The organism is Streptomyces sp. NPDC037100, assembly GCF_055606225.1.
Genome location: NZ_JBVJSX010000001.1, coordinates 424,645 through 466,830 on the forward strand (window position 1 = coordinate 424,645; position 42,186 = coordinate 466,830).

The 42,186-nt window shown below is 72.1% G+C and carries 33 protein-coding genes, 3 tRNA genes and 1 pseudogene (1 of these 37 only partly in view); 21 read left to right on the forward strand and 16 right to left on the reverse strand.

Going from position 1 to position 42,186, the window contains the following annotated elements:
* Window positions 1-2,897: the 3' portion of a hybrid sensor histidine kinase/response regulator gene (locus tag ACZ7EG_RS01970; protein ID WP_471070825.1), read on the forward strand. 73 nt of this gene lie to the left of the window's left edge; the window shows 2,897 of its 2,970 coding nt (coding positions 74-2,970); its start codon lies beyond the left edge, outside the window; it ends in the stop codon at window positions 2,895-2,897.
* An 815-nt stretch (window positions 2,898-3,712) separates the two neighbouring features.
* On the opposite strand, the gene ACZ7EG_RS01975 is transcribed toward ACZ7EG_RS01970, so the two are convergent.
* The 3 genes from ACZ7EG_RS01975 to ACZ7EG_RS01985 all read right to left on the reverse strand — a co-directional run bounded on the left by ACZ7EG_RS01975 (window position 3,713) and on the right by ACZ7EG_RS01985 (window position 4,129).
* A tRNA-Ile gene (locus ACZ7EG_RS01975) sits at window positions 3,713-3,789 on the reverse strand.
* Window positions 3,790-3,978: 189 nt separating this feature from the next.
* Window positions 3,979-4,051: transfer RNA gene (locus ACZ7EG_RS01980), tRNA-Asn, on the reverse strand.
* Window positions 4,052-4,056: 5 nt separating this feature from the next.
* A tRNA-Asn gene (locus tag ACZ7EG_RS01985) sits at window positions 4,057-4,129 on the reverse strand.
* A gap of 160 nt (window positions 4,130-4,289) precedes the next feature.
* On the opposite strand from ACZ7EG_RS01985, the gene ACZ7EG_RS01990 reads away from it, so the two are divergent.
* From ACZ7EG_RS01990 to ACZ7EG_RS02005, 4 genes are all read left to right on the forward strand, one after another.
* The gene (locus tag ACZ7EG_RS01990) at window positions 4,290-4,595 is read left to right on the forward strand and encodes a YtxH domain-containing protein (protein WP_104780832.1); all 306 of its coding nucleotides are present in this window, start codon (window positions 4,290-4,292) and stop codon (window positions 4,593-4,595) included.
* Window positions 4,596-4,742: 147 nt separating this feature from the next.
* The gene (locus ACZ7EG_RS01995) at window positions 4,743-6,191 is read left to right on the forward strand and encodes a xylulokinase (protein WP_471070830.1); all 1,449 of its coding nucleotides are present in this window, start codon (window positions 4,743-4,745) and stop codon (window positions 6,189-6,191) included.
* A 111-nt stretch (window positions 6,192-6,302) separates the two neighbouring features.
* A complete protein-coding gene (locus ACZ7EG_RS02000) occupies window positions 6,303-8,036 on the forward strand; it encodes an ABC transporter ATP-binding protein (RefSeq protein WP_471070833.1) in 1,734 nt (577 codons plus the stop codon).
* On the forward strand, window positions 8,036-9,964 hold the full coding sequence (locus ACZ7EG_RS02005) for an ABC transporter ATP-binding protein (RefSeq protein WP_471070836.1): 1,929 nt from the start codon (window positions 8,036-8,038) through the stop codon (window positions 9,962-9,964). Before ACZ7EG_RS02000 ends, ACZ7EG_RS02005 begins: the two co-directional genes overlap by 1 nt.
* 181 nt (window positions 9,965-10,145) lie before the next feature.
* On the opposite strand, the gene ACZ7EG_RS02010 is transcribed toward ACZ7EG_RS02005, so the two are convergent.
* Window positions 10,146-11,438 (reverse strand): RNA polymerase sigma factor, encoded by a 1,293-nt coding sequence (locus tag ACZ7EG_RS02010; protein ID WP_471070839.1) that lies wholly within the window; start codon window positions 11,436-11,438, stop codon window positions 10,146-10,148.
* 139 nt (window positions 11,439-11,577) lie between these two features.
* On the opposite strand from ACZ7EG_RS02010, the gene ACZ7EG_RS02015 reads away from it, so the two are divergent.
* Window positions 11,578-12,198, forward strand: a complete 621-nt coding sequence (locus ACZ7EG_RS02015) for a hypothetical protein (RefSeq protein ID WP_471070842.1) — start codon at window positions 11,578-11,580, stop codon at window positions 12,196-12,198.
* A complete protein-coding gene (locus tag ACZ7EG_RS02020; protein WP_471070845.1) occupies window positions 12,195-13,190 on the forward strand; it encodes a nucleotidyl transferase AbiEii/AbiGii toxin family protein in 996 nt (331 codons plus the stop codon). The genes ACZ7EG_RS02015 and ACZ7EG_RS02020 overlap by 4 nt, the downstream gene beginning before the upstream one ends.
* 6 nt (window positions 13,191-13,196) lie before the next feature.
* Here the strand turns inward: ACZ7EG_RS02020 and dnaG are convergent, their stop codons facing one another.
* From dnaG to ACZ7EG_RS02040, 4 genes are all read right to left on the reverse strand, one after another.
* Window positions 13,197-15,116 carry a DNA primase gene (gene dnaG / locus ACZ7EG_RS02025; RefSeq protein ID WP_471070848.1) on the reverse strand — a complete coding sequence of 640 codons (1,920 nt, stop codon included), beginning with the start codon at window positions 15,114-15,116 and terminating at the stop codon, window positions 13,197-13,199.
* Between the two features lie 38 nt (window positions 15,117-15,154).
* On the reverse strand, window positions 15,155-16,420 hold the full coding sequence (locus ACZ7EG_RS02030) for an NAD(P)/FAD-dependent oxidoreductase (RefSeq protein ID WP_471070851.1): 1,266 nt from the start codon (window positions 16,418-16,420) through the stop codon (window positions 15,155-15,157).
* Window positions 16,421-16,554: 134 nt separating this feature from the next.
* Entirely contained in the window at window positions 16,555-17,832 is a 1,278-nt protein-coding gene (locus tag ACZ7EG_RS02035; RefSeq protein WP_471070854.1) for a deoxyguanosinetriphosphate triphosphohydrolase, read from the reverse strand.
* A gap of 116 nt (window positions 17,833-17,948) precedes the next feature.
* Entirely contained in the window at window positions 17,949-18,716 is a 768-nt protein-coding gene (locus tag ACZ7EG_RS02040) for a sirohydrochlorin chelatase (RefSeq protein ID WP_471070857.1), read from the reverse strand.
* Between the two features lie 213 nt (window positions 18,717-18,929).
* Here ACZ7EG_RS02040 and ACZ7EG_RS02045 point away from each other — a divergent pair, with 213 nt between their 5' ends.
* A complete protein-coding gene (locus ACZ7EG_RS02045) occupies window positions 18,930-19,628 on the forward strand; it encodes a SanA/YdcF family protein (protein ID WP_471070860.1) in 699 nt (232 codons plus the stop codon).
* A gap of 39 nt (window positions 19,629-19,667) precedes the next feature.
* Here ACZ7EG_RS02045 and ACZ7EG_RS02050 read toward each other — a convergent pair whose 3' ends face one another.
* From ACZ7EG_RS02050 to ACZ7EG_RS02060, 3 genes are read right to left on the reverse strand one after another with little or no spacing between them, the layout of a single operon-like run.
* A complete protein-coding gene (locus ACZ7EG_RS02050) occupies window positions 19,668-20,435 on the reverse strand; it encodes an enoyl-CoA hydratase-related protein (RefSeq protein WP_471070863.1) in 768 nt (255 codons plus the stop codon).
* A 33-nt stretch (window positions 20,436-20,468) separates the two neighbouring features.
* Window positions 20,469-21,725 carry a ferredoxin reductase domain-containing protein gene (locus ACZ7EG_RS02055; protein ID WP_471070866.1) on the reverse strand — a complete coding sequence of 419 codons (1,257 nt, stop codon included), beginning with the start codon at window positions 21,723-21,725 and terminating at the stop codon, window positions 20,469-20,471.
* Window positions 21,722-23,242 (reverse strand): amino acid adenylation domain-containing protein, encoded by a 1,521-nt coding sequence (locus tag ACZ7EG_RS02060; RefSeq protein WP_471070869.1) that lies wholly within the window; start codon window positions 23,240-23,242, stop codon window positions 21,722-21,724. Before ACZ7EG_RS02060 ends, ACZ7EG_RS02055 begins: the two co-directional genes overlap by 4 nt.
* A gap of 392 nt (window positions 23,243-23,634) precedes the next feature.
* On the opposite strand from ACZ7EG_RS02060, the gene ACZ7EG_RS02065 reads away from it, so the two are divergent.
* On the forward strand, window positions 23,635-25,761 hold the full coding sequence (locus ACZ7EG_RS02065; RefSeq protein WP_471070872.1) for a molybdopterin oxidoreductase family protein: 2,127 nt from the start codon (window positions 23,635-23,637) through the stop codon (window positions 25,759-25,761).
* Window positions 25,762-25,847: 86 nt separating this feature from the next.
* Here the strand turns inward: ACZ7EG_RS02065 and ACZ7EG_RS02070 are convergent, their stop codons facing one another.
* Window positions 25,848-27,494 carry a M4 family metallopeptidase gene (locus ACZ7EG_RS02070; RefSeq protein ID WP_471070875.1) on the reverse strand — a complete coding sequence of 549 codons (1,647 nt, stop codon included), beginning with the start codon at window positions 27,492-27,494 and terminating at the stop codon, window positions 25,848-25,850.
* Window positions 27,495-27,633: 139 nt separating this feature from the next.
* Between ACZ7EG_RS02070 and ACZ7EG_RS02075 the strand changes: the two genes are divergently transcribed.
* On the forward strand, window positions 27,634-28,050 hold the full coding sequence (locus ACZ7EG_RS02075; protein WP_471070878.1) for a gamma-glutamylcyclotransferase family protein: 417 nt from the start codon (window positions 27,634-27,636) through the stop codon (window positions 28,048-28,050).
* 73 nt (window positions 28,051-28,123) lie between these two features.
* On the opposite strand, the gene ACZ7EG_RS02080 is transcribed toward ACZ7EG_RS02075, so the two are convergent.
* Window positions 28,124-28,732, reverse strand: a complete 609-nt coding sequence (locus ACZ7EG_RS02080; protein ID WP_471070881.1) for an NADPH-dependent FMN reductase — start codon at window positions 28,730-28,732, stop codon at window positions 28,124-28,126.
* 267 nt (window positions 28,733-28,999) lie between these two features.
* On the opposite strand from ACZ7EG_RS02080, the gene ACZ7EG_RS02085 reads away from it, so the two are divergent.
* Together ACZ7EG_RS02085 and ACZ7EG_RS02090 are read left to right on the forward strand one after the other, a co-directional pair.
* Window positions 29,000-29,521 (forward strand): hypothetical protein, encoded by a 522-nt coding sequence (locus tag ACZ7EG_RS02085; RefSeq protein WP_471070885.1) that lies wholly within the window; start codon window positions 29,000-29,002, stop codon window positions 29,519-29,521.
* A gap of 110 nt (window positions 29,522-29,631) precedes the next feature.
* Window positions 29,632-30,291, forward strand: a complete 660-nt coding sequence (locus ACZ7EG_RS02090; RefSeq protein ID WP_471070888.1) for a class F sortase — start codon at window positions 29,632-29,634, stop codon at window positions 30,289-30,291.
* On the opposite strand, the gene ACZ7EG_RS02095 is transcribed toward ACZ7EG_RS02090, so the two are convergent.
* Window positions 30,229-30,621 (reverse strand): winged helix-turn-helix transcriptional regulator, encoded by a 393-nt coding sequence (locus ACZ7EG_RS02095; protein WP_471070891.1) that lies wholly within the window; start codon window positions 30,619-30,621, stop codon window positions 30,229-30,231. The genes ACZ7EG_RS02090 and ACZ7EG_RS02095 overlap by 63 nt on opposite strands.
* Before the next feature lie 105 nt (window positions 30,622-30,726).
* On the opposite strand from ACZ7EG_RS02095, the gene ACZ7EG_RS02100 reads away from it, so the two are divergent.
* From ACZ7EG_RS02100 to ACZ7EG_RS02125, 6 genes are all read left to right on the forward strand, one after another.
* Window positions 30,727-31,620: an NAD(P)-dependent oxidoreductase gene (locus ACZ7EG_RS02100; protein WP_471070894.1), complete on the forward strand. Its 894-nt coding sequence runs from the start codon at window positions 30,727-30,729 to the stop codon at window positions 31,618-31,620.
* Window positions 31,621-31,696: 76 nt separating this feature from the next.
* Window positions 31,697-32,014: a hypothetical protein gene (locus tag ACZ7EG_RS02105; RefSeq protein WP_471070897.1), complete on the forward strand. Its 318-nt coding sequence runs from the start codon at window positions 31,697-31,699 to the stop codon at window positions 32,012-32,014.
* Window positions 31,999-32,286 (forward strand): plasmid pRiA4b ORF-3 family protein, encoded by a 288-nt coding sequence (locus ACZ7EG_RS02110; RefSeq protein ID WP_471070900.1) that lies wholly within the window; start codon window positions 31,999-32,001, stop codon window positions 32,284-32,286. The genes ACZ7EG_RS02105 and ACZ7EG_RS02110 overlap by 16 nt, the downstream gene beginning before the upstream one ends.
* Window positions 32,283-33,083, forward strand: a complete 801-nt coding sequence (locus ACZ7EG_RS02115) for a class I SAM-dependent methyltransferase (RefSeq protein WP_471070903.1) — start codon at window positions 32,283-32,285, stop codon at window positions 33,081-33,083. The genes ACZ7EG_RS02110 and ACZ7EG_RS02115 overlap by 4 nt, the downstream gene beginning before the upstream one ends.
* Before the next feature lie 961 nt (window positions 33,084-34,044).
* Entirely contained in the window at window positions 34,045-34,884 is an 840-nt protein-coding gene (locus tag ACZ7EG_RS02120; protein WP_471070906.1) for a DUF4397 domain-containing protein, read from the forward strand.
* A 10-nt stretch (window positions 34,885-34,894) separates the two neighbouring features.
* Window positions 34,895-35,605, forward strand: a complete 711-nt coding sequence (locus ACZ7EG_RS02125; protein ID WP_471070909.1) for a class F sortase — start codon at window positions 34,895-34,897, stop codon at window positions 35,603-35,605.
* 110 nt (window positions 35,606-35,715) lie between these two features.
* Here ACZ7EG_RS02125 and ACZ7EG_RS02130 read toward each other — a convergent pair.
* Window positions 35,716-36,538, reverse strand: a pseudogene (locus ACZ7EG_RS02130) (sulfite exporter TauE/SafE family protein).
* Between the two features lie 238 nt (window positions 36,539-36,776).
* Here ACZ7EG_RS02130 and ACZ7EG_RS02135 point away from each other — a divergent pair.
* Genes ACZ7EG_RS02135 through nirD form a run of 3 tightly spaced genes read left to right on the forward strand, consistent with a single transcriptional unit; the run spans window position 36,777 to window position 40,959 of the window.
* Complete coding sequence (locus tag ACZ7EG_RS02135) at window positions 36,777-37,994, forward strand: NAD(P)/FAD-dependent oxidoreductase (protein ID WP_471070912.1); 1,218 nt, start codon at window positions 36,777-36,779, stop codon at window positions 37,992-37,994.
* A complete protein-coding gene (nirB, locus tag ACZ7EG_RS02140; protein WP_471070915.1) occupies window positions 37,994-40,612 on the forward strand; it encodes a nitrite reductase large subunit NirB in 2,619 nt (872 codons plus the stop codon). Before ACZ7EG_RS02135 ends, nirB begins: the two co-directional genes overlap by 1 nt.
* Entirely contained in the window at window positions 40,609-40,959 is a 351-nt protein-coding gene (gene nirD, locus ACZ7EG_RS02145; RefSeq protein ID WP_471070918.1) for a nitrite reductase small subunit NirD, read from the forward strand. Before nirB ends, nirD begins: the two co-directional genes overlap by 4 nt.
* A gap of 67 nt (window positions 40,960-41,026) precedes the next feature.
* Here nirD and ACZ7EG_RS02150 read toward each other — a convergent pair whose 3' ends face one another.
* A complete protein-coding gene (locus ACZ7EG_RS02150) occupies window positions 41,027-41,803 on the reverse strand; it encodes a peptidoglycan-binding protein (protein WP_471070921.1) in 777 nt (258 codons plus the stop codon).
* Between the last annotated feature and the right edge of the window lie 383 nt (window positions 41,804-42,186).

Sequence of the window (42,186 nt, forward strand, 5' to 3'; positions counted from 1 at the left end):
ATCAGGCTGTCCGCAGCGAGGTCCGGGACCGGGTGGAGACGACCGCCGCGGTGAGCCGGGTGGTCGTGGAGCAGCAGATGGGCACGCTGAAGCAGCTCGTCAGCGCCTACGCCCAGCGGCCCGACATACGCTCCTTGGTCACCTCGGGCAACCGGACGGCCGCGTCCGGTCTGCCCGACGCGCTGGCGGAACTGGCCCGGATGCGTCCCGGGATCAGCGGAGTGATCATGGCCGCGCCCGACGGCCGGCTGATCGACGCCCAGCCCTCGCTCAAGCTGTTCCAGGACGTCAGCGGAACCGACTGGTACAGCGCGGTGCGCAACGACATGCAGCCGTACGTGTCGCAGGCCTACACCCCCACCATGCAGGGCGTCTCCCGTGCCGTGGCCGTCGCGGCGCCGATCCCGGGCGAGGACGGCCATGAACTGCTGGGCATCCTGACCGCCGTCTACAGCCTGGACGCGATCCAGGCGTACGCTTCGGAGGCCGCCGAGGCGCAAGGGATCCGGTTGCTGATCACGGACCGGGCCGGGGTTCTGGTGGCGGACCCGGCGGGCCGGCTGTTCGCGCTCACCTCCCTGCGGGAGGACGCGCGGGTGGACGCGGCACTGGCCGGCCGCAGGGTCTTCACCAACTGGCGCGGTGACGAGGGGCCGGTGCTCTCGGCCTCCGAGCCCATCCCGGGCATCGGCTGGACGGTCACCGCCGAGGTGCCCGCCGCCGAGGCACTGGCCTCCGCGGCACATCTGCGCGACCGGGTGCTGTTCATAGCCGCCCTGCTCACCGCCTTGATCCTGGCCGGGCTCGGCTTCCAGATCCACACCAGCCGTAGCCGTCGACGGGCGAGGCGGACCCTGGCGCGGTACGCGGACGCGCTCGCCACGGCGCGGGACGAGGCGGTGCGGGCCTCGGCCGCCAAGTCCGAGTTCCTGGCCAAGGTCAGCCACGAGATCCGCACGCCGATCAACGGCGTACTGGGCATGAACACCCTCCTTCTCGACACCCGCATGGACGACGAGCAGCGGCACTACGCGAGCACCGTGCAGGAATCCGCACAGAACCTGCTCCGCCTGCTGGACGACTTCCTCGATCTGTCGAAGGTCGAGGCGGGCCACCTGAGGATCGAGAAGGTGGCCTTCGACCTGCCCCGGCTGTGCGACGAGGTCGTGGCCCTGTTCGCCCCGCACGCCTACCGGCAGGGCCTGTGGCTGACGCTCCACCTGGCCGAGGACCTCCCTCAGCACGTGGTCGGCGATCCCGTCCGGCTCCGGCAGGTGCTGACCAACATCCTCGGCAACGCCATGAAGTTCACCGTCCAGGGCGGGATCGACCTGGAGGTCACCCTGGAACCCGACCGCGATCAAGGTGGCCCATCCACGGTTGACCGGGCGACCTTGCGGTTCACCGTCCGCGACACCGGCATCGGCGTCGGCCCCGAGGACCGGGACCGGGTCTTCGAGACCTTCCGCCGGCTCGACTCCCCCATCACTCGCCGCACCGGCGGCAGCGGACTGGGGCTAGCCATCAGCCGGCAGCTGGTCGAGCTCATGGGCGGCAGGATCGGGCTGGACAGCGTGAAGGGCGTCGGCAGCCGTTTCTGGGTGACCCTGCCCATGGACGTTCTCGCCGGGACCGCCCCCGCCCATGAGGAACTGAACGGTCGCCTCGTTCTCATCGCCGACGCGGACGAGGAGAACCGGGAGCTGGCGCGCCGCATTCTGTCCGGAGCCGGTCTGGTGGTGGAGGAGACGGCGGACGCCGCCGCGGCCACGGCCGCGCTACGGGCCGCTGCAGCCGATCAGTCGCCGTTCGACCTGGCCGTCATCGATCTCCACATGTCACTCGCCGGAAACGGTACGCCTCCGGCCCGGCCGGATGACGACGAGAACGGGTCGCTCGCCGACGCCGTCCTCGCCGATCCCCAGCTCCACGCGACCAACGTCATCGTGCTGATCGCTCCGGGACGCTCCGGTGCCGCATGGCCTGCCTCTTCCCCGGCCAAGGACCGGACCGTCCAGTCGGTGACCCTGCCACTGAGCCGACGCCGTCTGCTGGCGGCGGCGCAGAACGCGCTCGGCACGGCGGGAGCCCCCGAGCCGCCGGCACCGCTCCCCCACCGGTACGACGGCGGAGCACAAGACCATGCCGGCGTCGCGGCACGCCCGGTCCGCGTCCTCGTCGTCGAGGACGACGACGTCAGTTCCCAGGTCGCACGGCTCGTCCTGCAGAAAGCGGGCCACCATGTCGACGTGGTCGACGACGGGCACCGCGCGGTTCGCGCCGTGCTCCGCGACCGGTACGACCTCGTCCTCATGGACTGCCAGCTGCCGGGACTCGACGGCCTCGCCGCGACGGCCGAGATCAGACGGCGCCAGGCCGGATCCGAGCGCGTCCCGATCATCGCCATGACGGCGGCGGCCATGCCGGACGACCGGATCCGGTGCATCGAGGCGGGCATGGACGACCACCTCACCAAACCGGTGGACTGGACGCAGGTGCTCACCCGCATCGCCGTCTGGACGGCGGCGGAACCGCCCACCGAATCCGCCGCTCCGAACACCTGGAACCTACCGGCGGAGCTCGACGGCCTGCCCGCCGACGACATCGCGGACATCGCGGACGCGTTCGCGGCCTCGACCCCCGAGGTCCTCAGCCGGCTGCGGGAGGCCCTGGAGACCGGGGACTTCAATGCGGCGCGCCTGTGGGCGCACCGTCTCAAAGGCAGTTGCGCGACCGTAGGAGCCACCCGCGCGGCGGAACTCTGCCAGGACCTCGAGGCCGCTGCCGACGCGCGGCGGCTGTGGACGGCTCGTGACGACGCTCCGCTCCCCGCGGTCCTGACGCGGTTGGCGGACGAGATGCGCCGGGCCACGCAGGAGTTGCGCAGCCGCTGCTGAGAAGGAGCCGGCCCGCCGACGCCCGACCCTGGATCGCGGGGGCGTGCCGACACCTGGCGAAGGACCGGACGGACATCACCGGTGCCCGCTGGGGCCTGGCCGGGGCCGAGACCGTCTCAGGCTCCGCACCGTGATCAGCAACGGCGGCTTCGAGCGGTACTGGAAGTATCACCCGCAGCGCGGAGCACCTGTGGTTCACGCCATCCGTTACCGCGACAGCCTCGTACTCGCGGCCCGATCACCGTCCCTCAGACAGAGACTCCTACACGTCTGCCACCGCGATCCCGCGAGCCGCAGCCAGCACGACCCGGCGGAAGCCGGAGCAACGGCGACAGCCCGGCTCGCAGACTTTCCCATCCCCAGCGTCCTGCCGGCGTCCCGAATCGTCGCATGCTCGCCATGCACTCGCTCCGCAGACGCCCTCGCGAGCCACACGGCCCGAACCCTCTGCTCAGGTCAGCGAAGCTCCAACCTCGATGCAGTGATCCTGAAGTCGCCCCAGTATCCCGGTGGCCCGCCACCACACCGCACCGACCCCGCCGCCCACGGCCAGAGCAGCGTAGGCGAAGGTCCCCAGGCAGCCACTTCCGCTGACCTGCGTCCCATCAGCGTCCCAACCTGGGCGTCCACCCGCTCACCACGCCCCTACGGCGGCTTGCCCCGGCAGCCGGCTGATGCCTCTGCGCAGGTCAGAGCTGCGACAACCAACCATGATGACAACGCCCTTGAACTCACGAGCAGTGGATTCAGTCCGTAGGCCCAAAGCCCTGGATTCGCAAGCCCCGTGAGACGTTTCCGCAGGTCACAAGCCTGAATGGTGGGGCGGGTGGGACTCGAACCCACGGCCGACGGATTATGAGTCCGCTGCTCTAACCGGCTGAGCTACCGCCCCATAGCGGCGTGTCGCGTACATGTGTGCGCGCCGTCTGCCGCAGCATAGCCGCTCATACGATCTCCTGCTTCGGCGGGCGGCTTCGCATGGCCTACGTGACCTTGAGGACTGCGCCGGGTGCCGCGCGGTTCCCGGGACAGCGGAACGGACATGAAAAAGGACCCCTGAGAGGGGTCCTTTTTCGTCCTGCTCCCCCGACTGGACTCGAACCAGTAACCTGCCGGTTAACAGCCGGCTGCTCTGCCAATTGAGCTACGGAGGACCGAGCTCCCCGGACTGGACTCGAACCAGTAACCTGCCGGTTAACAGCCGGCTGCTCTGCCAATTGAGCTACCGAGGAAGGTCTCGTTTGCATCGAACGCACCTACCTGGGTATCCGCCAGGGGGCGCGCGTTCGCTGCGACACATACATTAGCGCAAGCAGGGGGGTGCTTCGCCAATCGGTACTCCCCGGCACCGACGCCGCACCGGAGACCTACGCAAGAGAAAGGGTGGCCGCCATGCGTTACCGGCTCACGTTCGTCGCCGGAGTCGTCCTGGGTTACGTGCTGGGCACGAGGGCCGGACGCGAGCGCTACGAGCAGTTGAAGAAGTCAGCCCGGCAGTTCGCGCAGAACCCCGCCGTGCGCAACACCGCGGAGACGGCGGCCCACCAGGGCCGTGAGTTCGCGGGCAAGGCGTACCACGTGGTGAGCGACAAGGTCGGCGACCGGGTCCCCGACTCGGTGGCGGACCGCGTCCGCCACCTCCGCGACCGAGCCACCCACAACGGCGGCGAGGACGACTGGGGCACGAGCAATACGTGATCTCCGGATGCCTAGCAGGGTCACGCCCCTGAAAGGGGCGCGAGGAACTGCGCGACCAGCCACGACGAGTCCGCACCCGAAACCCGGCGGCACCCCCCGCGGCGCCCACGGCCCGAGCCGGCGCAGCGGTACGGCAGAATTTTGGCCATGGGGATAGTCGCCGGGTTGGACAGTTCACCCGATTTCACTCGTATCGTCGTCTGTGACACGGACTCCGGAGCCGTGCTCAGGCAGGGATATGCGCCGCATCCGGTGGAGAGCCCCGAGGCCGGCGGCCGGCCGTCGGACGTCGACCCGCAGGCCTGGCTCCTCTCCTTGGGCGAGGCCGCGGGCGGCGGGCTGTTGGAGGGCGTGCAGGCGATCGGCGTCTCGGCGCAGCAGAACGCCGTCGTGCCGCTGGACGCGCAGGGCAACACCGTGCGGCCGGCGATGGTCGGCGGGGACAAGCGGACGCAGGTCGCCGCGGCCGATCTGATCGACGCGCTGGGCGGGCGCGAGGCGTGGGCGCAGGCGGTGGGCTGTGTGCCGCAGGCCGCCCAGCCGATCACCAAGCTGCGCTGGCTGGCCCGGACCGAGCCGGAGAACGCGCAGCGCACCGCGATCCTCCTCCAGGCGCACGACTGGCTGGTGTGGCAGCTGCTGGGCCGGCCGGTCAGGAGAACCACCGACCGGGGCGGTGCGTCCGGCACCGGCTACTGGTCGGCGGCGACCGGTGGCTACCGGCCCGACCTCGTGGAGTTGGCGCTCGGGCACCAGGTGATGCTGCCGGAGGTGATCGGCCCGGCGGACGCGGCCGGTACGACGCCGGAGGGGCTGCTGATCTCCGTGGGGACCGGCGAGACCATGGCGGCGGCGTTCGGTCTCGGCATCGGCCTCGGAGACGCGGTGGTGTCGCTCGGCGCGTCCGGGTCCGTGATGGCCGTGCACCCCGAGGCGCTGGTCGACGGGTCCGGGATGATCACCGCGCTCGCGGACGCGACCGGCATGCATCTGCCCGTCGTCACCACGCTGAACGCCGTGCGGACGCTGCGCGGGGCCGCCGAACTGCTGGGGCTGCCGGATCTGGAGAGCCTGTCCGACCTGGCGATGAAGTCGACGCCGGGGTCGCACGGGCTGGTGCTGCTGCCCTATCTGGAGGGTGAGCGGACCCCGAACCTGCCGCACACCGCCGGGACGCTCGCCGGGCTCAGGCGCGAGTCGATGAAGGCGGAGCATCTGGCGCGGGCGGCGTTCGAGGGGATGCTGTGCGGGCTCGCGGACGCGCTGGACGTGCTGCGCGGCCGGGGCGTGGAGGTGCGGCGGGTGTTCCTGCTCGGGCCGGCCGCCGAACTGCCCGCCGTGCAGGCGGCGGCACCGGCGCTGTTCGGGACGCAGGTCGTGGTGCCGCAGCCCGCGGACTACGCGGCGATCGGCGCCGCCCGCCAGGCGGCCTGGGCGCTGGGCGCCTCGCAGGGCACGCTCGACGTGCGCAACCCGCCCGCCTGGCAGGGGGCGGTGGCGCAGGTGCTGGAGCCCGGGGACGAGCTGGCCGTGGGGCAGGCGGTGCGGCAGCAGTTCGTGGCGGTGCGGGAGCAGACGCATCCCGGAGCCCTCTGAAGGCTTCGACCGCCTGTTGGGTTAATTCGGTTGAGGTAACGCGGGTGGAGTGTTCGACGATAGGGGCCAGGGGCAACCACTCGCCCCGTCGTCCACTCCGAGAGAAGCAGCGTGCTCATACGACTTCTGCGGACCTGTCTCAGGCCCTACAAGAGACCCGTCGCTCTCCTGGTGCTGCTGCAGTTCCTGCAGACCTGCGCCACGCTCTACCTGCCCACGCTGAACGCCGACATCATCGACCAGGGTGTCGTGAACGGCGACACGGGCTACATCCTGGGCTACGGCGGCCTGATGATCGGCATCTCGCTGGTCCAGGTCGTGTGCAACATCGGCGCCGTGTACTACGGCGCCCGCACGGCGGCGGCACTGGGCCGGGACCTGCGGGGGTCAGTGTTCGACCGGGTGCAGTCGTTCTCCGCACGTGAGGTCGGTCACTTCGGGGCGCCGTCGCTGATCACGCGGACGACGAACGACGTCCAGCAGGTGCAGATGCTGGCGCTGATGACGTTCACGCTGCTGGTGTCGGCGCCGATCATGTGCGTGGGCGGCATCGTGCTGGCGCTCGGTCTGGACGTGCCGTTGTCCGGGGTGCTGGTGGCGGTCGTGCCGGTGCTGGGCATCTGCGTGACGCTGATCGTGCGCCGGCTGCGGCCGCTGTTCCGGGCGATGCAGGAGCGGCTGGACTCGGTGAACCAGGTGCTGCGCGAGCAGATCACCGGCAACCGTGTGATCCGGGCCTTCGTCCGGGACGAGTACGAGCAGCAGCGCTTCCGGAAGGCCAACACCGATCTCACCGACTTCGCGCTGGGCACCGGCAACCTGCTCGCGCTGATGTTCCCGATCGTCATGACGGTGGTGAACCTGTCGTCGATCGCCGTGGTGTGGTTCGGGGCGCACCGGATCGACAGCGGCGGGATGCAGATCGGTGATCTGACGGCTTTCCTGGCCTATCTGATGCAGATCGTCATGGCGGTGATGATGGCCACCTTCATGTTCATGATGGTGCCGCGCGCGGAGGTGTGCGCCGAGCGCATCCAGGAGGTGCTGGACACCTCCTCCAGCGTCGTGCCGCCTTCGGCGCCGGTGCGGGAGCTGCGCCGGCACGGGCATCTGGAGATCCGCGGGGCGGGCTTCCGTTATCCGGGTGCCGAGGAGCCGGTGCTGCGAGCGGTGGATCTCGTGGCCCGGCCGGGTGAGACGACCGCCGTCATCGGTTCGACCGGCAGCGGCAAGTCCACACTCCTCGGGCTGGTGCCGCGGCTGTTCGACGCGACCGAGGGGCAGGTGCTCGTCGACGGTGTCGAGGTGGCGGAGATCGACCCGCAGCTGCTCGCGAAGACCGTCGGGATGGTGCCGCAGAAGCCGTATCTGTTCGCGGGGACGGTGGCGACCAACCTGCGCTACGGCAATCCGGACGCCACCGACGAGGAGCTGTGGCACGCGCTGGAGGTGGCGCAGGCCAAGGACTTCGTGGAGCGGCTGGAGGGCGGTCTCGACTCGCCGATCTCGCAGGGCGGGACGAACGTCTCCGGCGGTCAGCGCCAGCGGCTCGCGATCGCCCGGACGCTGGTGCAGCGGCCCGAGATCTACCTCTTCGACGACTCCTTCTCCGCGCTCGACTACGCCACGGACGCCGCGCTGCGGGCCGCGCTCACGCAGGAGACCGCCGAGGCGACCGTGGTGATCGTGGCCCAGCGGGTGGCGACCATCCGGGACGCCGACCGGATCGTCGTCCTCGACGAGGGCCGGGTCGTCGGCACCGGCCGGCACCACGAGCTGATGGCGGACAACGAGACCTACCGGGAGATCGTGCTCTCCCAGCTCACGGAAGCGGAGGCTGCCTGATGGCGGGGCCCATGGGGCGGATGATGGCCGGGGGCGGCCCCGACCAGCGCTCGCTCGACTTCAAGGGGTCGGGCAAACGGCTCGTCGCGCAGTTCCGGCCGGAGCGGATCACCATCTACGTGCTGCTGCTGTGCGTGGTGCTCAGCGTCGGCCTCAACGTCGTCGGGCCGAAGATCCTCGGCAAGGCCACCGACCTGGTCTTCGCGGGCATCGTCGGACGGGGCATGCCCGAGGGGGCGACCAAGGAGCAGGTCCTCGACTCCATGCGGCAGCGCGGGGACGGTGACGTCGCCGACATGCTGCGCAGCACCGACTTCACCCCGGGCGAGGGCATCGACTTCACGGCCGTCGGCCATGTGCTGCTGCTCGCGCTGGGCGTGTTCACGGTGGCCGGGCTGCTGATGGCGGTGGCGACACGGCTGGTGAACCGGGCCGTGAACCGGACGATGTTCCGGATGCGGGAGGACGTGCAGACGAAGCTGTCGCGGCTGCCGCTGTCGTACTTCGACCAGCGCCAGCGCGGTGAGGTGCTGTCCCGGGCGACGAACGACATCGACAACATCGGGCAGACCCTCCAGCAGTCGATGGGGCAGCTCATCAACTCGGTGCTGACCATCATCGGTGTGCTCGCGATGATGTTCTACGTCTCGTGGATCCTGGCGCTGGTCGCGCTGGTGACCGTGCCGCTGTCGTTCGTCGTGGCCACGCGGGTGGGCAAGCGGTCGCAGCCGCACTTCGTGCAGCAGTGGCGCTCGACGGGCAAGCTGAACGCGCACATCGAGGAGATGTACACCGGGCACGCCCTGGTGAAGGTGTTCGGGCGGCAGGAGGAATCGGCGCGGCAGTTCGCCGAGCAGAACGACGCGCTGTACGAGGCGGGGTTCAAGGCGCAGTTCAACAGCGGGGTCATGCAGCCGCTGATGATGTTCGTGTCGAACCTCAACTACGTGCTGGTGGCGGTGGTCGGCGGGCTGCGGGTGGCCTCGGGCTCGCTGTCGATCGGTGATGTGCAGGCCTTCATCCAGTACTCGCGGCAGTTCTCCATGCCGCTGACGCAGGTCGCGTCCATGGCGAACCTGGTGCAGTCGGGTGTCGCCTCGGCGGAGCGGGTCTTCGAACTGCTCGACGCAAAGGAGCAGGAGGCGGACCCGGTGCCGGGTGTGCGCCCCGAGGATCTGCGCGGGCAGGTGGCGCTGGAGCACGTGTCGTTCCGCTACGACCCCGACAAGCCGCTCATCGAGGACCTGTCGCTGAAGGTCGAGCCCGGGCACACGGTCGCCATCGTCGGCCCGACCGGCGCAGGCAAGACGACGCTGGTGAATCTGCTGATGCGGTTCTACGACGTCACCGGCGGGCGCATCACGCTCGACGGGGTCGACATCGCCCGGATGTCCCGGGACGAGCTGCGGGCCGGGATCGGCATGGTGCTGCAGGACACCTGGCTGTTCGGCGGCACGATCGCGGAGAACATCGCGTACGGCGCCTCCCGGGAGGTCACCCGCGGGGAGATCGAGGAGGCGGCCCGGGCGGCGCACGCGGACCGGTTCGTCCGGACGCTGCCGGACGGGTACGACACCGTGATCGACGACGAGGGCACCGGGGTCAGTGCCGGTGAGAAGCAGCTGATCACCATCGCCCGGGCGTTCCTGTCCGACCCGGTGATCCTGGTGCTGGACGAGGCGACCAGCTCGGTCGACACGCGTACGGAGGTCCTCATTCAGAAGGCCATGGCGAAACTCGCCCACGGCCGCACGTCGTTCGTCATCGCGCACCGCCTGTCGACGATCCGGGACGCGGACACGATCCTCGTCATGGAGAACGGGTCCATCGTCGAGCAGGGCGCGCACGAGGAGCTGCTGGCCGCGGACGGGGCCTACGCGCGGCTGTACAAGGCGCAGTTCGCGCAGGCGGTGGCCGAGGTCGACTGAGTCGCGATCCGGGGGTGCCGTGGGGTGCGGTGGGGCGGCTGCGGGCCGGTGGGGGCGGATCGCGCCCACGCGGCGGAGCCGCACATGGCTACAGCCCCGCGCCCCTTGGAGACGTGCAGCTGACGCCCCTTCAGGGGCGCGGGGAACTGCGCGACCAGCCCCCACCGGCCCGCGGACGGCATCAGTCCAGATAGCCCCGTAGCTGATCCGCGAAGGCGTGGTCCCTCAGTTTGTTCAGCGTCTTCGACTCGATCTGCCGTATCCGCTCCCGGGTGACGCCGAAGATGCGGCCGATCTCCTCCAGGGTGCGGGGGCGGCCGTCCGCCAGGCCGTAGCGGAGTTGGACCACCTTCCGCTCCCGCTCCCCCAGGGTCGACAGGACCGCTTCCAGGTGCTCCCTGAGCAGCAGAAACGCGGCCGACTCCACCGGAGAGGCCGCGTCGCCGTCCTCGATGAGGTCGCCGAGGGCGACGTCGTCCTCCTCGCCGACGGGCGCGTGCAGCGACACCGGCTCCTGGGCGAGGCGCAGGACTTCGCTGACCCGCTCCGGCTGCAGCTCCAGGTGGGCCGCGACCTCCTCGGGTGTCGGCTCGTAACCCCGCTCCTGGAGCATGCGGCGCTGGACGCGGACGACCCGGTTGATGAGCTCCACGACGTGGACCGGGACCCGTATCGTGCGGGCCTGGTCGGCCAGGGCCCGGGACATGGCCTGGCGGATCCACCACGTGGCGTACGTGGAGAACTTGTAGCCGCGGGCGTAGTCGAACTTCTCGACCGCCCTGATCAGACCGAGGTTGCCCTCCTGGACGAGGTCGAGCATCGTCAGGCCGCGGCCGACGTAGCGTTTGGCGACCGAGACGACCAGACGCAGGTTCGCCTCGATCAGGCGGCGCTTGGCCATGCGGCCCATGACGACGAGCCGGTCCAGGTCGAGGGCGAGCTGGCTGTCCAGGTCGGGGGTGAGCCGCAGCTTCTCCTCCGCGAACAGGCCGGCCTCGACGCGGCGGGCGAGTTCGACCTCCTCGGCGGCGGTGAGCAGGGGGATGCGGCCGATCTCCCGCAGGTACTGGCGGAACAGGTCCGAGGAGGGGCTGCCGGTCTCGGTGCGGACCGGCGGGCGTTCTACGGCCTCGGGAGGTTCGACGGCCTCGGGAGGTTCGGCCGCCTCGACGGCCTCGGCCGGCGGCTCCTCCGGCTCCGGTTCCGACTCGGGGTGGTGCACGGCGCGGCTCTGCGCCGGGACCCCTGACAGGGCGTCGGCCTCCGCGTCCGGCGCGGCACCGGCGTCGGTCTGGGTGAGGGTCTGGGTCTGCACGGGGGCGACCTCCAGGATGATCGCTGCCAAGGAGTACGGCAGCGGTACTTCGGGGGCGGAGTCGGCCTCGCCGCTTTCCGTCCCGTACGCGATGAGCGGAACCGCGGGGGTCTGGGACCCGTGGGTGACGGATCGGCCGCGCTCCGAGGACTCAGGCACCGGAACCCAGTGTGGGGTAAGACACATCGTCGCCACGAGGGGCGTGCGGTGACTTTTTGTTTCCGGTCCGTGACCGCGTGGTCGCCCCTCGTGGGAAACCCGGATGCCTCATACGCCACTGGTCTGCGACGATCGTCCGATGTCCGCTGCCCTGTACGAGTCGCATGTGACGGTCCGCTGCGCCGGCCCCGAGGAGTCCGCCCGGCTGGGCCGGTGGGCGGCCGAGGCCGGTCTCAAGCTGACGCACATCGTGCTGGCCCGGGGACGGACGCGCGATCAGCCGATGCTCACCCTGCGCGGTTCGCCGTCGTATGCCGAGGAGTCCCGACGGGTGCGGGAGGTGACGGCGCGCCTGCGGGCGGACGGCTTCGAACCTGTGCGCGTGAAGATCGAGTCGTCGCCGTGGGCGCCTGAGGTGCCGCGCCGGCCGTGCGCGGACGGACGGTACTTCGAGCACCATGTGAAGCTGCTGCTCGCTCCGGACGCGGACCTCGCGCGGCTTACCGCCCGCGTGCTGCCGCACGGCGCCCACCTGTCGTGGAACGCCCGGCGGGTCCGTGCGGGCGCATGGCACGAGCGGTTCGTGACCCAGCGGTGCCGCGGGGTGGACGCCGAGGGTGCGGTCCGGGAGCTGGAACGGCTGCTCACCGAGTTGGGCGGATACGAAGTCCTGTGCGTGGAGCGTGAGTTCGTGCTGCACGACAGTGATGTGTCGATGGACGACGGATGGCTCGGGGAGCCGGTGGGGGTGTCGGGATGAAACAGTCGTGGCAGGGTTTCGGCTGGGCGAACACGGAGATTCCCCGTGAGCCCCTGGACGACGCCACCCGCAGGGCCCAGCAGCTGCCGAAGTCGCTCCGGCCGGTGCCGGGCGACGACGTGGTGCAGCTCCCGGTCTTCGACCCGGCCCTGAAGCACTACCAGAACGCCTACCGCGCCACCGACCCGCGCTTCGCCGACCCGGCTCGGGGAGAGGCGTGGCGGGCGGCCCGCCGCCGAGCACTGCACCTGGTGCTGGACGCGATCGCCGACTCGGAGTGGGTGGACTCGCTGGTGCTGCGGGGCAGTGTGCTGATGTCGGTGTGGTTCGAGGACGCCGCCCGCGAGCCCGGGGACCTGGACTTCGTCGTCGTACCGCACACCTGGCGGATCGACGACGGCCGTACGGACCGGATGCTGACCGGGATCGCCGAGGCGGCGCAGACGCTGGCCGACGCCCGCGGGCGCGAGGTCGGGATCTCGGCCCGGGGCGCGGTGGTCGAGGACATCTGGACCTACGAGCGGGTGCCGGGCCGTCGGATGCTGCTGCCCTGGGGTGCGCCGGGGCTGCCCGGCGGCCACGTCCAGCTGGACTTCGTCTTCAACGAGCGGTTGCCCGAGGACCCCGGGCCGGTCGAGCTGCCGGGCGGCGCGATCGTGCAGGCGGCGACGCCGGAGCTGTCGCTGGCGTGGAAGCTGATGTGGGTGATCAACGACATGTACGCGCAGGGCAAGGACCTGTACGACGCCGTGCTCCTGGCCGAGCGGCATCCCCTGCGCCGGGAGCTGTTGCACGAGGTGTTCCGGCTGTCGGGCGAGTGGCCGTACCCGTACCGCGAGAAGATCCTCCTGGAGGACGTGGTGGAGGCGGTCGGGTATGTGGAGTGGAACCACTTCGTCACGGAGTATCCGCAGTTCAGAAACGACGAGCGGGCGTTCGCCGAACGGTTGGTGCGGGCCGTGACCCCGGCGTTCGAGGAGACCGGGGCCTGACCCCGCCTACAGCGCCGCGGCGCCGTGCTCCCGGAGGGTCTGGTCGTACTGCTGGAGGACCCACAGTTCGTTCTGCACGGCGGCGAGCTCGGCCGGGTCGCCGTGGGTTCCGAGGCGGGTGAGCCGGCTCGTGATGTCGCGGATGCGGCGCTCCACGGCCCGGCGGCGGACCGTCACCAACTGGGCCCCCGCGTAGACCTCGTCTGCCCCCTTCACGCCCTTGTGCAGCAAGATCGCCTCGACGGCGAGCTCCGTCACCATCGCGCGGACCGCGTCGTCCGGGGCGGCCTCGCGGACCCTGATCAGGTAGTCCTGGGGGTCGGCGACGCCCGGTTCGGCGCCGCCCGCCTCCTGGATGGCCTGGCGGACGGCGGCGTAGGGCGGGGCGGTGAACTCGTCCACCCCGTACGCGTCGAAGGCCGGGGAGACCAACTCGGGTCGCTGGAGGGCGAGTTTGAGGAGCTCCCGCTCGGTGGCGAAGACGGGGTTGCGGAGGTTCAGGGCCGGGCCGCGGGGGGCGGTGGGCTGGGGCGGTCCGGCGTACTGCCGCCCCTGGTGGTGCCGCTCCTGGGCGGGGCCCTTGCCGCCGCGGTCGCGGGCCCAGCGGGCCAGCTGGGCCACGCGCTTGACCACGAACTGGGTGTCGAGGATGCCGAGCATGCCGGCGAGCTGGACGGCGACCTCGTGCTGGGCGCCGCTGTTCTTGATGCGGGCGACGATCGGGGCGGCCTCGTCCAGGGCGGATGCGCGGCCGGCGGGGGTGTCGAGGTCGTAGCGGCTCACGATCTGGCGCAGCGCGAACTCGAAGAGGGGGGTGCGGGGTTCGACGAGGTCGGCGACGGCCTCGTCGCCCTTGGCCAGGCGCAGGTCGCAGGGGTCCATGCCGTCCGGGGCGATGGCGATGTACGTCTCGGCGGCGAACTTCTGGTCGTCCTCGAAGGCGCGCAGGGCGGCCTTCTGGCCGGCGGCGTCGCCGTCGAAGGTGAAGATGACCCGGGCCGAGCCGTTGTCCATGAGCAGCCGGCGCAGGATCTTGATGTGCTCGCCGCCGAAAGCGGTGCCGCAGGTGGCGATGGCGGTCGTCACGCCGGCGAGGTGGCAGGCCATGACGTCGGTGTAGCCCTCGACGACGACCGCGCGGGACGCCTTGGCGATGTCCTTCTTCGCCAGGTCGATGCCGTACAGGACCTGGGACTTCTTGTAGATCGCCGTCTCGGGTGTGTTGAGGTACTTGGGGCCGTTGTCCGCCTCGTAGAGCTTGCGGGCGCCGAAGCCGACGACGTCGCCGCCGATGTCGCGGATGGGCCACATCAGGCGTCCGCGGAAGCGGTCGATGGGGCCGCGGCGGCCTTCCTGGGAGAGGCCGGAGAGGATCAGCTCCTTGTCGGTGAAGCCCTTGCCGCGCAGGAAGCGCGTGAGGTGGTCCCAGCCCTGGGGGCTGTAGCCGACGGAGAAGTGCTGGGCGGCGGCCTGGTCGAAGCCGCGATCGGCGAGGAACTGGCGGCCGGTGTCGGCCTCCGGGCTGGTGGCGAGCTGCTCCACGTACCAGTCGGCGGCGATCTTGTGGGCCTCGACCAGGCGGATCCGCTCACCGCGCTGGTGGGAGGGGTTGTAGCCGCCCTCCTCGTAGCGCAGGGTGATGCCCGCCTGGCCGGCCAGGCGTTCGACCGCCTCGGAGAAGGAGAGGTGGTCGATCTTCATCACGAACGTGATGGTGTCGCCGCCCTCCTGGCAGCCGAAGCAGTGGAAGAACCCCTTGCTCGGGCTGACCTGGAAGGACGGGGACTTCTCGTCGTGGAAGGGGCAGAGACCCTTGAGGTTTCCGCCGCCCGCGCCCCGCAGCTGGAGGTACTCGGACACCACGGCGTCGATCGGGACCGCGTCCCGTACCGCCTTCACGTCCTCGTCGTTGATCCGTCCTGCCACGCGTGAATTCTACGGGGGCGGACCGACACTCCCGACAGCTAGGAGGCGAGGCCCTCCAGCGGGACGTGCGGGTCCGCCAGGGATTCCGTGTTCACCCTCGCCCTGGAGCGGATCAGGCGCTGGATCTTGTCCGTGACGTCCCACACGTTCACGTTCATGCCGGCCAGCACCCGGCCGTCCTTCACCCAGAACGCGATGAACTCGCGCTTCCCGGCGTCGCCGCGGATCACCACCTGGTCGTAGGCGCCCGCGGGCGCCCAGCCGGAGTACTCCATCCCCAGGTCGTACTGGTCGGAGAAGAAGTAGGGCACCCGGTCGTACGTCACGTCGCGGCCCAGCATGGAGCGCGCGGCCGCCGGGCCGCCGTTCAGGGCGTTGGCCCAGTGCTCGACGCGCACCCGCGTGCCGAAGAGGGTGTGCGGGAAGGAGACGACGTCGCCGGCCGCGTAGACGTCGGGGTCGGAGGTGCGCAGCCGCTCGTCGACGACGACGCCGCCGCCGTGGGCCCGGTCGGCGATCTCCAGGCCGGCCGCCTCCGCGAGGTGGGTGCGCGGGGCCGCGCCGATCGCCGCCAGCACGTCGTGCGCCGGGTGCTCCTCGCCGTCGTCGGTGCGGGCCGCGAGGACCATGCCGTCCTGGCCGACGATCTCCGTCAGCCGCCTGCCGAAGTGGAAACGCACCCCGTGCTCGCGGTGCAGGTCGGCGAAGAGGCCGCCGAGCTCCGGGCCCAGCACGCCGTGCAGCGGGGTCGGCCCGTGCTCGACGACCGTGACCTCCGCGCCGTACTCGCGGGCCGCCGCCGCGACCTCCAGGCCGATCCAGCCGGCACCGGCGATGACGAGGTGTCCGTTGTCCCGGCCGAGGTGGGTCAGGACGTGTTTGAGGCGCTCGGCGTGCGCGAGGCGGCGCAGGTGGTGCACGCCGGCCAGGTCCGTGCCCGGGATGTCCAGGCGGCGGGGCTCGGCGCCGGTCGCCAGGAGCAGCTTGTCGTAGCGGACGACGGTGCCGTCCTCGCCGAAGCGGACCGTCTTGGCCGTGCGGTCGACGGCGTCGACGGTCTGGCCGAGGTGGAGCTCGATGTCGTTGGCCGCGTACCAGGCGGGTTCGTGCACGAAGACGCTGTCGCGTTCCTCCTTGCCGAGGAGGTAGCCCTTGGACAGGGGCGGGCGCTCGTAGGGGTGGTCGCGTTCGTCGCAGATCAGTATCACGCGGCCGGTGAAGCCCTCCGCGCGGAGCGTCTCGGCCGCCTTCGCGCCGGCCAGTCCGCCTCCGACGATGACGAATGTCTGATCCGCGTCGACCACTGGGTGCCTCCTCGTCAGGGTGTCGCCACTTGCGAGCGTCCCGCACGGAGCGTGATGGGGGAAGAGGGAGTGACCCGATCAGGCCACGGAGGGTCACATTCGGGGGTGCTCGCGTCCCGCCCGTCGCGTCAGTCTCATCCCTGCCCCGTCAGACGGGTGTGAAGCGAACGGGCGGATGTGTCGGTGAGCGAGGCGATCTGGTCCACGATCACCCGCTTGCGCGCCCGGTCGTCCGCCGCCCGGTCGAACAGGGAGCGGAACTGCGGGTCCAGGCCGTCCGGGGCGCGGGCGGTGAGCGCCTCGGCCAGTTCGGCGACCACGATCCGCTGGTCGGCGCGCAGCCGTTCCTGCTCGGCGCGCTGCATGACGTAGAGGTCGGCGACGGCCTTGAGGACGGCGCACTCCAGGCGGGTCTCGCGCGGGACGACGAGCTCGGCGGCGTACCGGGTGAGCCGTCCGGCGCCGTAGGCGGTGCGGGTCGCGGTCTCGGCGGCCAGGCAGAAACGGCCGATGAGCTGGCTGGTGGCGTCCTTGAGTCGGGCCTGGGCGACGGCGGTGCCGTCGTAGCCGTGCGGCCACCACTCCTGGGCCAGGAGCCGGTCCAGGGCCTCGGCGAGCTCGGCCGGGTCGGTGTCGGCGGGGACGTACCGGCCGAGAGCGACCTGGAAGACGTCCCGGCGCTCGGGGTCGGCGTGCAGGCAGTTCGGGTCGATGTGACCGGCGTGCAGGCCGTCCTCCACGTCGTGCACCGAGTAGGCCACGTCGTCGGACCAGTCCATGACCTGCGCCTCGAAGCAGGTGCGGGTGCCGGGGGCGTCCTTGCGGAGCCAGTCGAAGACGGGGCGGTCGTCCTCGTAGACGCCGAACTTGTTCGAGGCCGGGTCGGTGGGGTGGGCGCCGCGGGGCCAGGGGTACTTGGTGGCGGCGTCGAGGGCGGCGCGGGTGAGGTTGAGGCCGACGGAGCGCTCCGGGGTGAACCGTTTGGGCTCGATACGGGTGAGGAGCCTGAGGGACTGGGCGTTGCCCTCGAAGCCGCCGCAGTCCGACGCGAACTCGTTGAGGGCCTGTTCGCCGTTGTGGCCGAAGGGCGGGTGGCCGAGGTCGTGGGAGAGGCAGGCGGCTTCGACGAGGTCGGGGTCGCAGCCGAGGGCCGCGCCCAGCTCGCGGCCGACCTGGGCGCATTCGAGGGAGTGGGTGAGGCGGGTGCGGGGGCTGGCGTCCCAGGCGGGGCCGAGGGTGCCGGGCGTGACGACCTGGGTCTTGCCGGCGAGACGTCGCAGGGCGGCGCTGTGCAGGACCCGGGCCCTGTCGCGTTGGAAGGCGGTGCGGCCGGGGCGTTTGTCGGGTTCCGGGGCCCAGCGGTCGACTGACGTCGGGTCGTAGGCCATGGGGTCTCGTGCGGTGCCGTCCATGTGACGACAGTAAGCGGGTCCGAGTGTGCCGGGTTCTGATTTCGTGCGTGTGCGGGTGGATTGTGGCTGGTCGCGCGGTTCACCGCGCCCCGGAGGGCGTGGCCCCGAGCCCGGTTTCAGGCCGAGGCCAGTTCCGGAAGGGTCTGCCGTGCCAGTGCTTCCTCGTAGCGGTGGAGGAGGAGCTGGGCCATCGCCGGGTGCGTGCCCAGGGGGGCCGCCGCTGTCCAGGGTGCCTTCTGGGCGCACTCCGTGGCGAAGCGGCCGGGGGCCGTGAAGTAGGACGCGAGGGCGATGTGGCGGCGGCCCCTTGCCAGGAGGGTGCGGACGGCCGTTTCGACCGTCGGGGTCGCGGCGGAGGCGTAGGCCGGGATGACCGGGACGCCGAGGCGGGTCGCCAGGAGGTGGGCGGTGCGGCCCGTGTCCGTCTTCGCGTCCGGGTCGCGGGAGCCCGCAGCGGCGAGGACGACCGCGCTGGTGCGGCGGGGTGTCCCGCCCCAGCCGGCTTCCGTGAGGCGGGCCTGGAGGGCGTCGACCAGGAGCGGGTGGGGGCCCAGGGGGGCTGCCAGGTGGGTGCGGGCCCGGGAGGCCGCCGCCATCTCCGGGATGTCCTGTTTGACGTGGTAGCCGCGGCTGAGGAGGAGGGGGACGAGGACCGCCTCCGAGTCCCCGAGGGCCGCGAGGGTGTCGGGGAGCAGGGGGGCGTTGAGTTCGATGTGGCCCAGGTGCACGGGCACGTCGGGACGCAGGGCCCGGACCCGGTCGAGGAGCGCCTTCACGGTGCTCAGCGCACGGGGGTCGCGGCTGCCGTGTGCCACGACCACGAGGGCGGGCGGGGCCGGGCGGCGCGTGGCGGGCGGCGGGACGAGGCTGAGCTGACTGGGCATGCACCGATGGTGGCGGCGGCGCGTTGCCTTCCCGTTGCGTGGGCGTCACGGGTGTTTTCCAGCGGTTCACGATGTGGGAAAGGGCTGTGTGAGGGGCTTTGACCTGCGGTTTCCATGAATCGAGTGAAGCTGGTCACGCGGCTGCGGATGAACCGGGCGGTCCCGGAGGACGTCCCTGACTGTCGAGGGGCCGACCTGGGGAGGGACCGTCCGATGCGTCGTGTGACGTTCCGAAGACCGCGGCTGCCGCGTACCCGGCGGGGGCAGCGGCGGCTGGTGCAGGCCGTGATGGCCGGGTGCGTGCTGGCGCTGCTTCCGGCGACGTGGATGTACGCCGTGGCGGGTGACCGGCTGCGTACGGCGGCGGATGTGCCGCGTACCGATGTGGCCGTGGTGTTCGGTGCCGGGCTGTGGGAGGGCGAGCCGTCGCCGTATCTCGCGCACCGGCTCGACGCCGCGGCGAAGCTGTACCGGCAGGGGCGGGTGGAGGTGGTGCTCGTCACGGGGGACAACAGCCGGGAGGACTACGACGAGCCGGACGCGATGCGCGTGTACCTGACGCGGCACGGGGTGCCCGACGGACGGATCGTCAGTGACTACGCGGGATTCGACACCTGGGACTCCTGCGTGCGCGCGAAGAAGATCTTCGGGGTGGATCAGGCCGTGCTGATCAGTCAGGGCTTCCACATCCGGCGGGCGGTGGCGCTGTGCGAGGCGGCGGGGATCTCCTCGTACGGGGTCGGCGTGGACGCCGTGCACGACGCGACCTGGTACTACGGGGGCGCCCGGGAGATCCTCGCCGCCCAGAAGGCCGCGCTGGACGCGGTGTTCCGTCCGGATCCGCGGTTCCTCGGGCCGCGGGAGCCGGGGGTGGAGCGGGCGCTGGCGACGGCCGGAGTGCCTCGCGGGTGACTCGGCCGGGGGCGGACGCCCCCGGCCGGTCGGTGGGTGTCAGTGTCCGTGGAAGCGCGCGGGGCGCTTCTCCAGGAACGCCGTCATGCCCTCCTTCTGGTCGTCGGTGGCGAACAGGGCGTGGAAGACGCGGCGTTCGAAGCGGATCCCGTCGCGCAGACCGGTTTCGAGGGCACGGTCGACGCACTCGCGGGCCGCCCTGACCGCAGCGCTGCCGTACGAGGCGATCACCGCCGCCGCTTCGAGGGCCTCGGGCAGGACCCGGCCGTCCGGGACCACACGGGAGACGAGACCGCAGCGTCCAGCCTCCTGTGCGTCCATGGTGCGACCGGTGAGGACCAGGTCCATGGCGGTGGCCCGGCCGACGAGCCGGGTCAGCCGCTGGGTGCCGCCGATGCCGGGGATCACGCCGAGCTTGATCTCGGGCTGGCCGAAGACCGCCGACTCCCCCGCGACGACCAGGTCGCACATCATCGCCAGCTCACAGCCACCCCCGAGAGCATGGCCGTTGACGGCCGCGATCTTCGGGGTGCGGAGGTCCGCGAACTCCTCCCAGCCGGCGAAGTAGTCCTCGGCCGCCATGTCGGCGGCCGACTTCCCGGCCATCTCCCTGATGTCGGCGCCCGCGGCGAAGACCGTGTCCGAGCCGGTGACGACGAAGCAGCCGGTTCCCGGGTCCGTGTCCAAGGGACGCAGGACGTCGAGGAGTTCGGTGAGGAGCTCACTGCTGAGCGCGTTGCGGACGTGCGGGCGGTGCAGGCGCACGGTCACCACACGGCCGTGCCGCTCGACCTTCAGATGGTTCATCTCTCTTCTCCTTTCGCGCATCACGAGTGCGGGTCACGAGTCCCAGATCGCGCCGTACGCCGGGATCCCCCGCCGTTCCAGGCCGTGGACCACCTGCCAGGTCAGTTTCTTGTTGGAGATGCAGATGACCGCCTCGGCGCCGAAGTCCCGGTAGGCCTCGTGGGCGAGGCGCACCATGTCGGGCTTGCCGTGCCGGGAGGTGTCCCAGATCCGGGCGTCCGGCTGGACGGCGAGGATCTCGTCGACCAGGGCGTCGCCGTAGGTCGTGCGGGGGTCGCGGGTCGCCCAGACCAGCCGGGAGGGCACCTGGGCGGCGAGCAGGTGGGGCAGGCAGGGGCCGATGCCGCTGCCGGTGGCGACGTAGACGACCTTGGTGAAGAGGACCTCGATGTTGGCGACGCCGGCCGTGGTGATGCCCTTGACCCACACCTGCCGGGGCAGGTCATCGATGAAGGAGCCGGTCCAGTCGCCGGCCCGGGAGATGGTCAGGCGGAAGCCCGGCTCGCCGGGGGAGGGGACGTTGGCGAAGGAGTGCCACTCCTTCAGCGGGCTGCGGCTGATCGCGGTGGAGGAGCCCGCGAAGGGGGTCTCGCCGTGGTCGAAGCGGGCCAGCACGACGTGTGAGGAGGGGCGTTCGAGGTGGACGTCCACCTTGCGCAGCCGCAGCCAGGGCAGGGCGACGCTGAAGGTGACCACCGCGAGCACACCGACCTGCCACGGGCCCGGTGAGGACAGCAGCGTGTGCGTCCAGAACAGGGCCAGGGCCGCCCAGCCGCCGAAGCGGTGGATCTTCTCGAAGTGGTCGTGCCGGCGGGAGCGGAAGGGCGGCAGGGCGGTGGCGACGACGAGCGCGAGAAGGGCGATCAGGGTCCAGCCGACGGCCCTGGCGGGGCCGTCGGGTGCCGCGATCGTCGAGGCCAGGAACCAGGCCGTGCCCGCCAGTGCCCCGCCGACGTGCAGTCCGCCGAAGTGGTACACCTTGCCGAGCGTCCAGCGGACCCGCAGCGGCCAGGTGGTCGGCGCCGAAGTCGCCACCCGGAAGAAGAAGTTGATGACGTACTGCTGGCGCACGACGACGGCGAGGGCGAGGTTGGCGAGGGCCGCGTGCCCGAGGGTGGGGGCGGCCAAAGGCCAACCGACGCAGGCGAAGGCCGCGTTGGCCAGGAGCACCAGGGCCGCGAGCCGGTTGTAGTGCATCAGGCGCGGGTGCTTGAGCAGGCGACGGGGGCCGGGCAGCAGCGGCGGGAGCCCGCCGGTGGCCTGCTGGTGCCGGGGCGGGGACGTGGTCATCGCGCCACCGCCACGCGCTCCTCGATCATGTGCAGCAGCGCCTGTTTGTCGACCTTGCCGCGGTCGGTCTCGGGGAGGAAGGCCAGCGGCAGGATCCGCTCCGGGACGCAGTAGTACGGCAGGGCGTCCGCGACCGCGCGGCGCGCCGCTTCCGGGTCGACGTCCGCGGGGCAGACGAAGGAGACCAGGGTGCGGGCGTCGCGTTTCAGGGTGACGGCCCGGGTGCAGCCGGCCGCGGACTCCAGGACCGAGGAGACCGAGTCCAGTTCGACGCGGAAGCCGCGCACCTTGACCTGGTCGTCGGTGCGGCCGAGGTGCTCCAGCTCCCCGCCGGGGGCCCAGCGGCCGAGGTCGCGGGTGCGGAACATGCGCCGGCCGCCGCCGAGGAAGGGGTCGGGGGCGTAACGCTCGGCGTTGAGGGCGTCGTCGCCGAGGTAGCCGGCGGACACGCAGTCGCCGCCGGCCCACATCTCACCAGGCTCGCCGACCGGCACGGGACGGCGGTCGGCGTCGAGGACGTAGACGGTGTTGTTCGGGGTGGGGCGGCCGATGGTGAGCAGCGGGGCGGACGGGTCGTGGCGGCTCATCGTGTTGACGATGGTCGTCTCCGTCGGGCCGCAGCCGTTGAAGAAGGCGGCCTGGCGGGCCCAGCGGTCGGCCAGCGGGCGCGGGCAGGGCTCCCCCGCCACGGCGACCGTGCGCACCCGCGGGCATGCGGCCGGGTCGAGGCCGGACAGCACGGTCGGGGTCGCGACGAGCACGTCCGCCGTGCGGGCCGCCGCGGCGATGTCCTTGCCCCGGATGACGAGGGTGCCGCCGTGAGTGAGGCAGCCGAGGATCTCCCAGGCCGCCATGTCGAAAGCGATGTTGAGGAGCTGGGCGACCCGGTCTCCGGGCCGGACACCGAGGTCGCCCGGGGCGGTGAGCAGGAGGTTGGCGACGTTGCGGTGGGTGACCTTCACGCCGTTGGGGCGGCCGGTGGTGCCGGAGGTGAACAGGACGTAGGCGCCGTGGTCGCCCGTGACGGGGACGCGCGGGGCCGGGGCGTACGGCAGCGGCTCGTCGAGCGGGAGCAGCAGATGACCGTCGGGCAGGGGCACGTGGTGGGCGTGTTCGGCGACCGTGAGGACGACCCTGGTCCGGGCGGTGCGGATGACGTGGGTGAGCTGGGCCGGGGGTGCGAGGCCGATGTCCTGCGGGACGTAGGCGGCGCCGGCCTTCAGGATGCCGAGCAGGCCGACCAGCATCGGGATCGAGCGGCGGACGAACAGGCCGACGTGGTCGCCGGGGCGGACGCCCTCGCGGACCAGGCGGGCGGCGAGGGCGTCGGCGTACCGGTCGAGCTCGGCGTAGGTGATGCGGGCGCCCTGGTGTTCGGCGGCCACGACGTGCGGGGTGGCCGCGGCGTGCCGGGTGACGGCGTGGTGCAGGAGCGGGTCGGGGACGGGGACGGTGGGGCCCCGGCCGTACTGCCGGAAGAGGTGCTGGTCGTGGGGGGTCAAGTGGCGCAGAGGCATGATCGGGTGGCCTCCTGGCTGTTTCGAGGGTCGGATTGCCACAGCGGCGGAGCCGCGGTGGATGCAGCCGTGAGCGGCGGGCATGCCCGGGTGTCGAACGCCGTGCGGAGTCGTGCGAGCGCTGCGCGTAGCGAGAGCGTAGTGCTACTGCTTCAACACTCAACAAGGTCGGATCAGCCAAGAAAGGAACGCAATGAGCCACATGTGGCGTCTTTCGTCCCAAGGGCAACGTCCGTGCCGGTCGGCGGCGACGTGAAGGTGGGCAGGCGTGTGCCTCACCGGGCGGCGGGCTCCTGCCTCACGCGGGCGGGGTTCCGGCGGGGAGGTTGCCGTCCCGGCCGCGTAACAGGGAACCGTCCCGGGTGTAACACGGCCGACGCACGCTGAAGGGCATGCAGAACACCGCGACGCCCACCCACTGCCCGTACTGCGCCCTGCAGTGCGGGATGAACCTCACACCCGCACCGGACGGGACCGTCGAGGTGAGCGAGCGCGCGGACTTCCCGGTGAACCGGGGCGCCCTGTGCGGCAAGGGGCGTACATCGGCGGCGGTGCTCGCGCGGAACGTGCGTCTGACCTCCCCGCTTGTACGCGACGAAGGCGGCACTCTGGTGCCCGCCTCCTGGGACGAGGCGCTGGAGAGGATCGCCGCGGGGCTGGGCCGCACGCGCGCGGAGCACGGGCCGGACGCGGTCGGGGTGTTCGGCGGGGGTGGGCTGACGAACGAGAAGGCGTACACGCTCGGCAAGTTCGCGCGGGTCGTGCTCGGCACGTCCCAGATCGACTACAACGGGCGTTTCTGCATGTCGTCGGCGGCGGCCGCCGGTATCAAGGCGTTCGGGCTCGACCGCGGGCTGCCCTTCCCGCTGGAGGACATCCCGAAGTCCGGCTGCGTGATCCTCGTCGGGTCGAACCTCGCGGAGACCATGCCGCCGTCACTGCGGTTCTTCACCGAGCTGAAGGAGAACGGCGGCACGCTGATCGTCGTCGACCCGCGCCGCACGAAGACCGCCGAACAGGCGGACCTGCACCTGGCGCCCCGGCCGGGCACGGACCTGGCCCTCGCCCTGGGCCTGCTGCACCTGGTGATCGCCGAGGGCCGGGTGGACGAGGAGTACGTCGGGGAACGCACGGTCGGCTGGGAGGACGCCCGGGCCGCGGCGATGGCGCACTGGCCGGAGTACGTGGAGCGGATCACGGGGGTGTCCGTTCCTCAACTGCGGGAAACTGTACGGCTGTTCTGCGAGCCGGAGTCGGCGATGGTGCTCACCGCACGCGGCCCCGAGCAGCAGTCCAAGGGCACCGACACGGTGGGCGCGTGGATCAACCTGTGCCTGGCGACCGGCCGGGCGGGCCGCCCGCGGTCCGGGTACGGCTGCCTGACCGGCCAGGGCAACGGGCAGGGCGGACGGGAACACGGGCAGAAGGCCGACCAGTTGCCGGGCTACCGCAAGCTCGACGACCCGGCCGCGCGGGCGCATGTCGCCGAGGTGTGGGGCGTCGACCCGGACAGCCTGCCCGGGCCGGGGCGCAGCGCGTACGAGCTGCTGGACGCGCTGGGCACCGACATCAGGTCGCTGCTGCTGATGGCGTCCAACCCGGTGGTGTCGGCGCCGCGTGCCGCGCACATCGAGGAGCGCATCAGGTCGCTGGACTTCCTGGCGGTCTGCGACGTGGTGCTGTCGGAGACGGCGGAGCTCGCGGACGTGGTCCTGCCGGTCACCCAGTGGGCCGAGGAGACGGGCACGACGACGAACCTGGAGGGCAGGGTGCTGCTGCGGCGCCGGGCGATCACCCCGCCCGACGGCATCCGCAGCGACCTGGAGGTGCTGCACGAACTCGCCGCCCGCCTGGGCGTGGAGAAGGGTTTCCCGACCGACCCGGAGGAGGTCTTCGAGGAGCTGCGCCGGGCGTCGGCGGGCGGGGCGGCGGACTACTCGGGGATCACCTACCGCAGGCTGACGGAGGAGAACGGGGTGTTCTGGCCCTGTCCGGCGGTGGATGCGGCCGACGCGGGCGAGGACGCCCTTCCCGACGGGGAGACACCGGCCGTGCACCCGGGCACGCCCCGCCTCTTCCTCGACCGCTTCGCCACGCCGGACGGCCGGGCCCGGTTCGTGCCCGTCTCGCACCGCGCGATCGCCGAGGAACCGGACGACGAGTACCCGGTGCTGCTGACCACCGGGCGGGTCGTGGCGCAGTACCAGTCCGGGGCGCAGACCCGGCGCGTGGCGGAGCTGAACGCCGCCGCGCCCGGGCCGTTCGTGGAGCTGCACCCGCGGCTGGCGGCCCGGCTCGGAGCGGCCGAGGGCGATCCGGTGGCCGTCGTGTCGCGGCGGGGCCGGGCGGTGGCGCCCGCGAGGATCACGCGCGCCATCCGGCCCGACACCGTCTTCATGCCCTTCCACTGGCCGGGCGAGGGCCGCGCCAACACCCTCACCAACCCCGCGCTCGATCCGACCTCCCGGATGCCGGAGTTCAAGGCGTGCGCGGTGCGGCTGGAGGCCGTCGAGGGGTAGGGCCGTTCGGATCAGGCCGCAGGGAATCGGCGGTGCTTCTCGACGCCCCGCGTCTGTGACCTGATCCGGACGACAGGCCCTGGGGGTCAGCTCACGGCGACGGCCTTCCAGGCCGCGGCGACCGCCTTCCGCTCGGTGCTGTCGCCGCCGTAGAGGTCCTCGGCCGCGCTCAGGGTCGCCGTGCGGGCGTCCGCGTAGTCCGTCGAGGACGTCATGTAGACCGTCAGGGCGCGGTACCAGATCTTGCCCAGGGCGGCCCGGCCGATGCCGTTCACCGTGGAGCCGTCGCAGGTCGGGGAGTTGTAGGCGACGCCGTTGAGGGTCTTGCCGCCGCTGCCCTCCGCGAGCAGGTAGGCGAAGTGGTTGCCGACGCCCGAGGAGTAGTGCACGTCGAGGTCGCCGAGCTTCGCGTTCCAGCAGTCCGCCGACTTCCCGTCCTTGGACGGCTTGTCCATGAAGCGCAGGGCCTCGCGGCCGAGGCCGGAGCGGACGACCTTCTCGCCGATGAGCCAGTCGCCCCGGTCCTCGGCGTTGGCCGCGTGGAACTCCACCAGCGTGCCGAAGACATCCGACGTGGCCTCGTTCAGGCCGCCGGACTCGCCGGAGTAGGTCAGCGCCGCCGTCTTGGACGTCACACCGTGGGACATCTCGTGCCCGGCGACGTCCAGCGACACCAGCGGGCCCATCAGCTTGCCGTCGCCGTCGCCGTACGTCATGCAGAAGCAGTTGTCGTCCCAGAAGGCGTTGTTGTAGTCCTTGCCGTAGTGGACGCGGTTGAAGGAGCCCTTGCCGTCGCCTGCGATGCCGGCGCGGCCGTGGACCTTCTTGTAGTAGTCCCAGGTGACGTCGGTGCCGTACTGGGCGTCCACCGCGACCGTGGACCGGTCGGCGGCCGCGCCCGTACCCCACTGGTTGTCGGCGTCCGTGAAGACCGTCGCGGGGGCGCGGGTCAGGCAGACGGTCAGCAGGCACTTGTCCGTCTTGTTCTCGGCGTCGCCGGTGTAGGTGCCGCCGCGGGTCGCGTCCTTGAGCTGGTACGACGAGCCGGACACCGTCGTCTCCAGCGGGACCGTGCCGCCGTAGAGGGACTCGCCGTCGCCCGACGCCGACTCCATGGAGTCCCAGGCGTCGATCCGGGCGCCGGTCGTCGCGTCGGTCAGCAGTGTGCGCCCGACCGGGTTGCCGAGTTCGTCGTGCGCCACCGCGTCGGTCTGCCAGGCCAGTTTCGGAGCGCCGTGCAGGGCGTCGACGACCAGCCGGGGCTTGGCGGTGAGCTTCTTCAGGGTCTCGCCGAGGTGTGCGGCGCGCAGCAGGTTCGCCGCGAGGTCGGCGGCCTTGGGGGCGGTCACCTTCGGGGTGACGCTCGCCAGGGAGAGCGCGGACGTCGTCGCGCGGCTCGTGCCGCGGTAGGTGCCGTCCGGGTTCAGGTGGAGCACGAAGTCGCCGCCGAGCACCGGGAGCCGGTGGTAGGTGCGGTCGTAGCGCACGTGCCGGGTGCCGTCCTGGTCGACGACGACGTCCCGGACCTTCGTCTCCTGGGCCGGGGTGAGGCCCAGGGCTCCGGCCCGGTCCGCGAGCACCGCCTCCGCGTCCTCGATCGCGCCGGACCTGGTCGGCCGGTCCGCCGCGCCGGCGGCCGGGGAGAGGACGGCGGCCAGCAGGGCGGTGGTGCCGGTGAGGGCCACACCGGCGAGGGCGAGACGGGAACCGCGGACATGACGTATCCGACTCATCGGTCTCCTCATACGGGCGCACCCGGTCGCGTGGGGTCGACCGGGGGCGGCGTTGATGTTGACCGTGAGTTAAGGCGGCGCGGACATGGCATGTCCATAGCGCCGTTGTGCAGGTGTGTGAGGGTGCAGAATCGTTCCTGTGACCCTCCCCTTCTTCGTCTACGGCACCCTCCGCCCGGGGGAGGTCAACCACGGCCTCTTCCTGCGCGGCCGCACCCGCTCCGAGGAACCGGGCAGGCTCGCGGACGCGGTGCTGTACGAGGGGCCGGGGTACCCGTACGCGGTCGAGGAGCCGGGCGGCGGCACGGTGAGCGGGGAACTGGTCACCGCGCTGCCCGAGGCCTACGCGGGGCTGCTCGCGGAGCTCGACCGGCTGGAGGAGTACGTGCCGGGGGATCCGCGCAGTCTGTACGAGCGCGTCGAGCGGAAGGTCGTACGGGAGGCCGACGGGACGGCCGTGCGGGCCTGGGTGTACGTGGCCGCGCCCGCCGTCGCCGCGCGGCTGCGGACCCGGGGCCGGGCGATCGCGGGCGGGGACTGGCGGACGCGGGTGTGACGGGCCGCGGTGTCAGGGGCGCGGCGGCGTGAAAGACGCGGCGGGGTGCGGGGCGTGAGCGCCTGAGGCGGGCTCAGCCCCCGTACGGCCACCTCCCCCGGGCCTCCCGCAACGCCCGTCCCCACCAGACCAGTTGGTCCAGCATGGTCTTCGCCGCCGCGTCCGGGCCGGAGGGGTCGCGCAGGGCGCCCCGGTCGTCGAAGGCGGCGCCGGCGTTGTGGAAGGAGACGGTGTCGCGGACCGTCACGGCGTGCAGTTCCGCGAAGACCTGCCGCAGGTGCTCCACGGCGCGCAGGCCGCCGGACAGACCACCGTAGGAGACGAGGCCGACGGGCTTGGCCTGCCATTCGGTGAAGTGCCAGTCGACGAGGTTCTTCAGGCCCGCCGGGAAGGAGTGGTTGTACTCGGGGGTGAGGACCACGAAGGCGTCCGCGCGGGCCAGCTTCGGGGTGACGCCGGACAGTACGGCGGTCGCCTCCGGGGTCGGTTCGAGGGACATGGGCAGCGTGGCGTCGGCGACGTCCACGACCTCGGCGACCAGGTCGTCCCGGTCCCGGATGCGGGCGAGGAGCCAGTCGGCGACGACGGGGCCGAAGCGGCCGTGCCGGTTGCTGCCCACGACGAGGGTCAGGCGGAGCGGGTCGGTCGGGGCGGCGGACGGGTCGGTGGTGGTTGGATTCATGCGACCCAGCCTCATACCTCAACCATGCTTGAGGTCAAGTGCCGGCGCGTACACCGGGGTCACCCGTTCACACGCGCACCCCGGGCATTTCCGCACCTCGCCCGCCGAACGCCCGTGACCTGCCGAAACGACCGTGACAAGCAGCCGGTTCACCTCTTGCTGACACCCATTCACCCCAATCCTGACGCCCCCTCAGCAAGCGCGGTCGTGCCGCTGCCCGTTACCTCGAAGGGCAGGCGCACGACCGAACCGCTCGAGGGAGCACCGATGCGACGTACCGCCCGGCCGCTGACCGCCACCGCGTTCGCCGTCGCTGCCGCGGCCCTCGCCTCCGTCCCCGCCCACGGCGCGTCCGCCGACGGCCTGGAGGTGTCCCCGGCGTCGGTCGTGCCGGGGGGTCAGGTCACCGTGCGCACCGCGGCCTGCGGCGACGGCGGCCCGGCGACGGGTGACGCCGGCGCGGTCGGGGCGGGTTCCCTCAGCCTGGCGCCGGACGCGCACGGGCAGGACGCGACCGGGCGGTTCAGGGTGCCGCCGAGTGCGCAGCCGGGGACGTACGAGATCACCGCGACCTGCGGCGGCAGCGGTCGGCGGATCACCGGGGACGTGGTGGTCACGCTGACGCCGGTGCGCGGGCAGGTGCATCCCCGGGGGAGTGTGAGGACGGGGGTCGGCGGCGCCCTGGGCCCCGATCCCGTGCAGACCGCGGCCGGTGTGGCGGCTCTCGCCGTCGCCGCCGCGGGCGGTACCTGGCTCCTGCATCGCCGGGCGAGAGGCGACGGGATCTGACGGACACCCTCCGCTGTCCGTCGCCGGTACCGCATGCCCCTCCCCCTCCGGGTCCGACGCCCCTCGCGGCCCGGAGGGGGTACGGGGCCCGAGCTCAGAAAAGGGTGGGTATGCGCAGGGTCCCCGGGTGCGGCGGCGGCGTCCGCAATCCCGCGAACGCGGCCATGGCGGCCGTCACGGTGTTCGCCCTGTGCTCAGGGGTGTGGCTGCTGCGCGACGGCGCCGAGACGCACGCCCCGCCGCAGCCGTCCGCCGCGCAGGCCCGGGCCGGGCTGGGCGGACGGGCCGGTGAACGGCCGGCCGTGCCCGCGCTGCCGCCCTCGCCGCCCGACCGCATCCGCATCCCGGCGATCCGGGTGGACGCGCCGCTGACCGGGCTCGGCCTGACGAAGACCGGCAGCCTCGACGTACCGCCCGCGGCGGACGAGAACCTCGCCGGCTGGTACGAGGCCGGCACCTCCCCCGGTGAGCGGGGCACGGCGATCGTCGCCGGCCATGTCGACAACGCCGACGGCCCCGCCGTGTTCTACGACCTCGGCGCCCTGGCCAGGGGCAGCACGATCGAGGTGGACCGGCGGGACGGCGGCGTCGCGGTGTTCACGGTGGACGCCGTCGAGGTGTACGCGGCGAAGGACTTCCCCGACGAGAGGGTCTACGGCCCCGCCCGCCGCCCGGAACTGCGGGTCATCACCTGCGGCGGCGCGTACTCACGCGGCACCGGGTACCAGGGGAACGTGGTCGTCTTCGCGCACCTGACCGGCAGCCGGTGACACCCCCAGGACGTTGGCCCTCCCCCAGGCCCCCAGCGGTTCCAGGGCCCCGTTCAGGGACACGCCCCGGGCCGTCAGCGAGTACTCCACCCGCGGCGGCACCTCGTCGTAGGCCTCGCGGTGCACCAGGCCGTCGGCCTCCATCTCCCGCAGGTGCGAGGCGAGCACCTTCTCGGTGACGCCCGGCAGTTCGCGGCGCAGTTCCCCGAAGCGGCACGGCCGCTCGTTCAGCGCCCAGAGGATCAGCACCTTCCATTTGCCGCCGATCAGGTCCATCGCCGCGTCGATCCCGCACACGTACGCCCCCGGCCGCCGCCCCGTCGTCCCCATGCCCCGCCCCTCCCCTTGCGCTGCCTGCATCCTTCCCCCGGGGTAACCACCCACTTCCAAGTACGTACTTGAGCAGGCGCCTTCCCTGCGACGAGCCTAAACGCCATGACCGACAACGCAGTTGCTCCCCGTACCCCTCTCACTCTTCTCGGCACCGGCGCCATGGGCACCGCCCTGGCCCGTGTCTGGCTGGCCGCCGGGCACGACGTGACCGTCTGGAACCGCACCGCCGCCCGCGCCGAGCCCCTCGCCGCCGAGGGCGCCACGGTCGCCGCGAGCGCCGCGGCGGCCGTGGCGGCGAACCGCCTGGTGATCGTCTGCCTGCTGGACGACGCCTCCGTGGGCGAGGCCCTCGACGAGGCCGACCTCGCCGGGCGGGACCTGGTGAACCTCACCACCGGCACCCCGGGCGAGGGCCGTGCGCGGGCCGCCTGGGCCGAGGAGCGCGGCGCGCGCTTCCTGGACGCCGGGGTCATGGCCGTCCCGCCGATGATCGGCGCCCCGGACTCCGGCGGCTACGTCTTCTACAGCGGCTCCCCCGAGTTGTTCGAGGAACACCGCGCCACCCTCGGCGTCCCGGCCGGCACCCGCTTCGTCGGAGCCGACCCGGGCTTCGCCGCGCTGCACGACGTGGCGCTGCTGAGCGCGATGAGCGGCATGTTCGCGGGTATCACCCACGCCTTCGCGCTGATCCGCCCGGAGGACATCGCGCCGAAGGACTTCGCGCCGCTGCTCGCAAACTGGCTGACCGCGATGGCCCCGGCCGTGCACCAGAGCGCCGACCGACTGCAGAGCGGCGATTACACCCGCAACGTCGTCTCCAACCTCGCGATGCAGGTCGCGGGCAACGTCACCCTGCTGCGCACGGCCGAGGAGCAGCGGGTCAGCCCGGAGCTGCTGACGCCGTACACGGAGCTCATGGAGCGGTGGCTCGCCCTGGGGCACGGCGAGGAGGACGGCACGGGGACGGTCGAGCTGCTGGACGTGCGAGGGCGCTAGTGCTGCGCCGCGGAAGTTCCGCCGATGGCCATCGGCTCGTTGACCGGGCATGGTGCTTGACGCTGATGATCGGCGTGTGCTGGAGGCACGGGTACGGGCTGATACCACGCCGCAGCGCGATGCCCGCCGGGCTCACATAGTCCTGCTCGCGGCCGGTGGCTGTCCGGCCTGGCGGACAGCGGAGATCGTCCGGGTAGTCTTCTTCTCCCTGCTGGCCCGCGCCGTCCTGCGTCACGGCGACTTCTCCTCCCGCACCGACCTGCTTGAGAAGGTCAGCGACTTCGCCATCGTCCACAACGAGACGGCTTGTCCGTTCCGTTGGAACTGCGACGGTCGCCCCCGCCAGCCCGGGGACGAGCCCGTCGCCGCGAAGGAAGAGTGCCGTGCCCGCTGACTCCGTCCTGCAGATCAACGTCACCCTGGGCCGACATCCACCCGCCGATCTGGCGACGGCTGCAGGTCCCGGCCGACCGCAAACTCGCACGTCTGCACCTGGCGATCCAGACCGCGATGGGCTGGGAGAACTACCACCTGCACCTCTTCACCACCCCGGCTGGCGACTACGGGCTACGCGACAGCGAACCCGGTCACCGCGACGAGCGGAAGGCCCCGCTGGATACGGTCACTCCCACCGCCGGCGACACGCAACTAGGGTTCGGCGTATGAGCCAGACTCCCGTCGACCCCGTCGCGCACAACCGCCTCGCCTGGGACCGGGAGGTGGAGGAGGGCAACGAGTGGTCACGCCCGGTCGGCCCCGAGGTGATCGCGAAGGCGCGGGCCGGCCAGTGGTCCATCGTCCTGATCGGGTACGAGCCGGTCGACCCGACCTGGTTCCCGCCGGAGATCGCCGGTCGCGACGTGCTCTGCCTCGCCTCCGGCGGCGGGCAGCAGGGTCCGGTGCTGTCCGCGGCGGGCGCGCGGGTGACCGTCTTCGACAACTCGCCCCGCCAGCTGGCGCAGGACGAGATGGTCGCGGCGCGGGAGGGGCTCGGCCTACGCACCGTGCTCGGCGACGCGCGCGACCTGAGCCCGTTCCCGGACGCCTCGTTCGACCTTGTCGTCCACCCGGTCTCCAACCTGTTCATCCCGGAGCTGGCGCCGGTCTGGCGTGAGTGCCACCGCGTGCTGCGCCCCGGCGGGACGCTGCTGTCCGGCTTCCTCAACCCGGACGTCTACCTGTTCGACGCCGAGTCCTTGGAAGCGCGCGGCGAACTGGTGGTGCGCCACCGCCTGCCCTACAGCGACCTCACCCACCTGGAGCCCGCCGAGCGGGAACGGCTGTGGGGCCTCGACGCGCCGGTGGAGTACAGCCACACGCTCACCGAGCAGCTCGGCGGGCAGATCGCGGCGGGCTTCGCCATCACCGGCTTCGCCGAGGCGCCGCACCACTCGGAGGCTACCGCCGGCTGGCTCTCCGGCTACTTCGCCACGAAAGCGGTCAAGGCTGGCGCCGGTCACTGACCCTCCACCGGCCGGGCCAGGCCAGCAGTGTGAGGCCGGCGGGCGGCTGGGTCAGGTGGGCAACGACCCTGCTGATACACAAACCGGGAACATCCCGGCCTCGGCAACCCCGCGTCGCTCATCGTGCTGACAACCGTGGGGCGCCCGCACCACGCATGACCGCCTCGGCATCGACGCCATCAACAAACACCTCACTGCCCGATAGCCATCGGCGGAACTTGTGCGGTGCAGCACTACTAGGCGGCTTCGTTTGCTTCATCGGGCGGACCACAGGAGGCGCCGGTCGGCTCGACGTGGCCGGCACGGCCTGTCGGGTTCCGGCTCAACGGGCTCGGACGAGCCACCGGACGAGCCACGCCGGCAGCGGATGAGTCGGGAGGCGAGGGCGCCGGGCGGCCCAGCGGCTCCGGTCCAGGGCCTCGCCCGGAGAGCGCGGGGCATCCGGACGAGGGCGCCGGGCGGCCCAGCGGCTCCGGTCCAGGGCCTCGCCCGGAGAGCGCGGGGCATCCGGGCGAGGGCGCCGGGCGGCCCAGCGGCTCCGGTCGAGGGCCTCGCCCGGAGAGCGCGGGGCATCCGCAGGGCCCGAGCCGGCCGGGGCCGACCAGGTCGGTGCGCCGCTCCCGCGTGAGTCGTACGTGACATAAGGGACGTGAGTGGCGAAATCCACAGGGCCTGCCAAACTGGATCAGGCGTAGCGGGACAGTCCGCTCAATGCAGAGCGTCCGCCTCGCACCGGCCGGGCTCGACGCGCTGGGCTCGGTTCAGGGCACCAGGAGCCGCCCCCTTCTCGCTACAGGCGGCACCCGCCGCGCTGCGCCGCGACAGCCCGACGGACGCCGGTACGGGCCGGTGAAGCCCTGCCGGGCATCAGGCCCACGACCTCATCGCGTGCATCGAGAACCCCTCCACCGGCAACCGGGCCCGATCTGCGCCCGGGTCCCCCACGAAGGGAATCCCGCTGATGAACTCACGCAGCAGGAAGACAGCAGCCGCCACCGCCAGTGCCTGCGTACTGTCCCTGGCCGTAGCCGTTCCCGCCTCCGCGGACGCTGCGGCGCAACAGGAAGGCAAGGCATCCGTGTCCGTCTTCCACGGCGTTCCCGGCCTCACTGTCGACGTGTACGCCAACGGGAACGAACTGGTCCCCGACTTCAAGCCCGGCACCGTGACCGAGCCCCAGCCGCTGGACGGTGGCACCTACGACATCGAGATCTTCGCCGACGGCGAGGGCCCCGACGGCAAGCCCGCCATCCAGAAGAGCGTCGACGTCCCGGCCGGGGCGAACGCCACGCTCGCGGCCCACCTCGACACGAAGGGCAACCCCACGCTCACCGCGTTCGTCAACGACACCGCCAAGGTCCCGGCCGGTCAGTCGCGGCTGACCGTCCGGCACGTGGCCGCGGCACCCGCCGTGGACGTCCGCGCGGACGGCAAGCCGATCATCGAGGGTCTGACCAACCCGAACGAGAAGTCGCTCGAGGTGCCCGCCGGCACGGTGAACGCCGACGTCGTCCTGGCCGGGACCAGCACCGTGGCCATCGGCCCCGCCGACCTCGACCTCGCCGAGGGCGCGAGCACGGTCGTCTACGCCTGGGGCAGCGCCGAGGACAAGAACCTCGCTCTGGCGACACAGACGATCAGCGGCACGGACTCCGCGCCGAACGGTGTGAACGCCGGTGAGAGCGACGCGATGGCCGCCGACAACGATTCCGCCACCGCCTGGCTCGCCTGGGGCACCGCGGGCGCCGTCGCGGTCGCCGGTCTGCTGGCCGCCCGTCGCCTGCACAGCCGGAGAAGCTGACGGCCGGTCCATGCGTGCCTCACGCAGGGGCGGACGATCCTCCGCGGCGGCCGTAGCGGCCGCCGCGGTCGTCGCCGTCGTCCTGGCGGCGCTGCTGGTCTGGTCGCTGCGGCCGTCCGGGGACCCGGTGCCGTCGGACTTCGGCGCCCGTCCGCGGGCCCAGGAGCCCACGGACGGGCATGCGTCCGGGACCCGCGACGGCGGGCCGGGCGAGGCGGAGGACGCGTCCCGCCCCCCACCCGAGCCGACGGCGTTGCGCGTCCCACGGGTCTCTCTGGACGCCCGAGTCCAGGGCGTGGGCGTCGCGGACGACGGCACGGTGGAGATTCCCGGCGACGCCGGGCAGGCCGGCTGGTACCGCTACGGTCCCGCGCCGGGTGCGCGGGCCGGATCCGCAGTCCTCATCGGCCATGTGGACGACCGCACCGGCCGCCTGGGCGCCTTCGCCAAGCTGTACGCGGTCCGCAAGGGCGACGACGTCACCGTCGCCCGCGCGGACGCGCCCCCCGTACGGTACGAGGTGACGGCGCGCGAGGTGGTCGACCGGGACAGGCTCCCCAAGGATGTGTTCCGGCGTCACGGACGGCCGGTCCTGACCCTGGTCACCTGCGCACCCCCGTACGACCGCGAACACGGCGGCTACCAGCGGAACCTGCTGGTGTACGCCGTTCCCGTCCGGGAGCCGGGCTCCGCCCGCGGCTCACCGGCCCAGGGCTGGTAGTGCTTCGTAAGGTTCTGGGCTGTCCGTGGCGGCTTCGAGGGCCGGGCAGGGGGCGTCCGCAGGTGGGTGCAGGTACCGGTCCAGCACCTCGACCTCGACGTGACGAAGCACTACGGGGCCAGCCACTGTTCGTACGCCAGGTTCCCCACCAAAGCGAAGACGACCGTCAGCAGCACGACGCGGACGAAGCCGCTGCCCCGCTTGAGGGCGGTGTGGGCGCCGAGGGTGCCGCCCGCCAGGTTGAAGACGGCCATCAGGGCGGCCAGTTGCCACAGCACGGCGCCCTGCCAGGCGAAGGTGGCGAGGGCGCCCGCGATGGGGGTCCCCCCTGCTCGAGCGAAGCCGAGAGCTTGGGGGAGCAGCAGTTGACGATCTTGGCGGTGGCGGAGGCCGTGACGAGGTCGAGGTGGAGGATCGCGGTGAGCGCGAGGACCAGGAACGTGCCGGTGCCGGGGCCGATCAGACCGTCGTAGAAGCCGATGCCGAGGCCCGCGAGGCCGATCGCGGCGAGGATCCGGCGGCGGCCGGCCGGGCCGGTCGCGGGAGCCGTGCCGAAGGCGGGCCGCAGGATCACGAAGGCGGCGACCCCGAGCAGCACCACCATGATCACCGGCTTGAGGACGTCGGTGCTCATCCCGGCCGCGAAGAACGCCCCGGCCGAGGATCCGGCGAGGGCGGCCAGCCCGATGCGGACGGCGGTACGGACGTCCACGGGGCCTTGCGGGCGTACGTCACGGCCGCGCCGGTGGTGCCGACGATGGCGACGGCCTTGTTGGTGCCGAGCGCATGCGCGGCGGGTGTGTTCGCGGGCAGTCCGAGCAGCAGTACGGGCAGCAGCAGGAGGCCGCCCCCGCCGACCACGGCGTCGATCCACCCGGCGGCGAGGGCCGCGACGCAGAGCAGGACGATCATGGTCAGCGATATGTCGGGCATGATCGCGACCCTATGCGAGGCCGTTGCGCCGCCGGTGCGACGCCCCTCGCAGCCGGCCACCGCAGCACCGCGGGACCCTCACAGCCCGCCGCCACCACACCACGGAAACCCTCACAGCCCGCCGTCTTCGCACTTCAGGAAGCCTCACACCCACCGCCCCCACCCGCTGAGGGCAGCGTTCCCCGCGGGAAACAGAGGTGATGCTGCCGGGTAACACCCGCACCGCACGCTCGAGTGCATGACCTCGAATGAGCGTGTGGTGGTGATCGGCACCGGCCTCGCGGGCGTACGGCTCGCCCGGCGGCTCGGTGAGCTCGGCACGCCCGCGCTGCTGATCGGCGAGGAGGAACACCGGCCCTACAACCGGGTCCTGCTCGCCGAGGTGCTGGCCGGACGGTACAGCCCCGAGGTGATCACCCTGCCGGCGCCGGCCCGGATCGTGCGCGGCCGGGTCGTCGGTGTCGACCGTGAGCAGCGGACCGTGGCGTGTGCGGACGGGACGGTGATCGCATACGACCGGCTCGTTCTCGCGACCGGCTCGAACCCCGTACTGCCGCCGCTGCGGGGGCTGTTCACCGAGAATCACGAACTGCCCGAGGGTGTGCACGCCTTCCGGACCATGGACGACTGCCTGGGGCTGTCGAAGGCGGTCCGGCCGGGCGCGCGGGCCGTCGTCGTCGGCGGCGGTCTCCTCGGCGTGTCGGCGGCCCGGGCACTCGCCCTGCGCGGCGCCCAGGTCGTACTCGCCCAGCAGTCCGAGCGGCTGATGGAACGCCAGCTCGACCCGGCCGCCTCCAAGCTCGTCAAGCGGCATCTGACCGACCTGGGCGTCGAGGTGCACACCGAGTGCCGTGTGCGGGACGTGCGCTGCGTCGGCGGCGCGGTCCGCTCGGTGGAGATGGCCGACGGATACGCGCTCGACGCGGACCTGGTGGTCGTCGCCTGCGGTGTCCACCCCCGGGTCGGTCTCGCGCAGGACGCCGGACTCGCCGTCCGCAAGGGCGTCGTCGTCGACGACGAGCTGCGCACCTCCGACCCGTACATCCATGCCGTCGGCGACTGCGCCCAGCACGCCGGCGTGCTCTACGGACTCGCCACTCCCGCGCTCGAACAGGCCGACGCCCTCGCCGAGTTGCTCGCCGGGGACGCGAGCGCCCGGTACACCGGCACGCGTTCGCTGACCCGGCTCACCCTCACGGGGCACGACAGCCCCTTCGACCTCGCCGCGTTCGGCGAGACCGAGGCCCTCCCGGGCGACGACGTCGTCCAGCTCGCCGACGCGACCCGCGGCACCTACCGCAAGGTCGTCGTCCGCGACGACCGCCTGGTCGGCGGGGTCCTCGTCGGCGAACTCGGCACCGTCGGCGCGCTCGCCCGCGCCTGGGAGGGAGCAGAGCCGCTCCCCTCCGACGGCGGCCCGCTGCTCCACCTGCTCACCAACGATGGAGGCTCCTGATGACCGCCACCCCGGAGGCCACGGAGGCCACCCCCACGATCGTGCTCGTCGGCCACGGCATGGTCGGCCAGCGCTTCCTCGAAGCGCTCGCCGAGCGCGGCCTGACCGCCACGCACCGCGTGGTCGTGCTCTGCGAGGAGCCGCGCCCGGCCTACGACCGCGTGGCCCTCACCTCGTACTTCTCGGGGAAGACGCCCGAGGACCTCTCCATGACCGACATGGAGTTCATCACCACGCACGGCATCGAGCTGTACGTCGGCGACCCGGCGGTCTCCGTCGACCGCGAGGCCCGCGAGGTCACCGCCCGGTCCGGTGCGGTCTTCGCCTACGACACCCTCGTCCTCGCCACCGGCTCCTTCCCCTTCGTCCCGCCGGTCCCGAACAAGGACGCCGAGGGCTGTTTCGTCTACCGCACCATCGAGGACCTGCTCGCGATCGAGGAGTACGCCAAGTCCAAGGCGACGGTCGGCGCGGTCGTCGGCGGTGGCCTGCTCGGTCTGGAAGCGGCCGGCGCGCTGAAGGGCCTCGGACTCACCTCCCACATCGTGGAGTTCGCGCCCCGGCTGATGCCCGTCCAGGTGGACGACGGCGGCGGTGCCGCGCTGCTGCGCACCATCGAGGAGATGGGCCTGACCGTCCACACGGGCGTGGGCACGCAGGAGATCCTGGTCGACTCCGAGGGCGCCGTCACCGGCATGAAGCTCTCCGACGGCTCCGAACTGGCCACCGACATGGTGGTGTTCTCCGCCGGTGTGCGCCCCCGCGACCAGCTGGCCCGCGACTGCGGACTGACGGTCGGCGAGCGCGGCGGCATCACGGTCGACGAGCAGTGCCGTACGGTCGCCGACCCGCACGTCTTCGCCATCGGCGAGTGTGCGCTGGCCTCCGACGGCCGGGTGTACGGCCTGGTGGCCCCGGGGTACGAGCAGGCCGAGACGGCGGCGGCCACGATCGCCTCGGACGAGGCGTCCTTCACCGGCGCCGACCTCTCCACCAAGCTGAAGCTGCTCGGCGTGGACGTGGCGTCCTTCGGCGACGCGCACGGCACCGCCGAGGACTGCCTGGACGTCGTCTACTCCGACTCCCGCGCCGGCCTGTACAAGAAGCTGGTCATCGGCCGGGACGGCACGCTGCTCGGCGGCATCCTGGTCGGCGACGCGGAGGCCTACGGCACGCTGAAGGCGTTCACCGGCTCGGTCCCGCCGGTCTCCCCCGAGTCGCTCGTGCTGCCGGCCGGGGCCGGGGAGTCCGTCCAGCTCGGCCCGTCGGCGCTGCCGGACGACGCGATCGTCTGCTCCTGCCACAACGTCTCCAAGGGCACGATCCGCGGCGCGGTCACCGACCACCAGTGCACGACCGTGCCCGAGGTGAAGAAGTGCACCAAGGCCGGCACCGGCTGCGGCTCCTGTGTGAAGGTCCTCGGCCAGCTCGTCAACGCCGAGCTGGAGGCGAGCGGCATCGAGGTCGACAAGGGCCTGTGCGGCTGCTTCGGGCAGACCCGCGAGGAGCTCTACGAGATCGTCCTCGCCCTGCGCATCACCACTTACCAGGACCTGCTGGACCGGCACGGCCGCGAGGAGGCCCGGGGCGGTGACGGCTGCGAGATCTGCAAGCCGGCCGTCGGTTCGATCATCGCCTCCCTCGCCCCGACGATCGGCGCGAGCGGCTACGTCCTGGACGGCGAGCAGGCCTCCCTGCAGGACACCAACGACCACTTCCTGGCCAACCTGCAGAAGAACGGCTCGTACTCGGTCGTGCCGCGGATCCCCGGTGGCGAGATCGCCCCGGAGAAGCTGATCGTGATCGGCGAGATCGCCCGCGACTTCGGCCTCTACACGAAGATCACCGGTGGTCAGCGGATCGACATGTTCGGTGCGCGCGTCGAGCAGCTGCCCTTGATCTGGGCCCGGCTGGTGGACGCCGGCTTCGAGTCCGGCCACGCCTACGGCAAGTCGCTGCGCACGGTGAAGTCCTGCGTCGGCCAGACCTGGTGCCGCTACGGCGTCCAGGACTCGGTGAAGATGGCGATCGACCTGGAGCTGCGCTACCGGGGGCTCCGGTCGCCGCACAAGCTCAAGTCGGCGGTCTCGGGCTGCCAGCGCGAGTGCGCGGAGGCCCAGTCGAAGGACTTCGGCGTGATCGCCACCGCCAACGGCTGGAACCTGTACGTCGGCGGCAACGGCGGCGCCACGCCCCGCCACGCCGACCTGCTGGCCCAGGACCTGTCGGACGCCGAACTGGTCCGGCTGATCGACCGGTTCCTGATGTTCTACATCCGTACGGCCGACCGCCTGGAGCGCACGTCGACCTGGCTGGAGCGGATCCCCGGCGGCCTCGACCACGTGCGGGACGTCGTCGTCCACGACTCCCTCGGCATCTGCGACGAGCTGGAGCAGCTGATGCGGGCGCATGTCGCGCACTACCGCGACGAGTGGGCCGAGACCATCAACGACCCCGAGAAGCTCGCCCGGTTCGTGTCCTTCGTGAACGCGCCGGACACCCCGGACCCCGTCGTCGCCTTCGTGCCCGAGCGCGACCAGATGAAGCCCGACCTGCCGCTGCTGTCCATCGGCATGCGACCCGCCGCTGACGTACTGGAAGGAAGCGCCCAGCGATGACCCTGGCACCCGAGACCACCGACCTCACGATCGAACTCGCCCTGGACGACGACTGGTTCCCGGTCTGTGACCTGCGCACGCTGCTCCCGGGCCGCGGGGTGGCCGCACTGCTGCCGGACGGCCGGCAGGCCGCGGTCTTCCGCGACCGCTCCGGCGACCTGTTCGCCATCGACAACCGCGATCCCTTCACCGGCGCGGCCGTCCTCTCCCGGGGCCTCACCGGCACCCACCAGGGCCGCCCCTTCGTCGCCTCGCCCCTGCTGAAGCAGCGCTTCGACCTGACGTCCGGCCAGTGCCTGGACGACGAGACGGTCCGGGTGACGGCGTACAAGGTGCGGACCGCGTAGCCGGACGGCCGAAGCAGTCCCGGACCAGGAGCACCCCTTCTTCACGGAGGGGTGCTCTGTGCATTGATCACGTCCCGGAGGGAGCTGTCGCCGGGGAGCGGGGGGCGTCGGCGGCGCGTTCGCAGTGGGGCCAGTCGCCGAAGTCTCGGTCCCGGCTCCACAGCGTGCGGGCCGCCCGGATGTTCCACTCGGGGTCCAGGGCCTCGCGCGGTGTGCCGCCCAGCTCGCGCAGCCGGGCGTCGGAGATCTGGAACAGGCCCCAGTTCCGGGTGCCGTTGGTGTTGGGGAGGATGTGCAGGGGGTCGAGGAAGGACTGGCAGTCGGCGATGGCCACCGCCTTGTCCGGCACCTCGGGGAACACCTCCCGGACCCGTTGCCGCACCTTCTGCGGCGACCACACGGCCATCCGGACCCGCGAGGTGTACAGCGCCTTCTTCGTGGGCTCCCCGACGACTCCGTTGGGCTGGAGTCCGGCGAGCACCTGGAAGGCCGTGACACGGCGCTGAGTCTGCGGCCCGAAGTCCCCGTCCACGCCGATGTCCGCGCCCTTGGCGTGCAGCAGGCGTTGCACCTCCCGCACGCACTCGTCGTGCTGGCCCATCGCGATCACGGGCGAGCAGCCGGCCGAGAACAACGGCCGGTCCTCGCCGGTGCCGCGCCCTCCGCCGCCGGAGGGTGACCGGCCGCTCGTCAGCGCCCAGGCGGAGACACTGACGGCGGCGACAACCGCGGCGGTGACGACGGAGGTGCGCAGCCGGCGCCGCCGCGACGACCCGGCGGGGCGTGGGCTCGGCTCGACGCCCGGGCCTGCGCCCCGGCCGGGGGCGGCGTCCGTGGTGGGCACGGTGCTTCGGCCTTGGGCCGATTCCGTGGCGGATTCGGTGTCCCGGCCCGGGTGCGATTCCGTGGCGGGCACGGTGTCCCGGCCCGAGGCCGAATCGGTGGCAGTCTCGGCGTCCTGGCCGGGGGCCGCGTCCGTGGCGGGCCCGGCGCCCCGGCCCAAGGCCGAATCCGTGCCAGGCCCGGCGCCCCGGCCCGGGACCGAATCCGTGCCAGGCCCGGCGCCCCGGCCATGGGCCGCGTCCGTGGCGGGCCCGGCAACCCGACCCGGGGCCGAATCCGTAGCGGTCTCGGCGCCCCGGCCCAAGGCCGAATCCGTGCCAGGCCCGGCGCCCCGGCCCGGGACCGAATCCGTGCCAGGCCCGGCGCCCCGGCCATGGGCCGCGC

What these genes read in the sequence shown, in the direction of transcription:
- ACZ7EG_RS02125 (WP_471070909.1), top strand. Translation starts at nt 34,895, where the DNA reads ATGCGTGCCTCACGCAGGGGCGGACGATCCTCCGCGGCGGCCGTAGCG.
- ACZ7EG_RS02095 (WP_471070891.1), bottom strand. Translation starts at nt 30,621, where the DNA reads ATGGGGACGACGGGGCGGCGGCCGGGGGCGTACGTGTGCGGGATCGAC.
- ACZ7EG_RS02045 (WP_471070860.1), top strand. Translation starts at nt 18,930, where the DNA reads ATGCGTCGTGTGACGTTCCGAAGACCGCGGCTGCCGCGTACCCGGCGG.
- ACZ7EG_RS02070 (WP_471070875.1), bottom strand. Translation starts at nt 27,494, where the DNA reads ATGAGTCGGATACGTCATGTCCGCGGTTCCCGTCTCGCCCTCGCCGGT.
- ACZ7EG_RS02055 (WP_471070866.1), bottom strand. Translation starts at nt 21,725, where the DNA reads ATGACCACGTCCCCGCCCCGGCACCAGCAGGCCACCGGCGGGCTCCCG.
- ACZ7EG_RS02065 (WP_471070872.1), top strand. Translation starts at nt 23,635, where the DNA reads ATGCAGAACACCGCGACGCCCACCCACTGCCCGTACTGCGCCCTGCAG.
- ACZ7EG_RS02060 (WP_471070869.1), bottom strand. Translation starts at nt 23,242, where the DNA reads ATGCCTCTGCGCCACTTGACCCCCCACGACCAGCACCTCTTCCGGCAG.
- ACZ7EG_RS02120 (WP_471070906.1), top strand. Translation starts at nt 34,045, where the DNA reads ATGAACTCACGCAGCAGGAAGACAGCAGCCGCCACCGCCAGTGCCTGC.
- ACZ7EG_RS02100 (WP_471070894.1), top strand. Translation starts at nt 30,727, where the DNA reads ATGACCGACAACGCAGTTGCTCCCCGTACCCCTCTCACTCTTCTCGGC.
- ACZ7EG_RS02020 (WP_471070845.1), top strand. Translation starts at nt 12,195, where the DNA reads ATGAAACAGTCGTGGCAGGGTTTCGGCTGGGCGAACACGGAGATTCCC.
- ACZ7EG_RS02085 (WP_471070885.1), top strand. Translation starts at nt 29,000, where the DNA reads ATGCGACGTACCGCCCGGCCGCTGACCGCCACCGCGTTCGCCGTCGCT.
- ACZ7EG_RS01990 (WP_104780832.1), top strand. Translation starts at nt 4,290, where the DNA reads ATGCGTTACCGGCTCACGTTCGTCGCCGGAGTCGTCCTGGGTTACGTG.
- nirD (WP_471070918.1), top strand. Translation starts at nt 40,609, where the DNA reads ATGACCCTGGCACCCGAGACCACCGACCTCACGATCGAACTCGCCCTG.
- nirB (WP_471070915.1), top strand. Translation starts at nt 37,994, where the DNA reads ATGACCGCCACCCCGGAGGCCACGGAGGCCACCCCCACGATCGTGCTC.
- ACZ7EG_RS02035 (WP_471070854.1), bottom strand. Translation starts at nt 17,832, where the DNA reads ATGGACGGCACCGCACGAGACCCCATGGCCTACGACCCGACGTCAGTC.
- ACZ7EG_RS02115 (WP_471070903.1), top strand. Translation starts at nt 32,283, where the DNA reads ATGAGCCAGACTCCCGTCGACCCCGTCGCGCACAACCGCCTCGCCTGG.
- ACZ7EG_RS02040 (WP_471070857.1), bottom strand. Translation starts at nt 18,716, where the DNA reads ATGCCCAGTCAGCTCAGCCTCGTCCCGCCGCCCGCCACGCGCCGCCCG.
- ACZ7EG_RS02080 (WP_471070881.1), bottom strand. Translation starts at nt 28,732, where the DNA reads ATGAATCCAACCACCACCGACCCGTCCGCCGCCCCGACCGACCCGCTC.
- ACZ7EG_RS01995 (WP_471070830.1), top strand. Translation starts at nt 4,743, where the DNA reads ATGGGGATAGTCGCCGGGTTGGACAGTTCACCCGATTTCACTCGTATC.
- ACZ7EG_RS02015 (WP_471070842.1), top strand. Translation starts at nt 11,578, where the DNA reads ATGTCCGCTGCCCTGTACGAGTCGCATGTGACGGTCCGCTGCGCCGGC.
- ACZ7EG_RS02090 (WP_471070888.1), top strand. Translation starts at nt 29,632, where the DNA reads ATGCGCAGGGTCCCCGGGTGCGGCGGCGGCGTCCGCAATCCCGCGAAC.
- ACZ7EG_RS02135 (WP_471070912.1), top strand. Translation starts at nt 36,777, where the DNA reads ATGACCTCGAATGAGCGTGTGGTGGTGATCGGCACCGGCCTCGCGGGC.
- ACZ7EG_RS02005 (WP_471070836.1), top strand. Translation starts at nt 8,036, where the DNA reads ATGGCGGGGCCCATGGGGCGGATGATGGCCGGGGGCGGCCCCGACCAG.
- ACZ7EG_RS02050 (WP_471070863.1), bottom strand. Translation starts at nt 20,435, where the DNA reads ATGAACCATCTGAAGGTCGAGCGGCACGGCCGTGTGGTGACCGTGCGC.